Raw genomic sequence first — 55,211 nt, 5'->3', positions numbered from 1 at the left:
AGCACTCTCCTGGCCCACAACCCGGAGCTCCCCCAGCACCGGCTGCCGGTCTCCTGGCGGCTGCCGGCCTCGGCGGCCCCGCTGGTCTCGGACGCCTTCTACCCGTACACCCCGTTCCGCAGCGGCACCGGCCACGGCGACCGCCGGCTCGCGTTCGCGGTCCCCTCCGACGGCTCCGGCCCGGACCGGGTGATCGACGAGGCCGCGGAGTCCGGCTGGGGCCTGCTGGAGCTGCCCGCCCGGCACACCCCGCGCACGGACCCCGAGGCGGTGCGTGCGGTGGCGACGGTGGTGCGCCGCCTGCTGGACCGGGGAGGCGCGGCCACCTCGGAACGCTCGCCGGACCCGGTGCCGCTGACCGCCGACCGCGTCGCCGTCGGCACGGCCCACCGCGACCAGGCGGCCGCGGTCCGCTCGGCCCTGGCCGAGCTCGGCGTGCCGGACGTCACCGTCGACACCGCCAACCGGCTCCAGGGCCGCGAGTACGACGTCACGGTCGTGCTGCACCCGCTCTCCGGCCGGCCCGACGCCACCGCCTTCCACCTGGAGACCGGCCGCCTGTGCGTCCTGGCCTCCCGGCACCGGCACGCGTGCATCGTCGTCTGCCGGGCCGGGGTGACCGGCCTCCTGGACGACTACCCGGCCACGGAACCGGTCCAGCTGGGCACCCTGGTGAAGTTCCCGGACGGCTGGGAGGCCAACCACGCGGTCCTGGCCCACCTGGCCGAACACCGGGTGGCCTGGCGGCCCTGACCGGCCGGCGGCCGGGTGCCCGCGGGCCCGGTCGCGGTCGCGGCGAGGGCCCCTTGCGCGGGCGCGGGACAATGGACGGTGGCCCGCCCGCAGGCGGTGGCCGGTGACGCGTACGAGGAGGAGACGAGACATGGCGGAGCACACGCCGCGTCGGCACGAACCGCGGCTACGCCCCGCGCCCCTGATCTTCGAGCCCGCCGACGCGGCCGCCGATCCGGAGCACTTCTTCGACCTGGAGTCGATCGAGGATCCGCGGGCGCTGCTGACCCGGGCGACAGAGCTGACCCAGGCGTTCCGCGCGGCCGCGGACCGGGCCATGGAGTACCAGGCCATGGCGGCGGCCCAGCTCGCCGACCCGCGCCGGTTCGACCGGCTGACGCCGGCGGACATCGCCGAGCGGGCGGAGTGGACCGAGGACTACGCCAGGAAGATGGTCGAGTTCGGGCGGGACCTGCTGCGTGGGGACCGCGGGGAAGAGGACGCGCGGACGCCTGCCGATCCGCTGTGACTCATGTGACCGTGGCAGGAACGGCTGTCACCGGCGTACCGCCTGCCACCCCGGTGACCGGGTTGGCAGCGCAACCCGCGGGGGCATATGCCAGGCGGGCAAGATACTCCTGCGCCACCGGCCCTGTCCCGGATTTCGGCAACTCAGCAGAACGGCGTGCTCACGGCCTGTACATGTGGGTGTCATGAGCAGCGCACCGCACGTCTCGCGTATCAGCACCGACGGCCTCGCCTGGCTCGCCTCGGCGGGAACGTACCCCCGCAGCACCCTGGCCCTGTGGGAGGAGCGCCTCGACGCCCCGCTGGTGCTGCCCTGCGGCTCGGTCTTCGACGTGGTGAGCGCCCCGGCCGTCTTCGGGCGCCGCATGCTGGACCGGCTGTGGGACGAGGGGCCGGGATCGGGGCCGGTCGCGGTGTTCCGCGGCCGGATGCTGCTGTTCGCCGCCCCGGGCACGGCCCAGCGCCTGCCCTCGCTGCTGGCCTGGGAGGAGTGGGGGTCGCAGCGGACGCGGGAGGTGCCGCCGCTGCTGTGCCACGGCACGGGCGACGCGGTGACCGCCCCCGCCCCGCACCGCGCCGACGCTCCCGCCGCCTCCCGGTGGGTGGTCGCCCCGGACACCCGGCACCCCTGGCTGCCCGGCCCCGAGGTCCTGCTCTGGGCGGCCGTGCGAGCCGCCCGGGCGGCCGTACGGATTTCGATTTTTCCTCCCGCCGACCAGGATGCTAATGTCTACGACGTCAGCAGGCGCCGCTAGCTCAGTTGGTTAGAGCAGCTGACTCTTAATCAGCGGGTCCGGGGTTCGAGTCCCTGGCGGCGCACGCGAAGGAAACGGCGGGTCCGGTTCGAAAGAATCCGGCCCGCCGTTTTCGTATACGAAGACGCCGGCTCCGCCTCCCCCTCACCCCGTGAGCCCTGGCGTGATCTTGACCGTCCAGGCCCCCGACGCCGTCCGGTTCTCCACCTCCACCTTCACGCCCTCGCCGGGCACGGTGAAGCTCTCCCCCAGGGCGACCGGCGCGTCGGCGAGGGGCGGGTAGACCGAGTCCTCCCAGCACCCCTCGGTGCGCGGGTGGGCGTCCACGACCTGGACCGGGCCGCCGCCGGACTCGGCCCCGCCGCGGACCCGGTACACCAGGATCCCCTGCCGGCAGGAGGCGCGGTCGTTGCCGGCCGCGCCGCGCGCCTCGAAGGCGAGGACGCTGTCCGGGCCGGTGCGCACGACGGCCAGCTTGGCGCCGTGGCCGAGGCCGAAGGCGGGGGCCCCGCCCGGACCCCGCGTCGGGACGCCCGGGCCGGCCTCCAGGGGTTCCAGGGTGAGGCGGGTCGGCGTGGCCCCGCGCACGCACACCACCTGCCGCCCGTCCAGCCAGCCCAGCTTCCACTTGTGCCAGGCCAGGAAGTCCGGGGCGAGCCCGAACTGGCTGCCCATCAGGTCCCAGTCGCCGACGTGGGTGTCCCAGTCGCCCTTGCCGTCGACGGGACGGTGGTAGAGGTCGGGCAGGTCGAAGACGTGGCCGGTCTCGTGGGCGAGGACCAGCCGGTCCGGCGGATGCCGCTCGAACACCGTGACGACCCGGCGGACGTCCGTACCGTCCACGCGCAGGGGCACGTCGAGGTTCACGACCTTGGTGGCGTCCGAGTCGACGCCGGGCGCGTCCGGATCGGCCACGAAGTACACCACCGGGTAGCGCGAGAAGTCGACCGCCCGGTCGGCCACCGCGAACGCGTCGCGCAGGTAGGCGGCCCGGTCCTGTGCGTTCCAGTCCCGCCGTATGGCGTAGGCCGTCGACGGCCGGGGCATGCGGAGCCAGTGCCGCAGCGGGTACGGGCGCAGGGTGAACCGGCCGTAGGAGGACTGCTCGTAGAAGCGGGTGGTGGCGGGGAAGTGGTCGGCGGCCAGCTCGGCCGGAGTGGTGCGCGGGGTGGCGTCCGGGAAGGAGAGGAAGACCAGGACGGCGTCGAGCGCGCCGGCCGGGCGGGTGTAGGCGGGGTTCCAGGTGTCCACGCCCTCCGAGTGATGGACCGCGGTGCGCTGGAGGGCGCAGGGGGCCGGCGAGAAGGGCTCGGCGACCGACGGGCCGGTGAGGATCGAGGTCGCGGCGAGCGCCGACATCGTGGTGCACACGGCGGCGGTGCTGCGCAGCTTGGGCACGGACATGACCTCCGGATGCGGTTCGCGGGACCCGCACCCAGATTGCTGGTGTTCGAGGTGTTCTGCCCTGTTTGCCTGCACCAGAAGGGTGAGCGCACCCCTTCCGCACGCCGGCGCGCCCCGGCGCCCGACACCCCCGAAACACTCACGGAACGTCACAACTGGTCGGCGGCCTGAAGAAGCCGTCCAGGTGCGGGCAGAAACGATCTGTCAGAACCTGTGTCCAGTCCGGGAGACTGGGGAGTGGCTGGAAGGGCCCGGGGCCAGCCTCTATGATCGGCACACTTTCCGGCACGGACAGAGATCGAGTGCACTGCGGGAGCGAGCGGTGAGCGGAACGTCCGAAGGGCCGACGCCCGCGGCAGACCTCGACCGGTCAGCCGTCACAGACAGTCACCACACGACCTACCACCGTGTCTTCGCGGCCGCCCCGCTCGCCATGGCGGTCGTGGCGCCCGAGGGGCTCGTCGTCAGCGCCAACGCCGCCCTCGGCGAACTGCTCGGCACCGATCCGGCGGCGCTGGCCGGGCGGGTCGCCGCCGACCTGGTGGACCTCGCCTCGGACCCCCGCAGCCGGCACGCCTACCGCGAGGTGCTGAGCGGCCGGCAGGCCCGCCTGCGCTGCACCCGCCGGCTCAAACACCCCGAGGGGCACTCGGTGTGGGTGCAGGTCACCGTCGCCCCGCTGGCCGCCGGCGAGCCCGGTGTCCTGCTGTCGGTCGCCGACGTCAGCGCCCGCCGCGAACTCCAGGCACGGCTGCGCCACTTGCAGATGCACGACCCGGTGACCCGGCTGCCCAACCGCACGCTGTTCTTCGAACGGCTGACGGCCGCGCTGGAGGCGGAGGCGTACCAGGAGGGCGGCACCGGCCGGATCGGCCTGTGCTACCTCGACCTCGACGGTTTCAAGGCCGTCAACGACACCCTCGGCCACCGCATCGGCGACCGGCTCCTGGCGGCCGTCGCCGAACGCCTGACCCGGGTCGCCGACGAGACCGGGTACGCCCGCGCCGCGACACCCCTGGTGGCCCGGCTGGGCGGCGACGAGTTCGCCCTGCTGGTGGAGGACTCCACCGGGACCGAACAGCTCGCCGACCTCGCCGAGTCCGCGCTGAAGGCGCTGGAGGAGCCCTTCGACCTGGCCGGGCAGCGGCTGTCGCTGACCGCGTCCATCGGTGTCGTCGAACGGCACGCGGCGGGTACGACCGCGACCGGTCTGATGCAGGCCGCGGACACGACCCTGTACTGGGCGAAGGCCGACGGCAAGGGCCGCTGGACCCTGTTCGACCCCGAGCGCAACGCCCACCGCATGACCCGCCAGGCCCTGTCCTCCACCCTCCGCCCGGCCATCGAGCGCGGCGAGTTCGCCCTGGAGTACCAGCCGTTGGTGGGCATGGAGGACGGCCGGCTCAGCGGGGTCGAGGCGTTGGTCCGCTGGAATCATCCTCAGTTCGGCACACTGACGCCGAATCGGTTCATCGGACTGGCGGAAGAGGACGGCTCGATCGTCCAGTTGGGCCGGTGGGCGCTGAACACCGCCTGCCGGCAGGCCCGTCGCTGGCAGCTGGACCACCCCGGCGAACCGCCCATCTTCGTCAGCGTGAACGTGGCCGTACGGCAGGTGTGGGACTCCGATCTGGTGGCCGACGTCGCGGAGACCCTCGCGGACACCGGGCTCGCCCCGCACCTGCTCCAGCTGGAGCTGACCGAGTCGGCGGTGATGGGCTCGGCGGGCCGCCCGCTCCAGGCGCTCCAGGCCCTCAGCGACATGGGCGTGCGCATCGCCATCGACGACTTCGGCACCGGCTACTCGAACCTCGCCTACCTGAGCCGCCTGCCGGTCTCCACGCTGAAGCTGGACGGCTCCTTCGTCCGGGGCTTCCAGTACGAAGAGGCCGCCAAGGGGGCCGTGCCCAATCCGGCCGACGAGGTCATCGTGGAGGCGATGATCCAGCTCGCCCACCGGCTCGGCCTGACGGTCACCGCGGAGTGCGTGGAGACCTCGGCCCAGGCCACCCGGCTGCGCCGGATCGGCTGCGACACCGGACAGGGCTGGCTGTACTCACGCCCGGTGCCGCCGGATCGTATCTCCGAGCTGCTGGAGGAGCACTCCTACGCGGTCGGCAACCCGTAGGCGTCCGCGATCAGCTCGTAGGAGCGCAGGCGCAGTTCGCCGCGGTGCGCGTGCGAGGTGAGCATCAGCTCGTCGGCGCCGGTGCGCTTGCGCAGGTCGTCCAGGCCGGCGCGGACCTCGTCGGCGGTGCCGTGCACGACGTTGGCCGCCCAGGAGGCGATGAACTCCTCCTCCATCGCGCCGAGTTCCTGCCGGGCGGCCTCCTCGGGGTCGGGGAAGAGACCGGGGCGGCCGGAGCGCAGCCGGAGCATGTTCAGCCCCATCGCCCGGGTCTGCCGGCGGGCCTCGCCCGCGTCGTCCGTGGCGAGGGCGGAGACGCCGATGAGGGCGTACGGCTCGGCCAGCACCGCGGACGGCCGGAAGGTCTGCCGGTACAGGTCCAGGGCCGGGATCGTGTTCTGGGCCGAGAAGTGGTGCGCGAAGGCGAACGGCAGGCCGAGCATGCCCGCCAGCCGGGCGCTGAAGCCGGAGGAGCCGAGCAGCCAGACGGGCGGGCGGTGCGCGGACTGCACCCCGCCGGGGGTGGTCCCCTGGACCGGGCCGGGGATCGCGTGGATCCGGCGGTAGGGGTGCCCGTCGGGGAAGTCGTCGTCGAGGAACCGGATCAGCTCCGCCAGCTGCTGCGGGAAGTCGTCGGCGCCCTCGTTCAGGGTGTCGGTGCGGCGCAGGGCCGCGGCCGTGGCGCCGTCGGTGCCCGGTGCCCGGCCGAGGCCCAGGTCGATCCGGCCCGGGGCCATCGCCTCCAGCGTGCCGAACTGCTCGGCGATCACCAGCGGGGCGTGGTTGGGCAGCATGACACCGCCCGAGCCGAGCCGGATGCGGTCGGTGTGGGCGGCGAGGTGGGCGAGGATCACGGCGGGCGAGGAGGAGGCCACGCCGGGCATGGAGTGGTGCTCGGCGACCCAGTACCGGTGGAAGCCGCGGGACTCCGTGAGCCGGGCGAGCGCGACGCTGGTGCGCAGGGCGTCGGTGGCGGTGCTGCCCGCGCCGACGGTCACGAGGTCCAGGACGGAGAGGGGGACGGGGGCGGTGCCGTGCGTCGTGCCCCGGATCCCGTCTGCCTTGGCTGCGGACACGGTGTGGGCCTCCTGTTTCGAACGTGAGCTGTCCTCGGGCAGCTAACAGGAGGCTGTCCCCGTTTATTCCGCGGGCCTCCCGGCCGGCCGCGGAAGGCGGGCGGCGCTACACCTGGACCAGGGGCTCCCTGGTGAACAGGGCCCCCAGCGAGGGAGCGTTCACCCGGCGGTCCGCCAGCCTGAGCCCCTCCCAGACGGACACCTGGTTGGCGGTGAGCACCGGCTTGGACAGCGCCTTCTCCAGCAGCGACAGGTGCGCGGCGGTGTGCAGTGCGGTGTCCGGCAGCAGCACGGCCTGCGCGTCGGCGACGTCCGCCGCCCGCGCCAGCGTGAGCACGTCCTCCTCCCCCCAGGTGCCGGCCTCGGCCGCCGTGACGATCCCCGAGGAGCGCATTCCGGCCACCTCGAGGCCCCCGGCCCGCAGGAACTCCGCGAACAGCACGGCGACGTCCTCGGGGTAGGTCGCGCCGACGGCGACCCGGCGGACGCCGAGCTCCCGGGCCGCGTGCACGAAGGCGAAGGACGTCGAGGAGGCCGGCATCCCGGCCAGCCGGGCAAGCGTCCGCACCTGCTCCTGGGCGCCGTCCCAGCCGTGCACGAAGCCGCCGCTGGTGCTCGCCCAGACCACCGTCTCGGCGCCGGACAGCCGCAGCCCCTCCACGCCCGCGGCGAGCCGCTCGGCGGAGCCCATCTCGCGCAGCGCGTCCGCCCGGTGCGTGTCTTCGCCGATGTCGGTGTGGACCAGGTCCACCCGGATGTCGCTGCCCAGGAGCTGCTCGATGCGTGGATAGTCGTCCTCGGCGGAGTGGCCCGGGTAGATGAATCCGAGTGCGGTCATGTCCGTCCTTCCTGCGTCTCTTCCGGCGTCTCTTCCTGCGTCTCTTCCGGCGGTACGGGCCCGGCACGGGCGGCAGTGTCCGGCAGCGCCCGGCAAGGCCCCGCACGGCCCGGGTACCCAGCCGGAGCGGCACAGCCCACATCGTGACCCGGTCGGCCGAAACGGCCGGCCGCCCGGTGCCGCGGCTCGCGGTCCGGGGCGGAGCCGCAGCGGGCCGCCCCGCCCATGCCCCATGCCCCGCCCGGAGCGGGGCCGCCGGGCACGGGGCGTCCATGACCGGCACCGGCCGCGCGCCCGCGGACCAGCGGGCAACCGGTCGCGGGCACGCCCGTGTTGACGAAGGTGGGTTCGGGTGCGAGCGTGGTCAATCCGTGCATGTCAGACGCCGGGAGCCGCTGCGCATGACGCCGAACGCCCCGATACTTCTGGTCCTCGACGCCGACCCCCCGCCCCGGCTCGGCCGCCTGACCGGCCGCGCCCGGATCGTGCACACGGACGCCGCGCACCTCGCCGAGCGGCTGCCCGGCGCGGACGTGCTGCTGGTGTGGGACTTCACCTCGCGGGCGGTGCGTGAGGCGTGGCCCGGGGACGGTCCCCGGCCGCGCTGGGTGCACACCGCGAGCGCCGGCGTGGACCACCTGATGTGCCCGGAGCTGGCCGCGTCGGACACCGTGGTCACCAATGCGCGCGGGATCTTCGACCAGCCGGTCGCCGAGTACGTGGCGGCCCTCGTGCTGGCGGTCGCCAAGGACCTGCCGCGCACCCTGGACCTCCAGCGGGAGCGGGCCTGGCGGCACCGGGAGACCCGGCGGGTGGCGGGCACGCGCGCGTGCGTGGTCGGCTCCGGTCCGATCGGCCGGGCGATCGCCCGCACCCTGAAGGCCCTGGGTGTGACGCCGGCGCTGGTCGGGCGGGTGCCGCGCACCGGCGTGCACGGCCCGGACGACCTGGACCGGCTGATCTCCCGCGCGGACTGGGTGATCGCGGCGGCTCCGCTGACCGAGCGGACGCACCACATGTTCGACACCCGCCGGTTCGGCGTGATGCAGCCCTCGGCGTTCTTCGTGAACGTCGGCCGCGGGCAGCTCGTCGACGAGGAGGCGCTCGCCCGGGCGCTGAGCCGGCGCTGGATCGCGGGTGCGGCGCTGGACGTGTTCGCCGCCGAGCCGCTGCCCGCGGACAGCCCGCTGTGGGAGCTGCCCGGGCTGATCGTCTCCCCGCACATGAGCGGTGACACGGTCGGCTGGCGGGACGAACTGGGCAGGCAGTTCGTGGAGTTGTACGAGCGGTGGGAGGCGGGCAGACCTCTGCCGAACGTGGTCGACAAGGCGCGCGGCTACGTGCCCGGCCACTGAGCCCCCGGGAGGGTGTATGCAGCTCACCGACCTGACCGCCGTCCAGCTCCTCGACGGGTACCGCACGGGCCGCATCAGCCCGGTGGAGGTGGCCGAGGAGGCGCTGGAGCGGGCGCGGCTGAGCCGGCCGGAGGTGAACGCGTTCGTGCGGCTCACCGAGGAGGACGCGCTCGCCCGGGCCCGGGAGTCGGCGGCGCGCTGGCGGCGCGGTGAGCCGGCCGGGCTGGTGGACGGGGTGCCGGTGACGGTCAAGGACGTCCTGCTGCTGCGCGGCCACCCCACCCTGCGCGGTTCGCGAACCGTCTCCGAGCGGGGGCCCTGGGACGAGGACGCGCCGCCCGTGGCCCGGCTGCGCGAGCACGGCGCGGTGTTCCTCGGCAAGACGACCACGCCCGAGTACGGCTGGAAGGGCGTCACCGACTCCCCGCTGTCCGGGATCACCCGCAACCCGCACGACCGCACGCGCACCGCCGGCGGCTCCAGCGGCGGCAGCGCGGCGGCCGTCGCGCTCGGCGCGGGCCCGCTGTCGCTGGGCACGGACGGTGGCGGCAGTATCCGCATCCCGGCCGCGTTCTGCGGGATCTTCGGGCTGAAGCCGACGTACGGCAGGGTGCCGCTGTATCCGGCGAGCGCGTTCGGCACGCTGTCGCACACCGGGCCGATGACCCGGGACGCGGCCGACGCGGCCCTGCTGCTGGACGTCGTCGGTGCGCCCGACGCGCGCGACTGGTCGGCGCTGCCGCCCGCGCCGGGTTCCTTCACCCAGGCGCTGAAGGACGGGGTGCGGGGGCTGCGGGTGGCGTACTCGCCGTCGCTCGGCGGGCAGGTGGCGGTCCAGCCGGGGGTCGCGGCCGCGGTACGGCGGGCGGTGGCCGCCCTGGCGGACTGCGGCGCGTACGTCGAGGAGACCGACCCCGACCTCAGCGACCCGGTGGCGGCCTTCCACACCCTGTGGTTCAGCGGTGCGGCCCGGCTGACCCAGAGCTTTCCGCCGCACCGCCGGCGGCTGCTGGACCCGGGGCTGCGGGAGATCTGCGCGCTGGGTGCCCGGACGAGCGCGCTGGAGTACCTGGCCGCGGTGGACGTCCGGACGGCCCTCGGGCGGCGGATGGGCCGCTTCCACGAGCGGTTCGACCTGCTGGTGACGCCGACGGTGCCGATCACGGCGTTCGAGGCGGGCCGGGAGGTGCCCGTGGGCTCGGTGTTCCGCCGCTGGACGGGGTGGACGCCGTTCACCTACCCGTTCAACCTGACCCAGCAGCCGGCGGCGAGCGTCCCCGTGGGGCTGGACGGGGCGGGTCTGCCGGTGGGGATGCAGATCGTCGCCGCGCGGCACCGGGACGATCTCGTGCTGCGGGCCGCGCACGCCCTGTTCGAAGCCGGGGCGGCGGCGGCGCCGCCGGCCGCCACCGCCGGGAAGTGACGGAGATCGCCGGGAACCGGGGTGACCGTCGGGTTCTCCGGTGGGGGTTCCGTGGAGGGCGCGGCTCCCGCCACGGGGGTACCCGGCCGGGCGCACGCGCCCCGCGGGGTACCGCGCCCGCACCGCGGCGTCGCAGGTCAGAGGCGTCGGGGCGGGCGGCGGGCGGTGCCCCGCGGTGCGCGTCCCGCCGGTCCGGCGAGGCGCCGCCGAAACGGCCGGCCACCGGAAAACAGGGCGCATAGCCCTGATCCGCTTGGGTAGCCGCGCCGCCATGGCTCCACCACTTGGCAACGACGTACACACGATCCGGCCGGAACACAGACACACCCGGCGCTCGGTGCTGGCGGGCCTCGCGGCGTTCGGCGCGCTCGGCGCGGCGGGCTGCTCGCGGGTGGCGTCGGCGTCCGGCGAGGACGGCGGCGACCTGCTGGAACGGCTGCGCGCACAGGGTGTCGTACGGCTCGGCATCGCCGGTGAGATCCCCTTCGGGTACATCGACAGGGACGGCGAGCTCACCGGGGAGGCGCCCGAGCTGGCGAAGGTCGTCTTCAAGCGGCTCGGAGTGGACCGGGTACAGCCGGTGCCGACCGAGTTCGGCTCGCTGATCCCGGGCCTGAACTCCCAGCAGTTCGACGTCGTGGCCGCCGGGATGTACGTGAACGCCGAACGCTGCCAGCAGGTGATCTTCGCCGACCCGGACTACCAGATGCTGGATTCGTTCATCGTCCGCAAGGGGAACCCGATGGGGTTGCGCTCCTACGAGGACGTCGTCGCGAAGAAGGCCAAGTTCGCCACCGGCACGGGGTACGCCGAGATCCAGTACGCGGTGGAGGCCGGGTACGAGGAGGGCGACATCCTGATCGTCCCGGACCAGGTGGCCGGGCTGAACGCGGTGGAGGCCGGGCGCGTCGACGTGTTCGCCGGGACGGCGCTCACCACCCGGGAAGTGGTCCGGAAGTCCGCCAAGGCGGAGGCCACCGAGCCCTTCAGGCCGCTGGTCGGGGGCAAACCCCACGTGGACGGCGGCGCCTTCGCGTTCCGGCCGGCCGAGACCCGGCTGCGGGACGCCTTCAACGCCGAGCTGCGCAAGCTGAAGAAGAGCGGTGAGCTGCTGCGCATCCTGCGGCCCTTCGGCTTCACGGAGGCCGAGATGACGGACCTGACCGCGAAGGAGCTGTGCGGCGGATGACCTCGGGGCTCTGGGAACTGGTACTGCAAGGCGTCTGGACCACCGTCCAGCTGCTGGTGTTCAGCGCGCTGCTGGCCACGGCGGTGTCCTTCGCGGTCGGCATCGCGCGCACCCACCGGCGGTGGATCGTGCGCTTCCTGGCCGGCTGCTACACCGAGGTGTTCCGCGGCACCTCGGCGCTGGTGATGATCTTCTGGGTGTTCTTCGTGCTGCCGGTGGCCTTCGGCTGGCAGCTGGTGCCGATGTGGGCGGGCACGCTGGCGCTCGGCCTGACGTACGGCGCGTACGGCACGGAGATCGTGCGCGGCGCGCTGAACGCGGTGGACCCGGCGCAGAAGGAGGGCGGTATCGCCCTCAGCCTCACCCCGGCGCAGCGCCTGCGGCTGATCCTGCTGCCGCAGGCGGTGCCGGAGATGATCCCGCCCTTCTGCAACCTGCTGATCGAGCTGCTCAAGGGCACCGCGCTGGTGTCGGTCATGGGCATGGGCGATCTGACGTTCAGCGCGAACCTGGTGCGGCTGGCCCTCCAGCAGAGCGCGGAGATCTACACGTACGTGCTGCTGATCTACTTCGCGATCGCCTTCGTGCTGACGCGGCTGATGCGCGGTCTGGAGAAGCGGCTGAAGACCGGGGTCGGCAAGGATCCCGGGACGGAGCGGGCGGCGCGTGAGCGCAAGCGCGCCCAGACGACCGGTGTGGGCGCCGCGGGCGGCGCGGGCGTGGGCGGAGGTGCCGCATGACGTGGGACTGGAACGCCGTCAGCGCGTTCATGCCGGCCTTCCGGGACGGGCTGCTGGTGACGCTCGAGGCCCTGGCGCTCGGTTCGCTGCTGTCCTTCACCCTCGGCCTGGTGTGGGCGCTGCTGATGCGGACGCCGGCCCGGTGGGTGCGCTGGCCGGTCGGGGTGGTCACGGAGTTCGTGCGCAACACCCCGCTGCTGGTCCAGCTGTTCTTCCTCTTCTACGTGCTGCCCGAGTGGGGCCTGACCTTCTCCGCGCTGGCCACCGGCGTCTTCGCGGTCGGCCTGCACTACTCGACCTACACCATGCAGGTGTACCGGGCGGGCATCGAGGCGGTGCCGGCCGGCCAGTGGGAGGCGGCGACGGCGCTGAACCTGCCCCGGCGGCGGACCTGGACCGCGGTGATCCTGCCGCAGGCGATCCGGCGGGTGGTGCCCGCGCTCGGCAACTACGTGATCGCCATGCTCAAGGACACGCCGATGCTGATGGTGATCACCGTGCCGGAGATGCTCGGGCGGGCCCGGCTCTTCTCCCAGCAGCACTTCCAGTTCACCGAGCCGCTCACCGTGATCGGTGTGGCCTTCATCCTCGTTTCCTACCTGGCCTCCCTTCTTCTGCGAGCACTGGAGCGACGTCTTGTCCGTTGAGACCAGCAAGCGGCCGGCCACGACCGGCACCCTGCCGACCGAACTGATCCGGCTGGAGGGCGTGACCAAGCGGTTCGGGGACAACACCGTCCTCGACGGTCTCGACCTGTCCGTGGAAGCGGGCCGGCACGTCACCCTGATCGGGCCCTCGGGCTCCGGCAAGACCACGATCCTCCGGCTGCTGATGACCCTGGCCAAGCCGGACGAGGGCACGATCACCGTCGACGGGCAACGGCTGTTCCCGGCGCCGGAGAAGCAGGTCCGCGAGGTCCGCAAGAAGATCGGGATGGTGTTCCAGCAGTTCAACCTGTTCCCGAACATGTCCGTCCTGCGGAACCTCACCGAGGCTCCGGTGCGGGTGCTCGGGCTGTCGAAGGACGAGGCGGAGGCGCGGGCCCGGGAGCTGCTGGACCTGGTGGGGCTGGCGGACAAGTGCGACGCGAAGCCGACCCGGCTCTCCGGCGGGCAGCAGCAGCGGGTGGCGATCGCCCGGGCGCTGGCGATGCGGCCCCGGGTGCTGCTGCTGGACGAGGTGACCTCCGCGCTCGACCCGGAGCTGGTCGCGGGCGTGCTGGAGCTGCTCGGGGACATCGCGCGCAGCACCGACATCACCATGCTGTGCGTGACCCACGAGATGGGGTTCGCCCGGGACATCTCCGACAAGGTGCTGATGTTCGACGCGGGCCGGGTCATCGAGGCGGGACCGCCGGAGCAGATCTTCGGCGACCCGGAGCACGAGCGCACCCGGGAGTTCATCAGCGCGGTCCTGTGAACACGGGGTGTGAACCGGGAAGAGCCGAGGTCCGGCCGTTGGATCATTCCTCTGGCATATGCCAGAGGATCTCCGTCCCAGTTCGGGGCACGGGCGGGCCCGGCACAATCTCGCCAACTCCCTCTCCCCGGTGTCCTTTCGGCGGTTATCGTGGAGAGGATCCGCCGACCCGGAGCGCGGCCGAGGGGGAACCGACATGAGGATCGAACCGACCGCCCCGTACCACTCCGCGCAGGACGCGCTGCGCGTGCTGGAGACCGTGGCCCGGCACTCCGCCGGTGTCACCGACGCCGAGCTGGCCCGCCACACCGGTCTGCACCCCGACCGGCTCACCGCCCTGCTGCGCATGCTGCGCCGGGAGGGCTACGTCGAGCAGATCGCCGACGGCGCGTACGTCACCGGCGACACCCTGCGCCGGCTCACCTCGGCGCACGACCGGGAGCGGGCCCTGCGCGACAAGCTCCAGCACACCCTGGACCGGCTGCGCGACTCGGTCGGCGCGGCCGTCTACCTGAGCCGGTACGTCGACGGCGAGGTCCGGGTCACCCAGTACGCCGCCGGGCCGACCACCCCGGCGGTCAACGAGTGGGTGGACTTCCGCTGCTCCGCGCACGCCACCGCCGTCGGCAAGAGCCTGCTGACCCAGCTGGACCACAACGCCCGCCGCGACCACCTCTCCCGGCACAGGATGGCCCGGCTCACCTCGCGCACCATCACCAGCGACAAGCTGCTGCTGTCCCGTCTGGAGTCCCAGCCGCCGACCGTGCCGGTCCTGGACCTCCAGGAATACGCGATCGGCACGGTCTGCGCGGCCGTGCCGGTCACCGCGGGCGCGTCGGCGGGCTGCCTGGCGCTGTCCCTTCCGGTGGAGCACGCGCACCGCCTGAAGCGGGCGGCGGAGACGCTGAACCGCAGCGCCGCCCCGGTGCTGCTGTCCCTCGCGCTCTAGCAGGTGTCCCGGTCGACCAGGCCGGCCCATGATCGGCGAGCCCCTCCGGGACGGCGTCCGGGGTGGTCACGAGCACCCCTCAGGACCGGGTAGTATTTTCCTCGTCGCCAGCCGCGGGAAACGAAAACCGCGGTCGGCGGGAGTCATGCGCCGCTAGCTCAGTTGGTTAGAGCAGCTGACTCTTAATCAGCGGGTCCGGGGTTCGAGTCCCTGGCGGCGCACCGGACCGAGAGGCCCCTCGCGGAAGCGAGGGGCCTCTCGGCGTCTTCCGTGAGTGCTACGGCATCAGGCCGCCCGACTCGCTGAACATCGAGTGGGCCGTCACCACGAAGCCGACGCAGAAGGAGCCGGCCACCCCGAGCAGGACCAGACCGAAGCCGGTGCCGACGGCGAGCCTGCCGGGCGAAGGCGCCTTGGCGGTGGCCCGCTGGGGAAGCTCCGGCAGATAGCGCACGGTGACGAAGTCGCCCTCCAGGACGGTCGCCGGGCCGCCCTCCTCCTCGAAGCGGACCGTGCGGCCGTCGCGGGCCGTGAACTCGTAGACGTGGTGCAGGGTGGTGCGAACGGACGTGTCCCCGCCGCCTCCGCTGGTCGTCGTGTACATCCGCAGGCAGCGCGCCTCGGCGGTCAGGCCGTGCGCCCACGTCCTGCTGAGCCGCCGGGCCCGGCGCACCAGCAGGAACGCGGCGAAGGCGAAGCCGGCGAGCATGACGCCGGGCACGGCGTAGAAGAACAGTTCCATGGGATCCCCCGAGGTCGGGTACGCCGTCTCCGCTCGGCCGGCGTGCGAGGAACGTACCTGGCGCGCGGGCCGCGCCACCTCAGGGGAAGCTCAGTATCAGTACCGTGACAGTGTGATCCACTGCTGCACGGTGAAGATCGCGCAGCCCGCGAGCACCGCCAGCCAGACGACGGTGACCGCCAGGTCCCTGCCGGGGCGCGGCTCGGCGGCGGTGGCCCGGTCGGGCCGCTGCGGGGTGTAGTGGACCAGCACCTCCTCGCCCACCGCCCGGTCGGCCGGTCCGCCGCTCTCCTTGAAGCGGACGGCACGGCCGTCGTGGGTGGTGAAGTCGTACTCGTGCCACTGCACGCGCCGGGCGGCGTTGTTGACGACCTGGCTGGTCGCCCAGGCGCGCACCACCCTGGCCCGGGCGGTGAACCCGCTGTCCCAGGCCGCGAGCCGCTGCCGCGTCCGGCGCACCATCGCCACGGCGCCCCCGGCGAGGATGGCGAGCAACCCCGCCATGCTGATGTCGAACAAGGCGTCCATGCCGCCTGTCACCCCCGTGTCGGTTCTCGGACCCACGTGCGCCGGCGCCGAGGCGGGCAGCCCCGGGCCGGCGCAAGCGGACCTTACCGAACGGCGGTCAGAAGGTGACGTCCGAGCAGGCGTAGAACGCGTTGCCGGTGTCGGCGATCGTCCACACCGCGAGGATGACGTGGTGCCCGCTCAGGCCGGTGGGCAGGGTGCCGCTGTGGCTGAGCGTGGCCGGCGGGCGCTGGCCGTTGTAGGGCACCGTCAGGAACGGGGTGAGGTTGAGGTCCGAGCGGGCGAGGTTGTGGCTCTGGTTCCACCCCGGCTTGGTGATGTAGTACCGGAAGTCGGTCGTGGCGTGCATGGCGGTGAACTGCCATCGGAACGTGTACGACTGACCGCCCGTCACCCGGGTGGTGGGCCAGGCCGCGCCGGACGGCGTCTTGGGTGCGCTGAGCTGGGAGAACTGACCCAGACCCGCGTTGCACAGCTGGCCGTCGGCGGGTCCGCCGGCCGGGAAGCCCTTGGGGCCCTCGACGCTCTGCGGCTCCCACTGGATCTGGCCGCAGTTGGTCACGGTGCCGTTCTGGCAGAGCTTCTGCCTGCTGATGGGGAGGTCGGTGTAGCCGTGCCCGCTGGCGCCGCCGGTGGAGAGCGCGAACGCTCCGGCGGTCACCGCGCCCAGCACGACGGCGGACAACTTGGTCTTGGTGCGCATGCTGCCGCTCCTGGAGAACGTGGGGAGTTCGATGAGCCGTGCAGGTAGGTCTAGACCAAGTCTCAGATTATTGGCGACAGTTGAACATGTCCATACCAATCGAGGACTCGCTCCGCACCCGGCGCTACACCGGCTCGCCGCGCCCCGAGCAGAACGCCACCGTCAGGTCACGGACCAGCACCTTGCGTTCGTAGTCGTCCAGTTCGACCAGACCGCGCACGGTGAGCCGGGTCACCGTGTCCTCGACCGAGTCCACCACCGAGCTGAGCATGGTGGCCCGCTGCCGGGCGTCCAGCGCGGCGATCCGGCGCCGGTGCACCGCGGAGGCCACCTCGGGGGCGTAGTCCACCCGGACCGGCTGCACCGAGAACACCTCCACGCCGACCGGCGCGGTCTCCGTGGCCACCAGCCGGGTCAGCGCGTCCCCGGCCGCCGTCGCCCCGCCGCGCACCCCGCCCGCCGGCTCCACCGGCACCCGGGCCAGCGCCGCCTCCACACACGCGCGCAGGTACGTCTCGTGGTCCTCGATGCCGAGCAGGGCCCGCGCGGTGTCCCGCACCCGCCACACCACCAGCACCACCACCCGCAGCGCCAGCCCGTCGGGGTCCACCGCCGGCATCGCCTCGCTGCGCCAGTGCCGCAGCCGCACGTCCACCCGGCGGCGCAGCACCAGCGGGTTCACCCACAACAGCCCGGTGCGCCGGACCGTCCCCCGGTAGCGGCCGAACAGGCCGAGCACGAAGGCCCGCCCGGTCCGCCCCCGGGCCAGCCCGCCGAAGCCGAACGCACCGAGCATCCCGGCCCCGGCGTACGCGGCCCACTGCGCGGGACCGAGGCCCGCGCCCGCGTACGCCGGCAGCCGCAGCGCCTGCGCGGCGAGCGACGGGAGCAGCCCCGCCCACCAGGTGGTGGCCAGGCAGCCGGTGAGCCCGCAGGCCCCGGCGAGCACCCCGGCCGCGCCCGGCAGCACCCGCGCCGGGCGTTCGGCCAGCCCCGCGTCGACCTCCGGCAGCGGCCGTCTGCGCACCGGCACCGGGCGGTGCTGGCGGGGCTGCTCGCCGGTGCCCTGCCGGCGGGCCACCACGGCCGGTTTGAGCGGCACCCGCACCGGGTCGGGATCGTCCCGGAAGAGCAGGTGGACGGGGATCTCGGTGGTGCCCTCGTTGTGGATCAGACGGGCCGGCCGCATGCCGTGGCCCGTCGCACCGCCGTCCGGCTGCCCCTCGGACCCGGGCGGCGTATGGGATGTGGTCGTACTCATGCGTGCTCCAGCCTCCGCGCCAGACGCGTCATGAACAGGGGTGGGTCGTGCGGGTGGTGCCGGGGCGGGCCCGGCTAGGCGAACAGGCGGCGCCAGGTCTCCGGGCCCGGATAGCCGTCGGCCGCGCCGCCGCGCCAGCCCTGGGCGCGCTGGAAGGCCTCGACGGCCCGCCGGTCCGCGTCGCCCCAGTGCGGACCCGGACCGAGGGTGTAGAAGCGGCCGAACCCCTTCTTCACCAGCTGGGCGCCGAGCCGGGTGACGTGGTCGTTGGTCGCACCCGGCCGGAAGAAGTGCCGGCCCGGGTAGCCGGGCACCCCGTGCGAGGCCGGCGCGGCCGGGCCGGCCGCACCGGACGCGATGTCCTTGCCCTTGCGGGTGACCAGCAGCTCCCAGGTGCGCGGGCCGGGCAGCCCGTCGGCCTCGGCGCCCGTCCAGCCCTGGGCCTGCTGGAAGGCCAGGGTGGCGCGCCGGTCCGACTCGCCCCAGACCGGACCCGGGCCCTTGGCGTAGTACGCGCCCGCGCCCCTGGCGATCAGCATCTCGCCGAGCAGGGTGACGTACGTGTTGTCGGCGCCCGGCCCGAAGCGGGCGGCGCCCGGGTAACCGGCCGCCGCCTTCCCGGCCGCCGCCGACTGGGCACCCGCCGCGCCCTGGGTCACGCCCTTGTAGCGGTAGGGGACGTACTTGTCGGCGTGGCTCCAGTACGGATAGGGGGTGGTCTGGCGGCGGGTGCGCGGGGGCGTCTGCTCGTAGACCGTGTAGTAGGTGTGCGTGTGGTCGGTCCAGCCGCCGAAGATCACCACGTGGGACCCTTTCTCCGGGTCGTCCGGGTTGTGGTAGAGCAGGATGTCACCGGGCTGGAGCTCCTCCTTGGTGATCTTGACCCCGAACTGGCCGAGGCTGCCCGTCCATTCGTTGTTGGGCAGGCCCCAGGCCATCGAGACGTAGCCGGAGCAGTCCTGCCGGTAGCCGTCGGACCAGAAGGCGTACATGCTGTACGGCACCTGGGCGGCCACCCAGATCTTGGCCCGGTTGATGATGTCGGTGCGGGTGGTGGCGGGGATCGGGACGGCGCCGGAACCCGTGGGCTTGCCCGCCGGGCCGTGCAGCGGGGCCTTGGCGCCCTGCGGGGTGTCGGGCTCGCCGTCGCCGGGCAGGGCCTGGCGGTGCGGGGAGTGCCCGGGGGCCTGGGCGGCGGCCGGGGCGACCGCGCCGAGGGCGGCGGAGGCGGCGGCCGCGACCACCACTGTCCGGGCCGCCACGCGGCCGGGCAGCGGGCCGGGGAGCGGCCGTCGCCGGTGGACGCAGCCGGGGCAGTCGCAGTCGCTCGCGGGGTCGACGTCCTCGAACACCGGAGCGGTCATGCGATCTGCCTCACATTCGGGGGTGATTTGTCCGCGAGTGTGCACGTTGATCAGTTTCCCAACTGGGCTCAGAACGCGCATTTTGACGGTCCGAATGATGTACGCGGCCCCGCCCGCCCCCGTCCGCCACCTCCCGGCGGTCGGGAGCACCCCTCCAGGTCAGGTAGAGTTTTCCCTGTCAGCAGGCGCCGCTAGCTCAGTTGGTTAGAGCAGCTGACTCTTAATCAGCGGGTCCGGGGTTCGAGTCCCTGGCGGCGCACCGACCGAAAGCCCCTCGCGGAAGCGGGGGGCTTTTCGTATGCCCTCCCCCCGAATGGCCGGATACCCTCTGGCCATGGCAGCCCGGGACCTTCAGGAGCGGATCAAGAAGCTGATCGTGGACCAGCGGCTGCCCTCGGGCGCCCCGCTGCCCACGGAGCCCGAGCTGATGCGGCTCCTCGGGGCGAGCCGGAACTCGGTGCGCGAGGCGTTGAAGGCGCTCCAGGCGATGGGGATCGTGGAGATCCGGCACGGGTTCGGGACGTACGTCGGCTCGATGTCGTTCGCGCCGATGATCGAGGGGCTGGCCTTCCGGACCGTCGCCGGCCACTACCGCGGCGAGGACTCCCTGCTGCAGCTGCTGGAACTGCGCGAGGCCGTGGAGACCGGGCTGGTGTCGCGGCTGGCCGGGCGGCTGCCGGAGGCGGACCTCGTGGCCCTGGAGGCGCTCGTGGAGCGCATGGAGCGGGAGGCCGCCGAGGGGGCCGGGCTCGCCGAGACCGACCGTGCCTTTCACGCCACCCTCTACCGGGGACTGGACAACGTGCTGCTCGGCGAGGTGCTGGAGGCGTTCTGGGACGCCTTCCACCGGGTGCAGCAGGACCTGGTGGACATCGCGCAGGATCCACGGGTCACCTGCCGCCAGCACCGGGAGATCCTGGACGCGGTGCGCTCGGGCGACTCGCTGCGGGCCGAGCGGGCCATAAGGGAGCACTTCGGCAACATCCGCAGCCGCCTGTCCCCGGTGGCCGTCCCCCACGGGTGAACCGCCTCAGCGGACCGTCCCGGTGAGGTAGGCGGAGACCACCACGTTGGCCGTGTAACTGCGGTCGGCCCGGTCGAAGGAACCGCCGCAGGTGATCAGGCGGAGTTCGGCCCGGCCCGGTTCGCGGACGCCGTAGGCCTGCCGGGCGTCGAAACCGTCGCGGGGCAGGACGCGGACGTCGTCGACGGTGAACTCGGCGACCCGGCCGTCCGCGCGCACCACCCGGACCCGCTCCCCGGGCCCCATGCTGCTGAGCCGGTAGAAGACGGCGGGCCGGGTCTCGGTGTCGACGTGCCCCACCAGCAGGGCCGCCCCGGCGGCGCCGGGGGCGGGGCCGGCGCCGTACCAGCCGACCACGCCCGGCTGGTCGTAGGGCGGCGGATCGACGGCTCCCCGGGCGTCCAGGCCGCGGGCCACCACCGGGGCCTGGACTCCGAGCCGCGGGATGTCGACGCGCTGGGGCGGCGCGTCGCCCAGGGGCTTCGCCGGGCGCGGCAGCAGGGCGGGGTCGGCGGGGTGGCCGCGGGCGAAGACGTCGCCCGTGGCGGGGCCGTCCGTGCTCGGCCGGACGCCGGTCACCCCGCGCCCCCACAGCCAGAGCCCGAACAGCAGCAGCATCCAGGCCAGCACGGTCACGAGCCGTCCGCCGCCCGGACCGCGTGCCTGCTCGTCGGACATGGCGCCGGTCAGCGGGCCCGGCGGCTCCGGCGGGCGCGCAGCCCGACCGCGACCGCGGCGACCCCGGCGAGCGTCAGGCCGGTCACCGCCTGCCCGGTGTCGGGGCCGGAGCCGCTGGTGGCCACCGTGGCGAAGTGCGCGGTCCCGCCGCCGCCCGCGGGGACCGGGGCGACGGGCGAGGCGGGGGCGGTGGAGGGCCGGGTGGGCTCCGCCGGCCGGGCACCTCCCGCCGCGGCGACCGTGATGCCGCCGGTGATCACGTGGTCGGCGCAGGTGACCTTCACGGTGTAGGTGCCCGGCTCCAGGTCGCTGCGGACCCGGGTCTCGCCGGCCAGGGCGCCCTGGGCACCGGTCAGCCGGGCGTCGGAGACGAACGCGGCGGAGGCGGCCGTGCCCTGCTCACCGGCGCAGCCGCCGACCCGCAGGGTGACGTCGTCGCCCGGTGCGGGGGTGGCGGGGGTCAGGGCGACCGAGCCGCCGTCCGCCGCGTCCGCCGCGTGGGCCGCGGGGGCGGCCGCGACGGTGGCGGCGGCGAGCATTCCGGTACAGAGAGTGAGGCGTAGTGAGCCCATCGTGAACCTCCAGTACCAGGAGACTCCCCCGCTCCGGGCGCCCCCGCATCCTCGGGAGGCGCCCCGCTGCTCCGAACGGGTGACGGCCGGTTTCGCCGCGGCCGCCCCGCTCGCACCGGGCGGGTTCCGGCCCGGCTCGCTCCCCGGCTCAGACCAGGTCGACGAGGTCCGCGATGGAGTCGACGACCTGCGACGGGCGGAACGGGTAGTGGTCGATGGAGTCGGGCTGGGTCACGCCGCTGAGCACCAGGAAGGTGCGCATCCCGGCCTCCAGGCCCGCCAGCACGTCGGTGTCCATGCGGTCGCCGATCATCGCGGAGGTCTCGGAGTGGGCGCCGATCGCGTTCAGCCCGGCCCGCATCATCAGCGGGTTCGGCTTGCCGACGAAGTACGGCTTCTTGCCGGTCGCGGCGGTGATCAGGGCGGCGACCGAGCCGGTGGCGGGCAGGTCGCCCTCGATGGAGGGGCCGACGTTGTCGGGATTGGTGGCGATGAACCGGGCGCCGTTGTTGATCAGCCGGACGGCCTTGGTCAGGGCCTCGAAGGAGTAGGTGCGGGTCTCGCCGAGGATCACGAAGTCGGGGTCGTGGTCGGTGAGGATGTAGCCGATGTCGTGCAGCGCGGTGGTCAGACCGGCCTCGCCGATGACGTAGGCGCTGCCGCCGGGCCGCTGGTCGTTCAGGAACTGGGCGGTGGCCAGGGCCGAGGTCCAGATGTTGTCCACCGGCACGTCCAGGCCCATGCGCCGCAGCCGGGCGTGCAGGTCCCGGGCGGTGTAGATGGAGTTGTTGGTGAGCACCAGGAAGGGCCGGCCGGACTCCCGCAGCTTCTTCAGGAAGGCATCGGCGCCGGGGATCGGCACCCCCTCGTGGATCAGGACGCCGTCCATGTCGGTGAGCCACGACTCGATGGGCTTGCGGTCTGCCATGCTGTGCGTCTCCTGGCGTACGTACGGTCGGGGAGCGGGGGCGCCGGAACCACGGCGTACCGACGCCCCCAGCCTAGTCAGGACCGGCCGATCCGGACCCCGTCGATCACCCAGTACCAGTTGTTGCCGCCGGTGTACCGGAAGCGGACCCGGGCGCTGGTCGCCCCCGCGGGCACCTGGAGGGTGACGCTCTCGGTGCGCGAGGGCACGTCGGCGGTGTACGTCCGTACGGCCACCGGGGTGCCGTCGTCGTAGGAGACGAGGACCTCGCCCTTCTGCGGGGCCTCCTGCCGGTAGTAGGTGGTGTACGTCAGCACGGCCGTGCCGCCGCCGGTGACCGGGTAGGCCGGGCTGACCAGGGTGGAGTCGAAGGTGCCGGTGAACGCCTTGTCGCTCCACTCGTCGCCGTCGGCGACCGCGAAGACGTTCCGGGCGCGGACGTTGCACTCGCGGTTCTGGTCGCGCTGGGCCTGGGTCCAGAACTCGTCGGTCGTGAAGGACCAGCCGCGCCACTCGGTGACTCCGCCGCCGCCCATCGCGGAGTTGTCGACGGACCAGCCGGGCGGCGGGGTGTGGGTGAAGCCGACGGTGGCCGCCGGGATGCCCGTCTCGTCGACGCGGGTGCCCAGTGAGCCGCGCAGGGCGTCGAAGTCGTCGGGGGCGGGCTGCTGGACCGGGCGGCCGTCCAGGCCCCAGGCGGGGTCGAGGGCGATGCCGAGGTGGGCCAGGGCGGAGGCGGCGACGTCCGGCATCTTCACGTCGTACCGCACGGACCCGGGCGCGAGCGTCGGGCCGGTGGCGATGAGGAAGGTCTGCCGCTCCTGGAGGGTGGAGCCGCCGTGGCCGCCGGCGTCGGTGTGGCCGTGGTCGGCGGTGACCATGATCAGCCAGTCCTCGGCGGCGTACGCGGGCCGGGCCTTCACGGCGGCCAGGGGGTACGGGTGGCGGCCCGGGCGGCGGATCCGAGCGGGCCGGCGGACGCGGCCACGGCGGCGGAGAGCAGGAAGGCACGGCGGGACATGCGGGGCACGGAGACCTCCGTGGGAGAGGGGCGGACGTACGTGCGGGGCATGGCGACGCCCCCGGTGGTGCCAGGGGCGTTGCGGGGTTTCGCGGCGGTGCGGGCCGGCTGCCGGTGGCGGACTTCCAGTCCTCGCGGCGGTGCGGGTCAGCTGCCGGTGGCGGACTTCCAGTCCTCGACGTACGACGTGAGGTTCTTGTCGATGTCGTTCCAGTCGGGCTCGAAGATCTCGACGCCGTCCATGATCTTGGCCAGCGCGATGGCGTTGGCGTCCGTGGCCTTGACGTCCCGGCGGGCGGAGAAGCCGCCGCCGATCTCGCTGACCTCCTGCTGCTGCTTGCGCGCGAGCATGAAGTCGAGCAGCTTCCTGCCGTTCTCGCTGTGCGGGGCCCCGGTGACCAGGCCGGCCGCGTAGGGCAGGGCGAAGGTGGTGGGCTTCCCGCCGGGGCCGGCCGGGAACCAGATGCCCAGGTTGGGCATGTCCTTGGACTGGGCGTGGTTCATCTGCACGTCACCGTTGGCGACGAGGAGTTCCCCCTTGTCGACCTTGGGGGCGAGCTTGCCGGTGGAGGCGGACGGGCCGACGTTGTTGGCCTGGAGCTTCTTCAGGTAGGCGAGGGCCTGGTCCTTGCCGCCGAAGTCGTGCATGGCCTTGATCAGTACGGCGGTGCCGTCGCCGGCGACGCCCGGGGTGGAGTACTGGAGCTTGTTCTCGTAGGTGCCGTCGAGCAGCTCGTCCCAGGTCCTGGGGGCCTGCTTCAGCTCCTTCTTGTTGTAGACGAAGCCGAAGTAGTTGTTGACGACGGAGGTCCAGGTGCCGTCGGCGGCCTTGTCGGCGCCGTCGACCCGGTCGGCGCCCTGGGGGACGTACTTCTGCAACAGCCCCTTGCCGTCGGCCTGCTGGATGAAGGGCGGGAGCGTGACCAGCACGTCGGCCTGCGGGTTGCTCTTCTCGCGGACGGCACGCTGCACCATCTCGCCGGAGCCGCCCTCCACGTACTCGACCCTGATGCCGGTCTGCTTCTCGAAGTCCTTGAAGACCTGGTCGTACCAGCCGTCGCCGTTCTCGCCCTTGAGGCCGTCGGCGCTGTAGACGGTGACGACCCTGGCGTCGGACGCGGCGGAGGAGCCGCCGCAGGCGGAGAGCGCGGGCGTGGCGAGGACGGCGAGGGCTACGGCGAGCGCGAGGCGGTTTCCGGGCATGGCGAGGTGAACTCCTGGCAGGGGGAACGGTGTTCGGGGGAGGGATCAGCGGTACGACGCCCGGGTGCGGACCCGGGAGACGGCGAACAGGACGAGCAGGGTGGCGGCCATGAGGACGACGGCGACGGCGGAGCCGGTGAACAGGGCGCCGCGGTCGGTGGCCGCGTGGATCAGGACGGGCAGCGGGGTCCAGTCGGGCGGGTAGAGCATCATCGTGGCGCTCAGCTCGCCCATGGAGAGGGCGAAGCAGAGGCCGGCGGCGGCGCTCAGCGAGGGCAGCAGCAGCGGGAGCCGCACGCGCAGCAGGACGTAGGAGGGCCGGGCGCCGAGGGAGGCGGCGGCCCGTTCGTAGGCCGGGTCGAGCCGGGCGAGGGCCGCCGACACCGACTGGTGGGCGAAGGCGGTGACCAGCACGGTGTGGGCGACGATGACGATCCAGCGGGTGCCGTTGAGCAGCAGCGGCGGCTGGGAGAACGCCACCAGCACCGACAGGCCGACCACCACGGACGGCACGGCGACCGGCAGGACGAACAGGGCGTCGAGCAGCCGGCGGTGACGCTTCCCCAGGGCGGCCGCGGCCAGCGCCGCCCAGGTGCCGAGGGCCAGCGCGAGCAGGCTGGCGGCGAGCGCCGTGACCAGGCTGGTGGTGAGGGCCTGGAGGGCCTCGCCCCGGGTGGCGGCACGGTAGTGGGCGGTGGTCGGACCCGAGGGCAGGACCCCGGACCAGTGGGTGGCGAAGGAGGCGCCGAGGATGACGAGGAGGGGCAGCGCGAACAGCGGCAGGAAGAGGACGAGGAACCCCGCCCACACGGCCCACCGGGCCTTCCGGCTATGCACCAGCACGACGGCTCACCACCCGGTACAGGCCGTACAGGCCCACGGAGATCAGGACGCTGACGACGGCGACCGCGCACGCGCCCGGGTAGTCGGACTCCAGGATCGCCTTGCTGTAGACGAGCATCGGCAGGGTCGTGACGCCCTTCGCGCCGGTGAAGAGCACGATCCCGAACTCGTTGAGGCACAGCACCAGAACGAGGCTCCCGCCGGCCGCCAGCGCGGGCAGTGCCTCGGGGAGGATCACCTGCCGGACGATCCGCGGGGCCCTCGCGCCCAGCGAGGAGGCCGCCTCCAGCTGGGCGGTGTCCAGCTGCGCGAAGGCGGCGAGCAGCGGCCGCATCACGAACGGCGTGAAGTAGGTGACCTCCGCCAGCAGCACGCCCCAGGGCGTGGTCAGGAACTGGACGGAACCGACGATGCCGGTGCTGCCGTAGATGAACAGCAGCGCGAGCGTGATGAGGAAGGAGGGGAAGGACAGGTACACGTCGATGAAGCGCGCCACCGCCTTCGCCCCCGGGAACGGCACGAACGCGATGACCAGCGCCAGCAGGAAGCCGAGGACCAGACAGCCGGCCGTGGAGGCCCCGGCCAGCCACACGGTGGTCCACAGCGCGTGCCGGAACGCCTCGGAGGCGAACACGTCGGCGTAGGGCTGGAGGGAGGTGCCTCCGGTGTCGGGCTGGAGGGACTGCCGGACGACGAGGGCGAGCGGGTAGAGGAAGAAGAGGGCGAGGAGCACGACCGGCGGCAGGGCCCACAGCAGCGCCCCGACGGGGCGTGGGTCTGCCGGCGGTGTGCGGCCTGCGCCGCGCGGGCCCGCCGGGCCGCGGACGGCCCGGCCGTCCTGTACGGCCTCAGCCATGGCTCACCCCCGCGGGCAGCAGCACGGCGTCGTCGGAAGCGAAGTGCAGGCTCACGCAGTCCCCGTGCCGCGGCGGGTCCTTCAGCTCCCGCACGTCCGCCATCACCGCGTGCCCGTCGACCTCCACGTACAGCCGGTGTGTCGCGCCGCGCCACTGGATCTCCCGCACGACACCCGCGAGCCGGTTCGGTCCCTCGCCGAGGCCGACGAGATGCGGCCGTACGCACAGCGTGGCCCGCGCCCCCGCGACCGCGTCCGCCGTGTCCACCTTCAGCTCGGTGCCGGCGAAGCCGACGCCCCCGGTGCCCACCGTCACCGGCAGCAGGTTCGCGTTGCCCACGAAGGACGCCGTGAACTCGTTGGCCGGGGACCGGTACAGCTCCCTCGGCGTGCCGCACGCCTGCAGCCGCGCCCTGTCCATGACCGCGATCCGGTCGGCCAGGGTCAGCGCCTCGACCTGGTCGTGGGTGACGTACAGCATCGACACGTCCGGCAGCTCCCGGTGCAGCCGGGCCAGTTCGGCCAGCATGCCGGACCGCAGCCGGGCATCGAGCGCGGACAGCGGCTCGTCCAGCAGCAGCACGTCCGGCCGGATGGCGAGCGCGCGGGCGATGGCGACCCGCTGCTGCTGTCCGCCGGACAGCTCGCGCGGGTACCGGCGGGCGTACGCGGCCATGCCGGTCATCTCCAGCGCCTCGGCGACCCGCTGCCGGATCCCGCTCCTGGCGACCTTGGGGTTCCTGCGGGCCTTCAGGCCGAAGGCGACGTTCTCGTCCACCCGCAGGTGCGGGAAGAGCGCGTACTGCTGGACGACCATGCCGATGCCCCGCCGGTACGGCGGCAGGTCCGTCACGTCCCGGCCGCCGAGGAGCACCCGCCCGGACACGGGCCGGACGAACCCGGCGACCGCCCGCAGCGCGGTGGTCTTCCCGGATCCGGACGGCCCGAGCAGCGCCATGACCTCGCCCGGTTCGACGGTCAGGTCGAGGGAGTCGAGGACGACGTCACCGTCGTAGGCGACCGTGACGGAGTCGAAGCGGATGCCCATCTCACCCGGCTCCGGCGAGCAGGGCGGGCAGGGAGGCCACCGAGTCCAGGACGTGGGTGGCTCCGGCGGCGCGGAACTCGGCGTCCCCGTGGGCGCCGGTGCGCACCCCGGCGACCAGGCCGGCTCCCGCGCGTACGCCGCTGAGCACGTCGTACGACGTGTCGCCGACCACGGCGACCTGCCGTACGCCGTCCGCCGCCTTGGTCCGGACGAACGCCTCCAGCACCATGTCGGGGAACGGCCGGCCGCGCCCGCCGGCGTCGGCCGGGCACAGGGTCAGCGGGACGAGGTCGCGCCAGCCGAGGGCGTCCAGGACGGCGTCCTGGGTGGCGCGGGCGAAGCCGGTGGTCAGGACGACGGTACGGCCGTCCGCGGCGAGTTGCTCGATGGCCTCGCGGGCGCCGGGGACCGGGGCGATCCGGCCGCCGTCGACGAGCGCGCCGTAGGCCTGCTCGAAGGCGGTGTTGGCGCGCCGGGCGCGGTCCTCGTCGCCGTACAGGTGGCGGAAGACGGTGATCTTGGACTCGCCCATGGTGGCGCGGACGTGGGCCAGCTGCTCGGCGTGCTCGGCCGAGCCGGGGGCCACGCCCAGTTCGGCGGCGGCCGCGGTGAAGGCGCGCTCGACCAGACCGCCGTCGGCGACGGTGGTGCCGGCCATGTCGAGGACGACGAGCCGGATGTCGGTGCGGGGGCCGGAATCGGCGGTGTGGTCGCCGGTGTCCGTGCGCGTGCCGGTGTCCGTGCGCGTGCCGGTGTCGTCGTGGCGGTCGGTGGTGACGGGTGTCATGGGGTACTCACCAGCCCAGTTCGTTCGCGGTGGTCTCGGCTATCGCGGGTGCGCAGGTCATGCCGCGCCCGCCGGGCCCGGTGACCAGCCACACCCCCTCGTGCACCTGCTGCCGGTGCACCACCCGGCCGGGCTCGGTGCACTGCGCGTACACCCCCGCCCAGCGGCGCCGGACGCGCGGCAGCGGCCGGCCGAGGAGGGACTCCACGACGCCGGTGAGGTGCTCGTAGGGCTCCTCGGCGGTGTCGAAGGCGAAGGGGTGCTCGTACTCGTGGGTGTCGCCGATGGTCAGGCCGCCGTCGGCGCGCTGCACCATGAGCAGCTGCATCCGGTGGGCCGCGGCGGTCTCGGCCTGCGGCTGCCGGGCGTTGAGGTCGTCCAGCGCCGGGGAGGCGTAGGCGGGGTAGTAGCGGAAGCTGTCGGCGTCGGCGACCGACGTGGTGAGCGGCTCGCCGAGCGGATCGGTCTGCATCATCTGGAGCCGGACCCGGCGTACGGGCAGGTGGGGCCCGGCCAGTTCGCGGACCAGGCCGCCGAGCCAGGCGCCGGTGCACAGCACGACGGCGTCGGCGTGGTGCACGTCCCCGTGGTCGTCGCGGACGGTGCCGGGGCCGGTCACCTCGCGCACCTCGCGGCCCGGCAGGAAGGTGTAGCCCGGGGAGGCCAGCAGCCTCTCGCGCAGGGCGAGTTGCGCGGTGCGCGGCTCCACGGCCGCGTCCCGCTCGCAGTACAGGGCGGCGGTGAAGTCGCCCCGCAGGGCGGGGTTGACGGCGCGGGCCTCTTCCGCGGTGAGCAGCTTGTAGCCGCGGGCGGCGGCGTCCGCGCGGGCCACGGCGGCCTCCGCGACGGCGAGTTCGAGCGGCCCGCGCACGGGGGTCAGCGACCCGTTGGCCCGGAACCCGAGGGCCGGGACCCGGCCGCCGATCCCCTCCCACAGCTCGCGCGCCCGCAGGGCGGTCTCCAGTTCCTCACCACCGGCGCGCCCGCTCACCCAGATCTGCCCGAAGTTGCGCAGCGAGGCGCCGCGCGCCTCGGCCTCGCGCTCGATCTGGACGACCTGGTGGCCGCGCTCCACTGCCTGCCAGGCGTGCATGGTGCCCACCACGCCGGCTCCGACGACTGTCACTTTCACGACGGCAACGCTCCTCGCGATCGGAGAACCGGAACGGTCCGGCTGCCAACGAGAGCGTGAACGACCCATCACGTTTGGGCTAGACCCGTTATCCGTTCGTGACAATCAGAGGGGTGCTCTTGGGAGTGTTCGTCAGCCTTTGAGATGGGCGGTGAAGGAGAACCTGTCCCCCCGGTACAGCGACCGCACCCGTTCCAGCGGGCGTCCCTGCGCATCCCGGGACACCCGGTGGATCAGCAGCATGGGCAGGGCGGGCGGAGTGCCGATGAGCAGGGCCTCGCGGGGTGTGGCCAGCACGGTCTCGATCCGCTCGTCGGCGTCGCCGAAGACGATGTCCTGGGTGGTGAGGTAGGCGTAGAAGGAGGAGTCCGGGTCGAAGTCGCTCCCCAGCCGCGGGACCCGCGCGACCGCGACGTACGTGCTCTCCAGGCCGACCCGCTCGTCGTCGGCGAGCAGCACGCGCTCCAGGTGCCAGACCGGCTCGCCCCGGGTCAGTCCGGTCTCGGCGGCCAGCGCCTCCGGGCACGGGAAGCGGTCGAGGGTGACGAGGGTGCGCCCCGGCGTACGCCCCTGACGGCGCACACCCTCGGTGTAGCTGGCGAGGGCGAGCGGCTGCGCCAGCTTGGGCCCGGCGACGACCGTCCCGCGGCCCCGCCGCCGCAGCCGTCCCTCCAGCACCAGCTCCCGCACGGCCTGCCGCACGGTCTCGCGGGCCACGTCGTACCGCTCGGCGAGATCCCGCTCGGTGGGGATGACGCTGTCCTCCCCGAGCTCCTCGAGCAGCGCGGCGATCCGCGCCTTCACCGCGTAGTACTTGGGGATCCGCCCGTGCTCGGGGATGCCGGCACGGACGGGCGCGCCGGGGGCCTGGTCATTGGGGTAGTCCACGCAGGGATCGTCGCAGACGCGGGGCGCGGGCGGGGCGGGTGGGTACGGGCCGGGACCGGGGCGGCCGGGGCGACTTGGGGGTAGTGGGGCGGGGTGGGGGTGGGGGTGGGGGTGAGGGCCGGGGCCGGGGTCGGGGTAGTGGGGCGGGGGTGCGGTGGGGGTGAGGGCCGGGGTCGGGGTCGGCTCGGCGGCGGCCGGGACGGGGGTGTGCGGCACCGCCTCGGCTCGACGGCGGCCGGGACGGCGGATGTACGGCATCGGCCCACGCTCAGCGGCGGCCGCGGGCCAGCAGGAACGCGCCGGCGCCGACGGCGAGCAGGGCGGCACCGGCCGCGAGCAGCCCGGGGGCGAGCCCATGCCCGGTACGGGCCAGCTCGCGCGCCCGTTCACGGGCCTCCCGCGCCTCCTCGGCGAAGGGCAGCGCGGAGTCCGGGTCGTCGGTGGCATCGGGGGCGTCGGCGCCGTCGGGGTCGTCGGCGCCGTCGGGGTCGTCGGGGTCGTCGGGGTCGTCGGGGTCGTCGGCCTGGACACTGCCGGACGGCGTCTCCGTCACCCCGCCGGCGCCCTGCCCGCCTTCCGCGTCCTCCGCGTCCTCCGCGTCCTGCCCGTCCGGCGTCTCCCGCACCTGCTGCGCTTCCTCCTCTTCGTCTCCCTCTTCGCTTTCCCCGCTGTCCTCGCCCACCGCGAAGCGGTACGCGTCCGACTCCCCGACCCAGTCCCCGTCCTGCCCCCGCCGCTGCACGACGGCGGCGTTGGCGGTGACCTGGCCGGCCGCGGTGTCGGGGCCGAACGCGAGCCGGACCCGGACACTGACGGTCTCGCCGGCCGGCACGGTGAACCCGCCGAACCCGGCGCCGTCCAGCACCCCGACGAGTTCCTGCTCGTCGGTGCTCTCGAAGGTCACCGGCCGCATGCGGGAGCCGTCGTGGAAGTCCAGCCGGGGCTGCGAGGAACGCAGCGCGCGCTCGTCGTCGACGAGGACCACGACCGGGTGGATGCCGGCGCAGTCCCGGTCGGTGGCGTTGGTGAGGTCGATGTACCAGGTGCCGTACCGGCCGCCCGCCTCGTAGGAGTCGGGTCCGCCGCGGATCCGGGCGGCCAGCGGGAAGACCCGCGCGTCGGCGGCGACACAGGACGGGGCCGAGGCGGCGTGGGCGGCTTCCGGCGACACGAGGACGCCGACGGGGACGACGACGGCGGTGGCGGCGGCTGCGGCAAGGCAGAGGGACGAGGGCGTGCACAGTCGCATGAACACATGACCATGCCGGGTGGACCCGCGGTTCGGGCGGCGCCATTCCGGGAGCGGGCCGAAGTCCGCTCGATCGGCGGCCTCCGAAGGGGCGGACGGGCATCGGAGGAGGCGGGCAGTCACCGAAGAGGCGGGCGGTCACCGAAGGGGCGGGCAGTCACCGAAGAGGCGGGCGGTCACCGAAGGGGCGGGCGGTCACCGAAGAGGCGGCGGCCGTCGAAGAGGCCGGGTGGGCACCCTGCCGACCCGGGGCCCCCGCCGGCCCGGGGACACACCGCCGCCCGGGGACAGGCCGCCGGCCCGGGGACGCACCGCCGCCCGGGGACAGGCCGCCGGCCCGGGGACACACCGCCGACCCGGGGCGCACCGCCGGGCCCGAGCGCACCGGCGACAGCCCGCGACCCGGGCCCGAGCCCCGAGCCCCGGCCGCCGCCCTCACCTCACGCGTCCCCGCGCCCGAACAGCGGCGCCAGCAGCAGCTGCGCGGCTCCCTCGGCCACCACCCGCTCCCCTCGCGGAGCGACCCGTACCGGCACCGGTCCGCCGCGCACGCCCTCCCGGCGGGCCCGCGCGTCCAGCACCTCCGCCACCCCCCGCACGTACGCCTCGGGGGCCTTGGCGACCGTCCGGCCCCCGAGCAGCACCACGTCGATGTCCAGCAGCCCCACCAGGTTCCCGGCCGCCACGCCCAGCACCCGCGCCGCCTCGGCCGCCTCACCCCGGGCCGCGGCCCCGAGGCAGAGCACCTCCACGCACCCCCGGTTCCCGCACTCGCACCGGGGCCCGTCCAGCTGGATCACCTGGTGTCCGAACTCCCCGGCCCCGGTGCGCGCCCCGCGGTGCACGCCGCCGCCGATCACCAGCCCGGCCCCCAGCCCCGTACCCAGGTGCAGATAGGCGAAGGACCGCCCGGCCGCGTCCGGTGCGCCCCCGACCGCGAGACCCAGGGCGGCCGCGTTGGTGTCCTTGTCCACCACCACCGGCACCCCCAGCCGTTCCGCGAGCGCGTCCCGCAGCGGAAAGCCGTCCCACTCGGGGAAGCCGGTCACCCGGTGCAACACCCCCCGCACATGATCCAGCGGCCCGGGAAGCGCCACCCCGACCCCGACCAGCGACCCCACCTCGACGAGCCCGCCACCGGAGGCCACATCACCGGCCGGTCCCTCCGCAGCGCCGGCCACCGCGCCCCCGCCCGCCCCCGCCACCGCCTCCCGGGCGACGGACGCCGTACTCCCGCCGTCCGTACCCGGCCGCTCCCCCACCGGCCGCTCCCGCGTCAGCCGCTCCCGCACCAGCCCTTCCACCGCTTCGCACACCGCCCCCAGCACGGCCTCCGCCCCCGCCCCCAGGTCCAGCTCCGCGCGCCGCTCGCCCACCACGGCCCCGTCCAGGTCCAGCAGCACCGCCCGCAGCTCGTCGCGGTCCAGGTGGACCCCCACCGCGTGCCCGGCCTCCGGCACCAGCCGCAGGACGGTGCGCGGCTTGCCGCCGGTGGACGCCCGGCGGCCGGCCTCCGCCGCGAGTCCGGCCGCCCGCAGCCGTGCGGTGATCTTGCTGACGGCCTGCGGGGTCAGGCCGGTGCGCTCGGCCAGCTCGAGCCGGCTGACGCCCTCCGCCCCGGCGTCCCGCAGCAGTCCCAGCACCAGCGCGGTGTTGTGGCTGCGCACCGCCCCCAGATTCGCGCCCGCGGGTTCGCCGTCGCGCGTGGTCCTCGTCCTGTTCACGCCACCCATTCTGCCCACCGCTTGCACTTTCGCAACAGCGTTGCCAAAGTGGGGGGCATGACTGCAACGCCCCTCCGTGTCGGCCTGATCGGCTACGGCCTCGCCGGCTCGGTCTTCCACGCCCCGCTGATCGCCGCGACCGAGGGCCTCGCCCTGGACAGCGTGGTCACCTCCAGCCCGGAACGGCAGGAGCAGGCCCGCGCCGAGTTCCCGGACGTGACGCTCGCCGCCGGCCCCGAGGAGCTCTTCGAGCGTGCGGCCGAACTGGACCTGATCGTCATCGCCTCGCCGAACAGGACGCACGTCCCGCTGGCCACCGCCGCCCTGAAGGCGGGCCTGCCGGTGGTCGTGGACAAGCCGGTCGCCGGCACCGCCGCCGAGGCTCGCGCGCTCGCCGCCCTCGCCGACGAGCAGGGGCTGCTCCTGTCCGTCTTCCAGAACCGCCGCTGGGACAACGACTTCCTGACCCTGCGCCGGCTCCTCGCGGACGGCGAACTCGGCGACGCCTGGCGCTTCGAGTCCCGCTTCGAGCGCTGGCGCCCGCAACTGAAGGGCGGCTGGCGGGAGTCCGGCGACCCGGCGGAGATCGGCGGTCTCCTCTACGACCTCGGCAGCCATGTCGTCGACCAGGCCCTGGTCCTCTTCGGCCCGGTCACCGAGGTGTACGCCGAGACGGACGTCCGCCGCCCCGGCGCCGAGACCGACGACGACACCTTCATCGCGCTCACCCATGCGAGCGGGGTCCGCTCCCACCTCCACGTCTCCGCCACGGCCGCCCAGCTCGGCCCCCGCTTCCGCGTGCTCGGCTCCCGGGCGGGCTACGTCAAGTACGGCCTGGACCCGCAGGAAGCGGCCCTGCGCGAGGGCAGCCGCCCCGGCACCACCGCCGACTGGGGCGCGGAGGACGAGTCGCTGTGGGGCCGCATCGGCTCCGGCGAGTCGCCGCTGTCCGGCGGCGGCAGGCCCGTGCCGACCCTGCCCGGCGACTACCCCGCCTACTACGCCGCCGTCGCCGACGCCCTGCGCGGCGCCGGCCCCAACCCGGTGACCGCCCTGGAGGCGGCCGCCGCCCTCGACGTACTGGAGGCGGCCCGCAGGTCCGCCCGCGAGAAGGTGACGGTGACCCTCTGATGCCCCGGACCATGCCCGGCAGCACCCCCGAGCCCGCCCCGTCGGTCGAGGAGCTGGAGGCGCAGCAACGCCGGCTGGTCTTCGGGCGGTTCACCCACGACGACGCCTGGCGGCTCGGTTCGCTGCTGGTCCGGCTGGCCCGGGAGCGGGAGCTGCCGGTCGCCATCGACATCCACCGCGCCGGCCAGCAGCTCTTCCACGCGGCCCTGCCGGGCTCCACCCCGGACAACGACGCCTGGATCATCCGCAAGCGCCGGGTGGTGGAGCGTTACGGCGCCCCCTCCTACCTGGTCGGCGCCCGCTTCCGGGCCAAGGGCACCACCTTCGAGGAGTCCTCCCGTCTGGACGCGGACGCGTACGCGGCGCACGGCGGCTCCTTCCCGGTCACGGTCGAGGGCGCCGGTGTGATCGGCTCGGTCACCGTCTCCGGTCTGCCCCAGCTCCAGGACCACCGGTTGGTGGTGGAGGCGCTGGAGCTGTTCCTCGGCGGCGCGGAGTCGCCCGGCGGCGCGGAAGGCTGAGACGGCGGCGGGAATCATCCGGGGCCACCCTCCGGTTGGCAGTGGCGGAAGACGTGCGGATCACGGCACCGCCCACCACCGGAGGGACCACACCCGATGACCACTTCGCTGAAGGACTCCGTCGGCCGCCACGGCGTCTGGAGCGTCGAGCTCCGCTCGGAGGACCCGGCCCGGCGGGGCGAACTCGACGAGGCGGCGGCCGAGTTGGAGGAACTCGGGTACGGCGCCCTGTGGCTGGGCGGCAACAGCACGGCGGACCACGCGGCCCCGCTCCTCGCGGCGACCCGGCACCTCACCGTCGGCACCAGCATCCAGAGCGTCTGGCAGCAGGACGCGGCCACGACGGCGGCCGGCTTCGCCGTGGTGGAGGCGGCCCATCCCGGCCGGTTCGCGCTGGGCCTCGGGGTCAGCCACGGCCCGCTGGTGAAGGACTACAGCCGCCCGTACGCGGCGATGGTCGGCTACCTCGACCAGCTGGACGAGGCGGGCGTCCCCGCCGGGCGCCGCGTGCTCGCCGCGCTGGGCCCGAAGATGCTGGACCTGTCCCAGGACCGCGCGGCCGGCGCCATCCCCTACCTGGTCACACCGGAGCACACCGCCCGGGCCCGCGAGATCCTGGGTGAAGGGGCGCTGCTCGCCCCCGAGTTCAAGGTGGTCCTGGAGAGCGACCCGGCTCGCGCCCGGGAGACGGCCCGCGCCTACCTGGCCCGCTACCTGGAGCTGCCCAACTACACCAACAACTTCCTGCGCCTGGGCTTCACGGACGCCGACGTCGCCGGCGGCGGCAGCGACCGCCTCATCGACGCGGTCTTCGCCTGGGGCGACGAGGCCCGCATCCGCGAGCGCGTCACCGCCTTCCACGAGGCGGGCGCGGACCACGTGGCCCTCCAGGTGGTGACGGCGGAGCCGGCCGGCGCCCTGCCGAGGAAGGAATGGCGGACCCTCGCCTCCCTGCTGGCCTGAACCGGCCGGCTCCGCGGCGCGGGGCGTGCGCGGCCCACGGCGGCCCCGCGACTCCCCCGCGCTCACAGCGGAGCGGCCGGGGCCTGTCCGGCCATGCGCGTCGGACAGGCATCGTCAGGCACCCCTAGGCGTCCTTGAGCTCCTGCCGCTGCCGGCCGAGCCCGGTGACCTCCAGTTCGACCACGTCCCCGGCCCGCAGATACGGCTTCGGCTCGGGCCGGCCCATCGCCACCCCCGCGGGCGTCCCCGTGTTGACGACGTCCCCGGGGTACAGGGTCATGAACCGGCTCAGGTACCGCACGACCTCGCCGACGGGGAAGATCTGGTCGGCCGTCGTGCCGTCCTGCTTCAACTCCCCGTTCACCCACAGCCGCAGCGAGAGCTGCTGCGGGTCGGCGATCTCGTCGGCCGTCACCAGCCAGGGGCCCAGCGGGTTGAACGTCTCGCAGTTCTTGCCCTTGTCCCAGGTGCCGCCCCGCTCGATCTGGAACTCCCGCTCGGAGACGTCGTGCGACACCGCGTATCCGGCGACGTGCGCGAGCCCCTCCTCGGCGGAGTCCAGGTAGCGGGCCGTACGGCCGATGACGACCGCGAGCTCCACCTCCCAGTCGGTCTTGGCGGAGCCGCGCGGCACGAGCACCGTGTCGTGCGGCCCGACGACCGTGTCGGGCGCCTTGAGGAAGACGACGGGCTCGGGGGGCGGCTCGACCCCCGTCTCGCGGGCGTGGTCGTGGTAGTTGAGGCCGATGCACACGACTTTCCCGATGCGGCCGAGCGGGGGCCCGATCCGCAGTCCGGCCGGGTTCAGGGCGGGCAGCCCGCCGGCCTCGGCCGCCGCCCGCACCCGCTCCAGCGCGGTGTCGTCGGCGAGGAGCGCACCGTCGATGTCGTCCACGAGGCCCGACAGGTCCCGCAGGGTCCCCCCGGCGTCGAGCAGCGCGGGGCGCTCCGCGCCGGCCGTACCGACTCGCAGCAGCTTCATGGTCACAATCTCCCTCGATCGCGGAAGCGCCCGGCCGATGTGTGCAGCCATCGGAGGACTGGGCGATCCTCCAATTCCCCTGTCCACTCCGCAAGACCCTGTTCACGTACTGGACCGTAACCAGGACAGCGGACACCGCTCAGCGGGACAGCAGGGCCTGCTCCGCCGCGCTCCAGGCCGAACTGGTGACGATGTACAGCGCGGCGGCCAGCGGGACGACCGCCACGGTGACGAGCGTGAAGAAGGACAGGAAGGGTGCGATCCGGGTGAGGGCGCCGAGCCCCGGCACCTCCTCACCGGCGCCGGCCAGGGCCGGCTGCTCGGCCATGGTGCGCCGGGCACGCAGGTAGTTGACGGCGGCCACGGCGGCGACGAGGGCGAAGAGACCGAGGTAGACCAGACCGGCCGGGCCGAACACCCCGCCGTCGGCGAGCGCGTCGGACCAGCGTCCGCCGAGCGGGGCGGCGAGCAGCCGGTGGTCGAGCAGACCGTTGCTCCCGCCGCCGATCGCCGAGCCGGAGAAGAGCTGGTAGAGGAGGAAGAAGGCGGGCAGCTGGAGCAGGCTGGGCAGGCAGCCGGAGAGCGGCGGAACCTTCGCCTCCGCGTGCAGGTCCAGCACCGCCCGCTGGAGCGCCTGCGGGTCCCCGGCGTGCTTGGCGCGCAGTTCGGCGACGGCCGGCTGGAGTGCGGCGCGGGCCTTCCTGCCGCGGGCGGCGGCCCGGGACAGCGGGTGGACGAGGAGCCGTACCAGCGCGGTGAACAGGACGATCGCGGCGGCCGCCGCCGAGGCGTGGAAGAGCGGGGTGAGCAGGTCGGCGAGCTGCTCGACCAGACGGGCGAAAACGGACATGGGTGAGCCCTCCGGGGGTCTCGTCGTGCCGGAAGCGAACGGAACACGGCATGACGACCCGCGCGGGGTCACGTGCTGGGACGAGCGAGGACGTGCCCTACGCGGCGGTCGCCGGACCGGCCTGTCCGGGTGCTCTGGGCCGCCGCCGGCCGGGCGCGTCGGGATCGCGCTGCGGCAGGAACGCCGTACGGCGGGCCCGGTCGCGTATCGCCGTGCGGACGCGGGTGGGGGGCACGAGAGGGACGCTGCGCGCGGCCAGCAGGGCGCAGGCGGCGAGCATGGCGGCGGCGGTGGCGGTCGCGGCGAGGGCGACGGCGGTGCCGAGGCCGCCGCTGCCGAGGAGCGCGGCCTGGACCAGCAGCAGCGGGACCAGGACCGACAGGAGGGCGAGGGGGCGCGCGACGGCGGCACGGCCGGTCATCCGCACTCCCCCCTTCGTATGACTGTCTGTCAGTGTGCCAGGTGCACCGGGTCGGTCTCCAGGGGCTCCAGCAGCCGCTTGGGCCGCAGCAGCGCCCTGCTGACGGGATCCGCCGGCGCGGGGTCGAGCTCCGGCCCCGGCACCATGACAACGTCCGCGACCGGCACCAGAGTTCCGCACGCCGCGCACTTCCCGTACGGCTCGACGTCCCCGCCGCAGTCCGCGTGCCGGAACAGGCGCAGCCGGTGGCCGTCGACGTGCTCGCGGCCCCACTGCCCGAGGGCGCGCAGCGCGGGCCACAGGGCGGCACCGCGCTCGGTGACGACGTACTCGTCCCGGGGCGGGCTCCCCTGGTACCGGCGCTTCTCCAGGACGCCCTCCTCGGTGAGCGTGCGCAGCCGGGCCGAGAGGACGGCGCGCGGGATGCCGAGGTGGACGAGGAAGTCGTTGTAGCGGCGGACGCCGTAGATCGCGTCGCGCACGACGAGCAGGGTCCACCGCTCGCCGACGACCTCCAGCGCGCGGGCGATCGAGCACTCCTGCGTCGCGTAGTCCTTGCCCAGTGCCATGCCGTCCACTGTAACCACTGGCCACACATCGGTTCAGTGAACGAACCGCCGGTGCTACGGTGACGACGACACGTCGGTTCATTCACCGAACCGAAAGGGTGGACCCCGGCGGACGGGACCGGGGCCCGAAAGGACAGGACTGGCCCATGACCCGGCTCGACTCCGCCACCCCCGCGGCCGCACGCGGTGCCCTCTCCCGGGACGCCCCCGTGCGCCCCCGCGCCACCCTCGCCCTGACCAGCGCCGCCACCACCCTGGCCCTGATGATCTACACGGCCCCGATGGTCACCCTGCCGGACACCGCGACCGCCCTGCACACCCCGCCCTCCGCCCAGGCGTGGCTGCTCAACGGCACCCCGCTCGGCCTCGCCGCCCTCCTCCTGGTGGCCGGCAGCCTCGCCGACGACCACGGCCGGCGCCGGGTCTTCCTCGCCGGCACCCTCGGCCTCGGCCTCACCACCGCGCTCGGCGCGCTCACCACGTCGACCTGGCAGTTCACCCTGGCCCGCATCGCCCAGGGCGCGGCCAGTGCGGCCCTGCTGGCCAGCAGCCTGGGTCTGATCGTGCACGCCTTCCCCGACCCGCGCGGCCGGCTGCACGCCACCGGCGTGTGGGGCGCCTTCGTCAGCGGCGGCATCGCAGCGGGCCCGCTGCTCGCGGGCGCGCTGCCGAGCTGGCGGCTGGGCTACGGCGTGCTGGGCGCCGCCGCCCTCACCGTGGCCGCGCTCGGCACCCGGGGGCTCGCCGAGTCACGCGCCCCGCGCGGCGGCCGGCCCGACGTGCTCGGCGCGCTCACCTTCGGCCTGGCCCTGGTGGCCCTGGTCGCGGCCCTGACCCTGGGACGCGACGGCTGGCTGCGCGCCCCGGTCGGACTGCTGCTCGCCTCGGCGGTCGTCCTGGTCGCCGTGTTCGCCGTGGTGGAGCGTCGCAGCGGTACCCCCATGATCGACCTCGGACTGCTGCGCCGGCCCCGCTTCCTGGCCTCCTCCGCCGGCGGCCTGTTCACCGGCCTCGCCGTGATCGGCATCTTCAGCTTCCTGCCGGCCCTGCTCCAGCAGACGCTCCGGCTCTCCCCGCTGTCCACCGCCTGGCTGTTCCTGCTCTGGTCCGGACTGAGCTTCACTGTCGCCCTCCAGGTCAAGCACCTGGCCCGCCGCGTCGCCCCGCGCGTCCAGCTCGCCCTCGGCTTCGTCCTGCACGCGATCGCCGTCGTGACGATGCTCGGCGCCCTCGACTCCGGCCCCTGGACCCGGCTGCTGCCCGGCCTGATCGTCGGCGGCGTCGGGAGCGGCCTGCTCAACGGCGCGCTGCCGCTGCTCGCCGTCGAGTCGGTGCCGCCCGAGCGGGCCGCGATGGGCTCCGGCGCCCAGCAGACCTTCCGCTACATCGGCTCCTCGGCCGGCGTGGCCCTGACCATAGCCCTCGCCACCTCGGCACCCGGCACGGCCCGCGGCGCGGACACCGCCCTGCTGGTGTCGGCGGGGCTGGCGGCGGCGGGCGCGGCGAGCGTCCTGGCCCTGCGGGAGCGCGCGGCGAGCGGGTGACCGGGGCCCGCCCCGGCCGCGCGCCGGGCCTCGCCGGTCTTCTTCCATGGGTTTGAGAAAGGGCCGTCACAACCCTCGACAACGCCGTACGGCACCCCCGATGCTTCCTGTTGGCATGCCGGGGGGACGAGTCGGCGCCGCTCGGGAAGCGGTGCCGGAGCCGCACGGAGAGGCAGCGAAGCCATGATCCGACGCAGAACACTGCTGGCCGCCGCGGGCGGTGGCCTCCTCGGCAGCGCACTGGCCACGGGTACCGCCCGGGCGGACGCGACGGTCACCGTCAACCCCGGCGCCACCTACGGCACATGGGAGGGCTGGGGCACGTCCCTCGCCTGGTGGGCGAAGGTCTTCGGCACCCGGGACGACTTCGCCGACATCTTCTTCACCACCGGGAACACGACGTACGGCGGCACGTCCCTGCCCGGTCTCGGCCTCACCATCGCCCGCTACAACCTGGGCGCGTGCAGCTGGAACAGCGTGGACGGCGCGTCGATGGCCGTCTCGCCGAACATCCCCGCCTTCAAGCAGATCGAGGGCTACTGGCAGGACTGGAGGAACGAGGACCCGGCCTCCGCGGCCTGGAAGTGGACTGCGGACGCCGCCCAGCGGGCGATGCTGGTGAAGGCCACCCGGCGCGGGGCGGTCTCCGAGCTGTTCGCCAACTCTCCGATGTGGTGGATGTGCCTCAACCACAACCCGTCCGGCGCGGCCGACGGCGGCGACAACCTCCAGTCCTGGAACCACCGGCAGCACGCCTCCCACCTCGCCGCGGTCGCCCTGTACGCCGAGCGGCACTGGGGCGTGAGCTTCGCGACCGTGGAGCCCTTCAACGAGCCCTCCTCGTCCTGGTGGACGGCGACCGGCACCCAGGAGGGCTGCCACATCGGCGCGGGCGTACAGGCGTCCGTCCTGCCCCACCTGAGGGACGAGTTGGACAGGCGCGGTCTGACGGCGACGAGGATCGCGGCGTCCGACGAGACGAGTTACGACCTCGCGCGCACCACCTGGAACTCCTTCTCCGCCACGACGAAGGGGTATGTCGACCGGGTCAACGTCCACGGCTACCAGGGCTCCGGCGGCCGCCGCGACCTGCTCTACACGGACGTGGTGACGACGGCGGGCAAAGCCCTGTGGAACTCGGAGACCGGCGACGGCGACGCCACCGGCCTCACCATGGCGAGCAACCTCCTCTACGACTTCCGCTGGCTGCACCCCACGGCCTGGGTGTACTGGCAGGTGATGGACCCGAGCGCGGGCTGGGCGACCATCGCCTACGACCCGAGCACGCTCCAGCCGGGCGCCGTCCAGACCAAGTACTACGTCCTGGCCCAGTTCACCCGCCACATCCGCCCCGGCATGACGATCCTGGACACCGGCGTGAGCCACGCGGCGGCGGCCCTGGACCGGACCGCGAGGCGTCTGGTGATCGTGGCGGCCAACACCTCCTCCTCCGCCCAGACCCTGACCTTCGACCTCTCCCGCTTCTCCACCGTGACCGGCGGCCCGGGCGGCCTGGTCCCCCGCTGGAACACGGTCACGACGGGCGGCGGCGACCTCTACACCGCCCACTCGGACATCCGCCTGAACGGCACGTCGGTGTCCGTGCCGTTCGCGGCCAAGTCGGTGCAGACGCTCCAGGTGGACGGCGTCGGCGTGTGAGCGGCCGGGTTCAGCCCAGCGGCAGGGAGTCCTGGTAGCCGTTCACCGGCCGGGGGACCTCGGTGACGGTACGGGCGTCCAGCGCGACCGTCGCGGAGCCGGTGCCCAGGCGCCCGCCGGGGTGCCAGGTACCGGTGACCGTCACCCAGGTGTCGGCCGGCAGCGCGGGACCGCCGTGGATCCGCACCTTCACCGACTGGGCGTCCGCCGCACAGCAGTTGAGGATGATCCGGGTCAGGTCCCAGCTCCCCCCGCTGCCCTTGAGGGGCGTCACGAACCCGGTCAGCCGGATGACGCGCCCCCTGATCGCCTGCCCCCGGTCCTGCCGCACCCGGCCGGTGAAGTCGGACAGGGTCATCGGCAGCGGCGAGGTGCGCGGCAGCGGGCCGAAGCCGCCGTCGTGGTCGACGACCTTCGCCGGCTGCCGGGAGGCGGTGTAGGCGCCGAGCGCCGGCGGGGCGTAGAACAGCAGGCTGAGCGCCGGGAGGAGGAGCAGCCAGGAGACGCGGGGGACGGCGGAGTGGTCGTGCGAACCGTGGGCGTGCACGGCGCCTTCGCCGTGAGGGGGCTCGCCGTTGGGGCGCTCGCCGTGCGGGGGCTCGCCGTAAGGGCGGTCGTCGTGAGGGGGCTCGCCGTGTGGGCGGTCGTCGTGAGGGGGCTCGCCGTGTGGGCGGTCGTCGTGAGGGCGGTCGTCGTGAGGGGGCTCGCCGTGTGGGCGGTCGCCGTGAGGGCGGTCGTCGTGAGAGGGCTCGCCGTGAGAGCGGTCGCCGTGAGAGCGGTCGCGCTCTGCGGGGTCTTCCCGGTCGAGGAAGGCCGCGGCGAGCCCGAGCAGGAGCAGGACGGCGCCGGAGGCGATGAGCGGGAGCCGCATGCCCTCCTTGACGTAGCGCAGGCAGAGGTCGGTGACGAGGGAGACGTGCAGCAGCCCGAGCCCGCACAGGACGAGCAGCCCCGCCTGGAGCGACCGTTTCACAGCAGCACCCCTCCGATCAGCGCGCTGCACGCGACGGCGACGACGACGGTGGCGGCGGAGAACCGCACCGCGAACGCCCGCCCGAAGGTGCCCGCCTGCAGGGCGATGAGTTTCAGATCGACCATGGGCCCCACCACCATGAACGCCAGTCGCGCCACCGGCGGGAACCCGGTCAGCGAGGCGGCGAGGAACGCGTCGGCCTCGGAGCAGACCGCGAGCAGCACGGCGAGCCCGGCGAGGAAGAGCACCGACAGCCAGGGCGTCGCGGCGAAGGTGTCCAGCACGGAGCGCGGTACGACGACGTTGAAGGTCGCCGCGGCCATGGCACCGAGGACCAGGAACCCGCCGGCGTGCAGGAAGTCGTGCTGGAAACCGCGCCGGAACTCGTCGAGGCGACGGTGCCCCTCCCGGTGCCCGGTGTGCCGTACGGCGGGCCGCAGCCACTCGGCCCGCCCGAACCGGAGCCACAGCCACCCCATGAGGAAGGCGGTGGCGAGGGAGGCGAGCAGCCGGGCGAGCACCATGGCGGGGTCGCCCGGGAACGCGATCGCGGTGGCGGTGAGCACGACGGGATTGACGGCGGGCGCGGACAGCAGGAACGCGAAGGCGGCGGCCGGCGGCACCCCGCGCCCGATCAGACTGCTCGCGACCGGCACGGAGGCGCACTCGCACCCCGGCAGGACGACCCCCGCGACTCCCGCCACCGGCACCGCGAGCACGGGCCGCCGCGGCAGCAGCCGCTGGAACACCCGCTCCGGCACGAACGCGTTGATCGCGCCGGACAGGGCCGTACCGAGCAGCAGGAAGGGCAGGGCCTGCACGGTGACGGCCAGGCACACCGTGCGCCAGGTCTGCATGGCCGGGGCGTCACCCCAGCGCCCGAGGAGGAAGAGGAGGGCACCGGGCAGGACAGCGGCACCGGCCAGCAGCAAGGGCCAGAACCGAGGAGCCGCGCCGGCACCCTCCTGCCCCCCGGCCGCGGCGGCGGCCTGATGCTCCCCGACCCCGGAGGCAGCTTCATGACCTGCGGCCGCGGCGGCAGCCTCATGGTCCTCGGCCCCGGCCTGCGCATGGGCCTGGGCATGAGCCTGGACCTGGACCTGGACCTGGGCCTGGGCATGGGCCTGGGCATGGGGCTGGACCGACTCACCCGTCTTCTGCATGCCGACTCCGCGTGTAGATGTCGGCACCGAAGATATCCAGATGTACCTACCGGGGGGCGGCCGGCCCAGCCACGGTGCCCCCGGCGCGCCTCACGTTTGTCGCCGCCCGGCAGTACGGTGTCCCCCATGCGCCCCGACACGCCTGCCGAGAACGTCGACCACACCGCCGAAGCGGCACGCCTGGAGCGGACCGCCGGCCTGTACCCCGAGGACGCCGAGGTCCTCCTCCTCCGCGCGGCGGCCCACCTGGAGCTTTCCGGCGACCGCCCCGCGGCGACGACCGTCTACGACCGCCTGCTCTCGTCCGCCCGGGGCCTGGACAACCCGGCCCTGGTCCGCGCCCTGAAGGCGTCGAACCTGTGGGAGTACGGCCATGAGGCGGAGGCGAGGGCGATCATCGAGGGCGTCCGCACCGCGGCCCCCCGGGACCCGGCGCCCTGGGTGATCGTGGCGGAGGCCCTGGAGTCCCACGACGAGCTGGAGGCGGCGGCGGAGACCTTCACGGAGGCGGCGGCCCTCCTGCTGGGAGCCTCGCAGGAGCCCCCCGTCTCCACCCACCCCCTCCTCTACGGCCGCCACCGCGTCCGCCGCATGCTGGGCCTGCCGCACGACGACTGGGACACCCTCGCGGACACCCTCCACACCTCCCCCGTCACCCTGGACGAACTTCACGATCCGAAGCGGGTGTGGTCCCTGGGCTCGGAGAACCCGGCGGAACTGGCGGCGGAGATCTCCCGCCTCCGCGTGGAGCTGGGCGCCTACCGGGAGGCCCTGTCCCGCCCCTTCCCGGTGGCGGTCCTGCACTGGCCGGCCCCGGAACTCACGGAACTCCTCTCGGCGTACCCCACGCTGTCCACGGAGTACCCCTCCCACGCCGAGCACCTGGCGACCATAGAGTCCTCCCTGCGCGAACTGGCCGCCTCCGGCACCGCCAACCTGGGCGTCGTCACCGGCACGGTCCCGTCGTACGAGGCCTTCGCAGCCTCGGAGGGCACGCCCCCGACGGACGCCACACTGCTGCCGCAGTACGCAACGACCCTGGCAGCCCGCGGACGCGCGGCCGGCTGGCCACCGGAGCGGGGGGCGGCGTGCTGGTGCGGGGTGGGGCTGCTTTACGGGGAGTGCCACGGGGCATAGGCCGACAGGAAGGCGTGGCCGCCGGTTCGGCAGCGCCGCTCCCGGCAGGAACGAAAGACCGACCAATCGTGGACACCACTCCCGAAACCCGCGCTCGGATGAGCCGGCAGAAGAGCCGGAACACCGAAGTCGAGATGGCCCTGCGGCGTGCTCTGCATGCGGCGGGGCTGCGATACCGAGTCCACCGCAGGCCTTTGAAGGGCGTGCGCCGCGAAGCCGATGTCCTCTTCGGCCCGGCGAAGGTCGCCGTGTTCGTCGACGGCTGTTTCTGGCACGGCTGTCCGCAACACGCGACCTGGCCCAAGAACAACGCGGACTTCTGGCGCACCAAGATCGAGGGCAATCGCCGACGGGACATGGACACCGACGAGCGGCTGGCGTCAGCCGGTTGGCTGGCCGTCCGGGTCTGGGAGCACGAGGACCCGGTCGAGGCCGCAGCGCGCGTGATCGCCTTCGTCAGGGCCCGTCGAGCGGGAACCGCATGCGGCTGAACGGCGGTTCCGCCGTCGGACATCGTCGATGTCGAATCGGGACGACATCGCCGTCAGATTTTTTTTGACATGCTCACCATTGTCAAAAAGCTGCTACTGTGTGCGGCCCGAGCTGACGCGCCGTCTGGTCGGCCGGTGAAGGAGGCATGACGCACGATGCCGCATTCGGCACCATCCGCCGCAGAGGGCGAGGCTTTCGGCTCCTGGCTGCGGCGCCAGTTGTCCCGGGCCGAGATGTCACAGGCGGACCTCGCGGCCAAGCTCGGCAAGACGCGAGCGGCCGTCTCGGCGTGGATCAACGGCCGCGCCGAACCCCGCGACGAGACCAAGGCGCGTATCGCCGAGATTCTGGGTACCGACCTGGTCTCCCTGGTGACGAGAACGGCGGACGTACCGATCGACCGGCCGATTCGCTGGCACCATCGGCGCGCACACGCAGACGGTGGCCGAGAATACGGAAACGCGGCCGCCTTCGCGTTCGACGCGGACCTGTCCGTGCTCGCGCGCGAGGCGACGCAGAACTCGCTCGACGAGCGCTGGGACAGCAGCTCACCGGTACGCGTCCACTACACGCTGCACGAGTTGGACGGGGCGTACCTCGATGCCTTTCTGGCCGCACTGCGGTGGGACGAGTTGCTCCCGCACTACGAAGAGGCTGCGCGCGGCAACCAGAAGGTGTCGCGGAGTCTTCGCTCCGCCCTGACCGATCTCTCCCAGGAGCGGCGGTTGCGGCTTCTCCGCATCGACGACTACAACGCCTCGGGGCTGACCGGGCCCGAGTACAGCGACGGTCGCTTCGCCGCGGTCGTGCGCCGCCAACTCGACAGTCACAAGATCACTGCCGGACGGGCCGGTGGTTCCTACGGGCTGGGCAAGGCGACCCTCTGGGCAACCAGCCGCCTGGGTCTCGTGGTGATCAACTCGACGTTGTCGGAGCCGCATGAGGGGCGCACCGAGGGCCGAGTGATCGGGCGCCTGGATCTCCCCTGGCACGAGGTGAGCGGCGAGGCATTCGCCGGTCCCGCCTGGCTCGGCGAGGCGGACACGGAACCCGAGCACCACGGAGTGTCGCGTTCGTGGTGGGCGGACGACGAAACCCTGGGCCGCCTGCACCTGCGCCGGTCCGGTGACGAGCCCGGCACGTCCTTCCTCATCGTGGGGGCGTACGACGCATCGGGGGCCGCCGAGACCCTCCAGGAGATGCACGACAAGCTGGTCCGATCGCTCGCCGACGACTTCTGGGCCGCCATGATCGGCGGTCGCTCCGCCGAGCCGCTGCTCGAAGCCCGGGTCACCACCCTGCGCAACGGCGAGGTCTATCTGCGCGAGCAGCAGGTCGATCCCCACGCCTATCACCCGGCGTTGAGTCGTGCTCTGCGGGCGTACCTCGACGGAGACACCGTCGACAAACTGACGGCGGCGGATCAAGTGGTGCGCGCCGATGTCCCGTTGGTCGTCACACCGCTGAAAGACCGAGGCAGATCACGTGACAAGGGCTGCGAGCACCTCGCCGTGCTGCTACTCACGCCGGCCGACGATCACGACACACGCATCAACCAGGTGATCTGCATGCGCGGCAATCGCATGACCATCACCGAGCAACGTCCTCGGGACCTTCCCCTGGGTTCGCCCCCGTTCCAAGCCGTTCTGCTCGCCGGCTACGCGACCGGGCGGAACGGGGAGGACGTCGCACTCGCCGAAGCCTTCCTGAGAGCCTCCGAACCGCCCGAGCACGACCGGTGGGATCGGACCGAGGAGCTGACGACGACCTACCAGAGAGGCGCCCTCGCCAGGCTCAAGGAGTTCCGATCGGCGATCGACCACACGGTCCGCTCGCTCCTGGGCAAACGCGAGATCACGCGCAGCGGTGGTCCCGCGGTGCTGCGTGAGCTTCTGAGATTGGACACCGGGCCGGGTACGGGCGGCCGACGGGCCCAGTCGTTCCCGACGGTGCGCAACATCGAGGCAAGGCTGGACGACCGGGGCGCCTGGCACGTCACGGTCCATCTGAAGTTGCCCGACGGGGACGACCCTTGGGTCCTGGCTCCGGTCGCCAAGTTCGACGTGCGTTCGGGGGGCCGACCTTCCGTGGAGTGGGAACTGCTCGTCGGCTCCGAAACCTGCCGTGCGGAGAACGGGACGATCGTCATCGAGCCCGGGGTTCGCACGGCCGTGTTCAGCGGCGTGACGGATCCGGCCAGCCATCCTGTCAGGGGCGGTTACGCCCGCCTGGTGGTCGACGTCCCCAAGGCCCGCGGAGGTGAGGCGTGAAGCCGGTCTTTCCCTACCGGACGCTCCTCGGCGACGTGACATGCCAGGTCGTGTCGGTCTCCGTGGACGGCAAGCCGCTCCCGTACACCAACGTCTCCTCCGCGGAACGTGTGGTCGCCCTGCATCAGTCCGGACGCGAGAGGTGGGAGGAGGCGAGGCTCGAACTGCGCGTGGCTCTTCCCGAGACCGAGCTGCAGGAGGGCCCCTGGCGCGACGTGACCTGCCTGGCGGTGCTGACCGAGAAGGCCACCAACGCACGCACCACGGCCCGACTCGACCGTGAGCCGAACGGTGCCATGACCGGCTCGATGACGCTGTCGCGCACGGATCATCTGCGGCGCGCGACCCTGTCCGTGCTGGTCGTTGCCACCGTGGACGGGGTCATCGGCCGCCTCGTGGGTTCCACGGAGGAGGACTGGTACATCGATCTCCAAGAGTCCACACCGGTCCGCCAGCGGGAGATCGAAACCGTGCGGGTGGACTTCCGCAACGGTGACCACCCGTGGTTGCGGCCCTTCAAGGAAGCCCCGTGGATCGTGGAGACGTCAGGCGACATGCCCACGGTCTACCTCAACACCGGGGCGGTCGAGGGTCTCGTCGAGGTACTCGACGGTCGTGGCGGCAGCGGGACGGAGCGTGTCGTACGCGAGATGGCGGCGTCCCAGATCGCGCAGGATGCCTGGACGGCGATGTTCCACACGGCCGCCGGCGACCTGGACGAGGACGAGGACGGAACTCCCGTGATGCCCACCGGGTGGCGTGAGGCCGTCCTGCGCACGATGCTCCCGGACGTCCTGCCCGGACGGCAGCTCACCGATGCCCTGTACGAGATCAACGAACGCCGTACGAAGGGCTTCGGGTGGTCCGAGTTGCAGACGGGCGTCCAATACGCGGCCGGCCGGCGGGCACAGATCGCGAAGAAACTGACACACGCGGTGCGCACCGTCGACCGCGCCGAGAGGAGCGCCGACTGATGTCGCGCCGCGGACCGTTCGACATTCCGCAAGTGCTCGGCTTGCTGCCCGACGCGGCCGTGGCCAAGTACCTGAGCCGAGGCATCCAGTCGGGCCGGGAAAACCCGCCGCAAGTGGCCCTGCGCAAGGCCGGCACGTCCCTGTCGGACACCGAGGCCCGTTGGCGCACCGTCCCGATCCGGGAGCTGGTCGAGCAGGCGATGACGCGATTCGCGGACAACCGCAGCGCGGCCGACGGCTGGCTCGCGCCCCGTCTTCACGCCACCCTCCGCATGACACGCGCCGAGGCCGGCGATCGCAGGCTGTGGAACCACCTCGCGTTGCTCGTCGCGCCCGACTACGTGGTCTGGCGCCACAAGCAGGCCGAGATCGCGCAGAGTTCCCGCTTCTGCGGGCCTCATTACACCCAGTGCTTCTCTCGTCTGTGGTGGGCTGCCGAGCTGTTCCGGGACGGCCCCGACTACCGCCCCGTGGAAACCGCCTGCGCCGTCCAGGACGTCCTGAACACGACCCTCCGACTGGACGTCATCGACCATCGGCCGACCGCACACGCGCTGCTGCGCGTCTTCGAGAGGCTGTTGTCCAGCGGTACACCACGTCCCGGCGATCATGTGAACGCGCTGTCCTCCGCGGTCAACACCGCCGGCAGCACGCTCGTATACGACGTGCTCGCGCCGGACGCCCCACAGCTGGTGGACGAACTCCTGGACTGGATCGCCGAGTCCGAGGAAGCACCGCCGGTGCAGTGGGACCGGCTGCCGGAAGGCCCGCACGACGGTCGAGTGCCTCCGGGCTCCGTCGACGCGCTCGTTCCGCTTTTCGACAAGCTCTTGTCGGAGGCACCCCTGCGCCGCCGTGGCCGCATCCGGGATGAGGCAGCCGAGGACGCCGCCGTGCCGGCGCAGCGCCAGGGGGTCAGCCTCGACAAGGAACTGCCGCCGTGGATGGCCTGAGGCGGGTGGCGGGCTACGCCTGCGCTGCGGCTTCCGCGGGCGTGGCCTGTCCAGGCGTCCTCACGGTCCAGAGCAGCAGCCTGTCCCATACGTCATCGCCGGGGATGCCGAGATCCAGTGCGGCGCTCAGCACGTGCACCCCGAAGCGCGGCGGCACCGCATTGCCGATCTGCTGGGCCTGATCGTTGCCTCGCCACGGATACCGATAGGGGAAGCTCTGGAACACGCCGGCTTCCTCGTTGCTCAGGCGGTCCATCTCCCTTTCCGGCTCGCCGCGGCTCACGATCCGGTTCCGCTTCCACTTCCCGGTGATCGTTGCCGACGGTTTGTCGGATTCACGCCGGCCCCGAGCTTTCGGATCGCCGCCACTGCCGTAGTTGGAGACGACACAAAACGGCTCGGCGCGTTGCGCCGCTTCCTCCACGAGGCCCCGCGCGTAGACATGCCTGAGGGCCGTCTCCATCGAAACCCACGACTCACGCCCACCGAAAAGCGTGTCGGCCGGCGCGACGCCCTTGCGGTATTGCTGGTGCGTGGGTGGCAGGAAGTGCTCGGGGATCTCGGTACGTCGAGCGACGAGCACGGCGCGACGACGCGTCTGCGGCACACCGTACTGCTCCGTGTGGAAGACTCTCGCCACGGCGTGGTATCCCACGGCCTTCAGTACCTTCTCGTACTGATGCCACACCTCGATCGCCGAGGGGACCTGTTCCAACACGATCACGTCGAAGGGCCGCGGCTCGTCGCCACCGTGGCGCGGACGGAGCATCGCCTCGAAAACCCACCGTAGCGGCTGAAGAACCAACCCGGTGCGCTCGTCGTCCAGCTTCTCCAGCTCTCGCTGGATGTCCTCCCACGTCTCGCCCTTCCGACCCGCCTTCTCGCGCTCGTACCAGGCGTGCATGCGCTGGATGAACTTCGTGACGTCTTCCAGCGCCTTGCGCCCCGACCCGCTGCCGGCGATGGAGAACGTCTGACACGGAGGCCCCCCCGCCAACACGTTGCATTCCTCGAAGTCGGGGTGATCGGGGCCGAAAAGCCGGACATCGCCGTGGACCGTCGGCAGTCCGGCGGCGATTCGCGTGGCAACAGCGTCGTCGTCCCATTCGATCCCGATCGACGGAATGCCCAGGACATCGGCCGCCAGGTCGAGTCCGCCAGGCCCCGCGAAGAGGTCGACGATCCGAAACTGCCCTCGTCGGGTCTCCACGGGCGGTGCGCTGGTCATGGTGGCAGAGTCTATCGGTCAGGCGACCCGCCCGACTCTCCCTTCACTGATCACCCCGAAGCCTCAGGACGCGGCTTCGGACAGCAGGGCAGAGGCGATCGCCTCGCCCACCGCCCGCGCGAGCGGAGGGGGTGTGGCGTTGCCCACTTGCCTGTAACGCGCGGTCTTGCGGCCGGCGATACGCCACTCCCGCGGAAAGCCCTGCAGCAGGGCCACTTGCTCGACGGTGAGCGGGACGAGCCCACTGCGGCCGGCGGCCGGATTCCAGACGAAATCCGCGTCCGGCACCTCGTCGGCGACGGTGGCTCCGTCAACCCCCATCCGGGCCCACTTGCGCTTGGCGCCGGTCGGCCCGAGATCCGCTCCGCCACGATCCCAGGAACCCCCGACGATGGTGGGCGCCGGCGCACCGGCCTGGTCGGCCCATTTGTCGACATCGGGCCACCCCCGGGCTCCCATGGAGTCCCGCAGCGTCTCCCCCACCGTCGGGGTCGACCCCGGATGCGGAGCGGGCGGCTCGAATCCGTCGATCAGATCGCCCTTGAAGGCGATCAGGAAGCCGACTTCTCTGTGCTGCGGCACTCCGTAATCCTTGGCATCGAGCACAAGCCATCGGAAGCGGTAACCGAGGTGACCGAGTTCCTCGCCAACGAGGCATCGAATCGTTTGATATTCGGACTTTTGAGCCAGATCGGGAACATTTTCCAGGAGAACCGCCCGCGGCTGCACGCCGTAGATCAGGTCGACGGCAGCCGTGAACACTGCAAGTTCCGCGTCGTCTCCTCTGGTCCGATTCGCCGCCGCGGGCGATTTCACGCGGGGCAGGCCCCCGGAGAGCAACTCAACGTCGTACACCTGCTGCTCGTCCGTGGGATCGAAGTCGACGAGATCGATCTCTCGTACGTCCCAGCCAGGCCGGTTGATACGCAGCGTCTCGCAGGCGACCGGCCGGTTGTCGAGCAGCAGAACCGGGTCGAAACCCGCGTCTTCCAGGCCGCGCGCGAGCCCTCCGGCTCCGGCACAGATCTCCACTGAGGTGAGACGTGGCGACGAAGCCCCGTCACCATGTACCGCAGCGGGCGGCACCTTTCCCCCGATCACGCTGCCCTCGCCCTCTCGCCGTCCTCGAACGGAGGCCGTTCGAGCCCAGTCCGGCCCGGCCGGCCGGCAAGAACCCCTTGATCAAGCGTACTGGCCGGCCGGGTGGATCAGGGCGCCTTTCGATCAGGGCGCGTCGATGATCGCCTGTCCTTCCTTGCCCGAGTCGATCGTCGTGAACCGCAGTACGCGACCGTCGGCGCGTCGAGCCGACGCGGGCGCCACGAAGGAGAAGGCCATGGTGATCTTCTCGGGCGCGAGTCGACCGTCCTCGCCGATATCGGCCCGGTGCTTCGGCTCCACCACCGGATACACGACGACGACGCCCCTACGAGGAGCGACCAGTGCCTCGGTGTTCCCATCCCCCGAGTCGGCGAGGCCCCCTGCGATGCGTTGCGGGGCCGCGCGGTGCTTGGGCTCGCTCAGCGCACCGAAGAGCGGACCCCTTCGCCGTTCGCGCCCGAACCAGGCGTACGAGCGGTTCCCGGTCCCGATGATCAGACGCTGTCCGCGCTTCGCGTGCTGCGGCGCCAGCACGAGCCAGTCGACGACGTCCGACGAGGCGGCCTCGTTGATCTCGGACAGATAGGCGAGATGGGGCGCGAACTGCGAGGGAGCCCCCCAGCGCACCTGCGCGACCAGGGCGAGGAACTCGGCGGGCGTGAGCGTCCCGACGAACGCCTCGAACCGGTGAGTGACGGCGTCCCGGTCGTGCTCGGGCGGGAAGTGATAGGCGAACGACGTGGCCGTGGGGGACAGCGACTCCAGAACCGGCGTCCAAAGGTGGGTGTTGTGTCGCAGGTCGGCCGATCGGGTCGGGTAGGCCGTGGGTTCCTGCCACTGCCCGGGGGACCGCAGCTCGGCGAGGCGCGCGTTGTACATCTTGTTCGGGCTGGTCGGCTTGAGCCAGGGCAGATGCTGCGATACGAGCGGAGGCACCTGGTCGGGGGTGACCTGGGGCTTGCCGTCGATCATCTTCGCGTACTGCTGCAACTCCTTGCGGAAATTCTCCTCGTCCAGACAGATCGCCTCGAACCCCGCGTAGAGGTCGATCTCCTTGGTCCCGACGGTCTCGGCTCGCCCGAGGAAGAGGCGCACCAGGTCCCGGTAGCCCTTGCGGAAACCGAACCAACGGCCCATCTGCATGAGGGTGGACGCATTGCCCGCGCGACGACGGAAGTAGGAGACGGTGAGTCCTTCGACCGTGAATCCACGGGCGAGTTTCTGACCGCCGATGAGGATTTTCCAGATGGAGCGCTCGTCGAAGTTCGCCTCGCCGGTCTCGATGTCCCTGTCGCCGTTGACGACGATGATGGGATGGTCGTCGCCACCGATCCGGGTGACGGCCGGTCCCACGTACGGGGCCAGCGCCTCGTAGGACGGGGGGACGGCATGTCCGTCCGCGCGTACGGCCGACACGGGTGCGACGTCCTCCTCGAAAAGCTTCTGCAGTCGCCGGCGACCGGCCTCTCCCATGTACCCCGCGTTCCACCACATCTCGGTCGCCTTGCCCAGAAGCTCGCGGTGCACGTCGGTGCGCACGGACTCGTGGATGAGCATCGTGTGGTGCTGGAAGTAACGGGCCCCCAGCCCTCCCTTGTCCTCTCGGTACAGCTTCATGGCCGCCGTGAGGACGAACATGTCCATGGCCTGTTGCAGGCAAAAATCGTCGTCGCCGCTCTCGTCGTGCACGGTGATGTTGCGCACGTGAGCCAGTTCGTTGGAGTTGGCGAAGTCGCGTTCGCCCTCCGGTATCGCGGAATCGAGGTCGTGGAAGTCGCGGGCGCCCATGTACCCCTCGGGCCGCGGTAGGGAGACGATGAAGTCTTTGGGGAAGATGTCCTCGGCGTCGCTGGGGTCGACGAACACGTTGGCGTACGGGGTGGCCGTGTACCCGACGTACTGGGCGCGGGGCAGCAGTTGCAGAAGCTCCGAAATCTTCAGGTTGATGGCGCTGCGTTCCGCGTCGGGCTTCGTGAGGTTGGAGGTGTTGACCGAGGCCTCGTCGGACTCGTCGTCGATGATCAGGACGGGGATCTCGGAGAGCGGGGTCTTGATCTTCTTGAGATCCTTCACGAGCTTGCCCAGGACCGTCTTGTGCTTCTTGACGACCATGAGACGCGCCGAGGACCGATGCAGATTGCGTGGATCGTGGAGTGGCAGCGCCGGCTCCTGCTTCTCGAATTCGAGCGCCGTGATGCCCTGCAACAAACTCTTGTAGTCGTCGTCCCGCGTGGTGAGTCGCACGATGTCGAATCCGCCGCGGGTCGACGGCAGATCCCCGAAGCTGGTGAACCCGCCCTGGATCCAAGCCGGGTCGTTGGCGTAGTCGGACTCGTACTCGCTCGCTCCGCGCAGGATGTTCTCACGCCCGACCAGCTCCATGTCGAGGCGCCGCTGGGTCTGCGCCCGGAGCATGTTGAGGGTTCCGCCGAGGACGATGACCAGTCGGTATCCGGCGTCGACCGCTTTGGCGATCACACCGGCGAAGTTCGCGGTCTTGCCGGACTGGACGTAGCCGACGACCAGTCCCTTCGACTGGTAGACGGCGGGGTGCGTCGGATCGGCGAGCCGCTCGACCACCGCATCGGTGGCGACGTCGAGTCCGGCGACGGCCTCGGGCCCCCACCCCTTCCTCTCCAGGTAGGAACGGTAGGCCGGCCAGTACCAGGGCCGCCCCTGCATCGACTGCGGCGTGTACCACGGGACGAACTCGTCGCTGATGACGACGGGAGCGTCGACCCGGGACACCGGAACCAGGCTGTCCAGCAGCTTGCGTGTCTCCTCGGACAAGGCAAGCAGACCGTAGACATCGTCCCGACGCTGCTGGGTTCGCTCCGGGCTCTCGGACCATGCGACGTCCGGCAGGAAGTCCCAGTCGGTCAGTTTCCTGCGCCATGCTTCGACCAACGGGTCCGTCGGATGGCATCTCTCCAGCGCCGCGCGCACGACGTCCTGGCGTGCCAGGTCCTCGGCCTCCGGAGAGATGCTTTCCGCCTGGTAGCCGAGGGCACGCTCGAGATTCTTGGGACGGCTGGTGCGCATGTCCGCCAGGGCCGCATCGAGCACTTGCAGGAGAAGGGCGTCGGTGGAACTGCTGGTCATGTGTGTCCTCTGGGTGCCGGCGAGCGCCGGACGTCGTGGGTCAGGGAAGCGGTAGATCGGAAAGATCGACGGGCGGCTGCTGCCCGGCGGA

The 55,211-nt window shown here is 72.9% G+C and carries 52 protein-coding genes, 3 tRNA genes and 1 pseudogene (2 of these 56 only partly in view); 25 read left to right on the top strand and 31 right to left on the bottom strand.

All coding sequences use genetic code 11. The features are described 5' to 3' along the window. From ABZ576_RS16000 to ABZ576_RS15985, 4 genes are all read left to right on the top strand, one after another. Window positions 1-753 carry the 3' portion of an AAA domain-containing protein gene (locus tag ABZ576_RS16000; RefSeq protein WP_360740496.1) on the top strand. 585 nt of this gene lie to the left of the window's left edge, so the window shows 753 of its 1,338 coding nt (coding positions 586-1,338); the start codon falls outside the window, past its left edge; the stop codon is at window positions 751-753. 130 nt (window positions 754-883) lie between these two features. Then, window positions 884-1,261, top strand: coding sequence for a hypothetical protein (locus tag ABZ576_RS15995; RefSeq protein WP_360740493.1), 378 nt, complete (start codon window positions 884-886; stop codon window positions 1,259-1,261). A gap of 184 nt (window positions 1,262-1,445) precedes the next feature. Next, window positions 1,446-2,015 (top strand): bifunctional DNA primase/polymerase, encoded by a 570-nt coding sequence (locus ABZ576_RS15990; RefSeq protein WP_360740491.1) that lies wholly within the window; start codon window positions 1,446-1,448, stop codon window positions 2,013-2,015. Continuing rightward, a tRNA-Lys gene (locus ABZ576_RS15985) sits at window positions 2,006-2,079 on the top strand. The genes ABZ576_RS15990 and ABZ576_RS15985 overlap by 10 nt, the downstream gene beginning before the upstream one ends. Window positions 2,080-2,159: 80 nt before the next feature. Here ABZ576_RS15985 and ABZ576_RS15980 read toward each other — a convergent pair. Beyond that, complete coding sequence (locus ABZ576_RS15980; protein ID WP_360740489.1) at window positions 2,160-3,419, bottom strand: M6 family metalloprotease domain-containing protein; 1,260 nt, start codon at window positions 3,417-3,419, stop codon at window positions 2,160-2,162. Between the two features lie 322 nt (window positions 3,420-3,741). On the opposite strand from ABZ576_RS15980, the gene ABZ576_RS15975 reads away from it, so the two are divergent. After that, the gene (locus tag ABZ576_RS15975) at window positions 3,742-5,547 is read left to right on the top strand and encodes an EAL domain-containing protein (RefSeq protein WP_360740487.1); all 1,806 of its coding nucleotides are present in this window, start codon (window positions 3,742-3,744) and stop codon (window positions 5,545-5,547) included. Here ABZ576_RS15975 and ABZ576_RS15970 read toward each other — a convergent pair. Together ABZ576_RS15970 and ABZ576_RS15965 are read right to left on the bottom strand one after the other, a co-directional pair. Further along, window positions 5,526-6,623, bottom strand: a complete 1,098-nt coding sequence (locus ABZ576_RS15970) for an LLM class flavin-dependent oxidoreductase (protein WP_360740485.1) — start codon at window positions 6,621-6,623, stop codon at window positions 5,526-5,528. The genes ABZ576_RS15975 and ABZ576_RS15970 overlap by 22 nt on opposite strands. A 106-nt stretch (window positions 6,624-6,729) precedes the next feature. After that, entirely contained in the window at window positions 6,730-7,461 is a 732-nt protein-coding gene (locus ABZ576_RS15965) for a decarboxylase (RefSeq protein ID WP_360740483.1), read from the bottom strand. A 401-nt stretch (window positions 7,462-7,862) separates the two neighbouring features. Between ABZ576_RS15965 and ABZ576_RS15960 the strand changes: the two genes are divergently transcribed. From ABZ576_RS15960 to ABZ576_RS15925, 8 genes are all read left to right on the top strand, one after another. Continuing rightward, window positions 7,863-8,816, top strand: a complete 954-nt coding sequence (locus ABZ576_RS15960) for a D-2-hydroxyacid dehydrogenase (protein WP_360740481.1) — start codon at window positions 7,863-7,865, stop codon at window positions 8,814-8,816. A gap of 16 nt (window positions 8,817-8,832) precedes the next feature. Next, window positions 8,833-10,239, top strand: coding sequence for an amidase (locus tag ABZ576_RS15955; RefSeq protein WP_360740479.1), 1,407 nt, complete (start codon window positions 8,833-8,835; stop codon window positions 10,237-10,239). A gap of 271 nt (window positions 10,240-10,510) precedes the next feature. Then, window positions 10,511-11,428 (top strand): ectoine/hydroxyectoine ABC transporter substrate-binding protein EhuB, encoded by a 918-nt coding sequence (gene ehuB, locus ABZ576_RS15950; protein ID WP_360740477.1) that lies wholly within the window; start codon window positions 10,511-10,513, stop codon window positions 11,426-11,428. Further along, a complete protein-coding gene (gene ehuC, locus ABZ576_RS15945) occupies window positions 11,425-12,168 on the top strand; it encodes an ectoine/hydroxyectoine ABC transporter permease subunit EhuC (protein WP_360740475.1) in 744 nt (247 codons plus the stop codon). Before ehuB ends, ehuC begins: the two co-directional genes overlap by 4 nt. Next, window positions 12,165-12,815 (top strand): ectoine/hydroxyectoine ABC transporter permease subunit EhuD, encoded by a 651-nt coding sequence (ehuD, locus tag ABZ576_RS15940; protein WP_360740473.1) that lies wholly within the window; start codon window positions 12,165-12,167, stop codon window positions 12,813-12,815. The genes ehuC and ehuD overlap by 4 nt, the downstream gene beginning before the upstream one ends. Continuing rightward, window positions 12,805-13,587, top strand: a complete 783-nt coding sequence (gene ehuA / locus ABZ576_RS15935) for an ectoine/hydroxyectoine ABC transporter ATP-binding protein EhuA (RefSeq protein ID WP_360740471.1) — start codon at window positions 12,805-12,807, stop codon at window positions 13,585-13,587. The genes ehuD and ehuA overlap by 11 nt, the downstream gene beginning before the upstream one ends. Window positions 13,588-13,783: 196 nt before the next feature. After that, on the top strand, window positions 13,784-14,536 hold the full coding sequence (locus ABZ576_RS15930) for an IclR family transcriptional regulator C-terminal domain-containing protein (protein WP_360740469.1): 753 nt from the start codon (window positions 13,784-13,786) through the stop codon (window positions 14,534-14,536). A gap of 147 nt (window positions 14,537-14,683) precedes the next feature. After that, window positions 14,684-14,757 (top strand) — tRNA-Lys (locus tag ABZ576_RS15925). A gap of 56 nt (window positions 14,758-14,813) precedes the next feature. Here ABZ576_RS15925 and ABZ576_RS15920 read toward each other — a convergent pair. From ABZ576_RS15920 to ABZ576_RS15900, 5 genes are all read right to left on the bottom strand, one after another. Beyond that, window positions 14,814-15,278, bottom strand: coding sequence for a DUF3592 domain-containing protein (locus ABZ576_RS15920; RefSeq protein ID WP_360740467.1), 465 nt, complete (start codon window positions 15,276-15,278; stop codon window positions 14,814-14,816). Between the two features lie 96 nt (window positions 15,279-15,374). Continuing rightward, the gene (locus ABZ576_RS15915; protein ID WP_360740465.1) at window positions 15,375-15,806 is read right to left on the bottom strand and encodes a DUF3592 domain-containing protein; all 432 of its coding nucleotides are present in this window, start codon (window positions 15,804-15,806) and stop codon (window positions 15,375-15,377) included. Window positions 15,807-15,903: 97 nt separating this feature from the next. Beyond that, entirely contained in the window at window positions 15,904-16,509 is a 606-nt protein-coding gene (locus ABZ576_RS15910; protein WP_360740463.1) for a lytic polysaccharide monooxygenase, read from the bottom strand. A gap of 124 nt (window positions 16,510-16,633) precedes the next feature. Then, complete coding sequence (locus tag ABZ576_RS15905; protein WP_360740461.1) at window positions 16,634-17,770, bottom strand: SPFH domain-containing protein; 1,137 nt, start codon at window positions 17,768-17,770, stop codon at window positions 16,634-16,636. 74 nt (window positions 17,771-17,844) lie between these two features. Beyond that, window positions 17,845-19,134 carry a peptidoglycan-binding protein gene (locus ABZ576_RS15900; protein ID WP_360740459.1) on the bottom strand — a complete coding sequence of 430 codons (1,290 nt, stop codon included), beginning with the start codon at window positions 19,132-19,134 and terminating at the stop codon, window positions 17,845-17,847. Window positions 19,135-19,319: 185 nt separating this feature from the next. On the opposite strand from ABZ576_RS15900, the gene ABZ576_RS15895 reads away from it, so the two are divergent. Together ABZ576_RS15895 and ABZ576_RS15890 are read left to right on the top strand one after the other, a co-directional pair. Beyond that, window positions 19,320-19,393: transfer RNA gene (locus ABZ576_RS15895), tRNA-Lys, on the top strand. A 75-nt stretch (window positions 19,394-19,468) separates the two neighbouring features. Continuing rightward, complete coding sequence (locus tag ABZ576_RS15890; RefSeq protein ID WP_360740458.1) at window positions 19,469-20,158, top strand: FadR/GntR family transcriptional regulator; 690 nt, start codon at window positions 19,469-19,471, stop codon at window positions 20,156-20,158. Between the two features lie 6 nt (window positions 20,159-20,164). On the opposite strand, the gene ABZ576_RS15885 is transcribed toward ABZ576_RS15890, so the two are convergent. The 13 genes and pseudogenes from ABZ576_RS15885 to ABZ576_RS15825 all read right to left on the bottom strand — a co-directional run bounded on the left by ABZ576_RS15885 (window position 20,165) and on the right by ABZ576_RS15825 (window position 33,096). Next, window positions 20,165-20,836 carry a class F sortase gene (locus ABZ576_RS15885; RefSeq protein WP_360740457.1) on the bottom strand — a complete coding sequence of 224 codons (672 nt, stop codon included), beginning with the start codon at window positions 20,834-20,836 and terminating at the stop codon, window positions 20,165-20,167. A gap of 8 nt (window positions 20,837-20,844) precedes the next feature. Further along, window positions 20,845-21,408 (bottom strand): hypothetical protein, encoded by a 564-nt coding sequence (locus ABZ576_RS15880; RefSeq protein ID WP_360740455.1) that lies wholly within the window; start codon window positions 21,406-21,408, stop codon window positions 20,845-20,847. Window positions 21,409-21,556: 148 nt separating this feature from the next. Beyond that, window positions 21,557-22,336, bottom strand: coding sequence for an HAD-IIA family hydrolase (locus ABZ576_RS15875; protein WP_360740453.1), 780 nt, complete (start codon window positions 22,334-22,336; stop codon window positions 21,557-21,559). A 77-nt stretch (window positions 22,337-22,413) separates the two neighbouring features. Next, a pseudogene (locus ABZ576_RS15870) lies at window positions 22,414-23,268 on the bottom strand (hypothetical protein); the annotation flags it as partial. Window positions 23,269-23,504: 236 nt separating this feature from the next. Beyond that, on the bottom strand, window positions 23,505-24,560 hold the full coding sequence (locus ABZ576_RS15865) for a 2-aminoethylphosphonate ABC transporter substrate-binding protein (RefSeq protein WP_360740451.1): 1,056 nt from the start codon (window positions 24,558-24,560) through the stop codon (window positions 23,505-23,507). 45 nt (window positions 24,561-24,605) lie between these two features. Next, a complete protein-coding gene (locus tag ABZ576_RS15860) occupies window positions 24,606-25,403 on the bottom strand; it encodes an ABC transporter permease subunit (RefSeq protein ID WP_360740449.1) in 798 nt (265 codons plus the stop codon). Next, the gene (locus ABZ576_RS15855) at window positions 25,390-26,259 is read right to left on the bottom strand and encodes a 2-aminoethylphosphonate ABC transporter permease subunit (RefSeq protein WP_360740447.1); all 870 of its coding nucleotides are present in this window, start codon (window positions 26,257-26,259) and stop codon (window positions 25,390-25,392) included. The genes ABZ576_RS15860 and ABZ576_RS15855 overlap by 14 nt, the downstream gene beginning before the upstream one ends. Further along, on the bottom strand, window positions 26,252-27,307 hold the full coding sequence (locus ABZ576_RS15850; protein ID WP_360740445.1) for an ABC transporter ATP-binding protein: 1,056 nt from the start codon (window positions 27,305-27,307) through the stop codon (window positions 26,252-26,254). The genes ABZ576_RS15855 and ABZ576_RS15850 overlap by 8 nt, the downstream gene beginning before the upstream one ends. A gap of 1 nt (window position 27,308) precedes the next feature. Continuing rightward, window positions 27,309-27,965: an HAD family hydrolase gene (locus ABZ576_RS15845; protein ID WP_360740658.1), complete on the bottom strand. Its 657-nt coding sequence runs from the start codon at window positions 27,963-27,965 to the stop codon at window positions 27,309-27,311. Window positions 27,966-28,101: 136 nt separating this feature from the next. Beyond that, complete coding sequence (locus tag ABZ576_RS15840; RefSeq protein WP_360740443.1) at window positions 28,102-29,226, bottom strand: TIGR03364 family FAD-dependent oxidoreductase; 1,125 nt, start codon at window positions 29,224-29,226, stop codon at window positions 28,102-28,104. Between the two features lie 132 nt (window positions 29,227-29,358). Then, window positions 29,359-30,114: a GntR family transcriptional regulator gene (locus tag ABZ576_RS15835; protein WP_360740441.1), complete on the bottom strand. Its 756-nt coding sequence runs from the start codon at window positions 30,112-30,114 to the stop codon at window positions 29,359-29,361. Window positions 30,115-30,382: 268 nt separating this feature from the next. Beyond that, window positions 30,383-31,363, bottom strand: coding sequence for a hypothetical protein (locus ABZ576_RS15830; RefSeq protein WP_360740439.1), 981 nt, complete (start codon window positions 31,361-31,363; stop codon window positions 30,383-30,385). A gap of 440 nt (window positions 31,364-31,803) precedes the next feature. Beyond that, entirely contained in the window at window positions 31,804-33,096 is a 1,293-nt protein-coding gene (locus tag ABZ576_RS15825) for an ROK family protein (protein ID WP_360740656.1), read from the bottom strand. Between the two features lie 48 nt (window positions 33,097-33,144). On the opposite strand from ABZ576_RS15825, the gene ABZ576_RS15820 reads away from it, so the two are divergent. From ABZ576_RS15820 to ABZ576_RS15810, 3 genes are all read left to right on the top strand, one after another. Next, window positions 33,145-34,218 (top strand): oxidoreductase, encoded by a 1,074-nt coding sequence (locus ABZ576_RS15820; protein WP_360740437.1) that lies wholly within the window; start codon window positions 33,145-33,147, stop codon window positions 34,216-34,218. Further along, window positions 34,218-34,739, top strand: coding sequence for a heme-degrading domain-containing protein (locus ABZ576_RS15815; RefSeq protein ID WP_360740435.1), 522 nt, complete (start codon window positions 34,218-34,220; stop codon window positions 34,737-34,739). The genes ABZ576_RS15820 and ABZ576_RS15815 overlap by 1 nt, the downstream gene beginning before the upstream one ends. 96 nt (window positions 34,740-34,835) lie before the next feature. After that, window positions 34,836-35,702, top strand: coding sequence for an LLM class F420-dependent oxidoreductase (locus ABZ576_RS15810; protein ID WP_360740433.1), 867 nt, complete (start codon window positions 34,836-34,838; stop codon window positions 35,700-35,702). Window positions 35,703-35,826: 124 nt separating this feature from the next. On the opposite strand, the gene ABZ576_RS15805 is transcribed toward ABZ576_RS15810, so the two are convergent. From ABZ576_RS15805 to ABZ576_RS15790, 4 genes are all read right to left on the bottom strand, one after another. After that, entirely contained in the window at window positions 35,827-36,684 is an 858-nt protein-coding gene (locus tag ABZ576_RS15805; RefSeq protein ID WP_360740431.1) for a fumarylacetoacetate hydrolase family protein, read from the bottom strand. A gap of 139 nt (window positions 36,685-36,823) precedes the next feature. After that, window positions 36,824-37,534: a membrane protein insertase YidC gene (gene yidC, locus ABZ576_RS15800; protein WP_360740429.1), complete on the bottom strand. Its 711-nt coding sequence runs from the start codon at window positions 37,532-37,534 to the stop codon at window positions 36,824-36,826. 97 nt (window positions 37,535-37,631) lie between these two features. Continuing rightward, window positions 37,632-37,955 carry a DUF6412 domain-containing protein gene (locus ABZ576_RS15795; RefSeq protein WP_360740427.1) on the bottom strand — a complete coding sequence of 108 codons (324 nt, stop codon included), beginning with the start codon at window positions 37,953-37,955 and terminating at the stop codon, window positions 37,632-37,634. A 29-nt stretch (window positions 37,956-37,984) separates the two neighbouring features. Next, window positions 37,985-38,533 (bottom strand): helix-turn-helix domain-containing protein, encoded by a 549-nt coding sequence (locus ABZ576_RS15790; RefSeq protein ID WP_360740654.1) that lies wholly within the window; start codon window positions 38,531-38,533, stop codon window positions 37,985-37,987. Between the two features lie 137 nt (window positions 38,534-38,670). Between ABZ576_RS15790 and ABZ576_RS15785 the strand changes: the two genes are divergently transcribed. Further along, window positions 38,671-40,068, top strand: coding sequence for an MFS transporter (locus tag ABZ576_RS15785; protein ID WP_360740425.1), 1,398 nt, complete (start codon window positions 38,671-38,673; stop codon window positions 40,066-40,068). 183 nt (window positions 40,069-40,251) lie between these two features. Then, the gene (locus ABZ576_RS15780) at window positions 40,252-41,727 is read left to right on the top strand and encodes a glycoside hydrolase (protein ID WP_360740423.1); all 1,476 of its coding nucleotides are present in this window, start codon (window positions 40,252-40,254) and stop codon (window positions 41,725-41,727) included. Between the two features lie 10 nt (window positions 41,728-41,737). On the opposite strand, the gene ABZ576_RS15775 is transcribed toward ABZ576_RS15780, so the two are convergent. Then, a complete protein-coding gene (locus tag ABZ576_RS15775; protein WP_360740421.1) occupies window positions 41,738-42,700 on the bottom strand; it encodes a TIGR03943 family protein in 963 nt (320 codons plus the stop codon). After that, entirely contained in the window at window positions 42,697-43,863 is a 1,167-nt protein-coding gene (locus tag ABZ576_RS15770) for a permease (protein ID WP_360740419.1), read from the bottom strand. Before ABZ576_RS15770 ends, ABZ576_RS15775 begins: the two co-directional genes overlap by 4 nt. Window positions 43,864-43,989: 126 nt before the next feature. Between ABZ576_RS15770 and ABZ576_RS15765 the strand changes: the two genes are divergently transcribed. The 5 genes from ABZ576_RS15765 (at window position 43,990) to ABZ576_RS15745 (ending at window position 49,689) form a co-directional block, all read left to right on the top strand. After that, window positions 43,990-45,000, top strand: coding sequence for a hypothetical protein (locus ABZ576_RS15765; RefSeq protein WP_360740417.1), 1,011 nt, complete (start codon window positions 43,990-43,992; stop codon window positions 44,998-45,000). Window positions 45,001-45,068: 68 nt separating this feature from the next. Then, the gene (locus ABZ576_RS15760) at window positions 45,069-45,491 is read left to right on the top strand and encodes a very short patch repair endonuclease (protein ID WP_360740415.1); all 423 of its coding nucleotides are present in this window, start codon (window positions 45,069-45,071) and stop codon (window positions 45,489-45,491) included. Between the two features lie 156 nt (window positions 45,492-45,647). Continuing rightward, window positions 45,648-47,762: a helix-turn-helix transcriptional regulator gene (locus ABZ576_RS15755; RefSeq protein ID WP_360740413.1), complete on the top strand. Its 2,115-nt coding sequence runs from the start codon at window positions 45,648-45,650 to the stop codon at window positions 47,760-47,762. Further along, window positions 47,759-48,736 carry a hypothetical protein gene (locus ABZ576_RS15750; protein WP_360740412.1) on the top strand — a complete coding sequence of 326 codons (978 nt, stop codon included), beginning with the start codon at window positions 47,759-47,761 and terminating at the stop codon, window positions 48,734-48,736. The genes ABZ576_RS15755 and ABZ576_RS15750 overlap by 4 nt, the downstream gene beginning before the upstream one ends. Beyond that, entirely contained in the window at window positions 48,736-49,689 is a 954-nt protein-coding gene (locus tag ABZ576_RS15745) for a DUF6339 family protein (protein WP_360740410.1), read from the top strand. The genes ABZ576_RS15750 and ABZ576_RS15745 overlap by 1 nt, the downstream gene beginning before the upstream one ends. A gap of 13 nt (window positions 49,690-49,702) precedes the next feature. Here the strand turns inward: ABZ576_RS15745 and ABZ576_RS15740 are convergent, their stop codons facing one another. The 4 genes from ABZ576_RS15740 to ABZ576_RS15725 all read right to left on the bottom strand — a co-directional run. Next, window positions 49,703-50,917 carry a DNA cytosine methyltransferase gene (locus ABZ576_RS15740; RefSeq protein WP_360740408.1) on the bottom strand — a complete coding sequence of 405 codons (1,215 nt, stop codon included), beginning with the start codon at window positions 50,915-50,917 and terminating at the stop codon, window positions 49,703-49,705. A gap of 63 nt (window positions 50,918-50,980) precedes the next feature. Then, window positions 50,981-51,949 (bottom strand): DNA cytosine methyltransferase, encoded by a 969-nt coding sequence (locus tag ABZ576_RS15735; protein WP_360740406.1) that lies wholly within the window; start codon window positions 51,947-51,949, stop codon window positions 50,981-50,983. Window positions 51,950-52,141: 192 nt separating this feature from the next. Then, window positions 52,142-55,120, bottom strand: coding sequence for a Z1 domain-containing protein (locus tag ABZ576_RS15730; RefSeq protein WP_360740404.1), 2,979 nt, complete (start codon window positions 55,118-55,120; stop codon window positions 52,142-52,144). 40 nt (window positions 55,121-55,160) lie between these two features. Next, window positions 55,161-55,211 carry the 3' portion of a PD-(D/E)XK motif protein gene (locus ABZ576_RS15725; protein ID WP_360740402.1) on the bottom strand. It continues 888 nt past the right edge of the window, so only the last 51 of its 939 coding nucleotides appear in the window; its start codon lies off the right edge, out of view — the gene reads right to left on this strand; it ends in the stop codon at window positions 55,161-55,163.

Source organism: Streptomyces sp. NPDC013455 (genome assembly GCF_040632975.1).
Taxonomy (GTDB): domain Bacteria; phylum Actinomycetota; class Actinomycetes; order Streptomycetales; family Streptomycetaceae; genus Streptomyces.
This window is presented reverse-complemented; position numbering and strand designations above follow the sequence as displayed.

Excerpts from the sequence above, each read along its gene's own strand:
- ABZ576_RS15820 (WP_360740437.1), top strand. The coding sequence starts at position 33,145 with ATGACTGCAACGCCCCTCCGTGTCGGCCTGATCGGCTACGGCCTCGCC.
- ABZ576_RS15890 (WP_360740458.1), top strand. The coding sequence starts at position 19,469 with ATGGCAGCCCGGGACCTTCAGGAGCGGATCAAGAAGCTGATCGTGGAC.
- ABZ576_RS15910 (WP_360740463.1), bottom strand. The coding sequence starts at position 16,509 with ATGCGCACCAAGACCAAGTTGTCCGCCGTCGTGCTGGGCGCGGTGACC.
- ABZ576_RS15865 (WP_360740451.1), bottom strand. The coding sequence starts at position 24,560 with ATGCCCGGAAACCGCCTCGCGCTCGCCGTAGCCCTCGCCGTCCTCGCC.
- ABZ576_RS15845 (WP_360740658.1), bottom strand. The coding sequence starts at position 27,965 with ATGGCCGGCACCACCGTCGCCGACGGCGGTCTGGTCGAGCGCGCCTTC.
- ABZ576_RS15900 (WP_360740459.1), bottom strand. The coding sequence starts at position 19,134 with ATGACCGCTCCGGTGTTCGAGGACGTCGACCCCGCGAGCGACTGCGAC.
- ABZ576_RS15920 (WP_360740467.1), bottom strand. The coding sequence starts at position 15,278 with ATGGAACTGTTCTTCTACGCCGTGCCCGGCGTCATGCTCGCCGGCTTC.
- ehuB (WP_360740477.1), top strand. The coding sequence starts at position 10,511 with ATGGCTCCACCACTTGGCAACGACGTACACACGATCCGGCCGGAACAC.
- ABZ576_RS15965 (WP_360740483.1), bottom strand. The coding sequence starts at position 7,461 with ATGACCGCACTCGGATTCATCTACCCGGGCCACTCCGCCGAGGACGAC.
- ABZ576_RS15785 (WP_360740425.1), top strand. The coding sequence starts at position 38,671 with ATGACCCGGCTCGACTCCGCCACCCCCGCGGCCGCACGCGGTGCCCTC.
- ABZ576_RS15780 (WP_360740423.1), top strand. The coding sequence starts at position 40,252 with ATGATCCGACGCAGAACACTGCTGGCCGCCGCGGGCGGTGGCCTCCTC.
- ABZ576_RS15905 (WP_360740461.1), bottom strand. The coding sequence starts at position 17,770 with ATGAGTACGACCACATCCCATACGCCGCCCGGGTCCGAGGGGCAGCCG.
- ABZ576_RS15765 (WP_360740417.1), top strand. The coding sequence starts at position 43,990 with ATGCGCCCCGACACGCCTGCCGAGAACGTCGACCACACCGCCGAAGCG.
- ABZ576_RS15915 (WP_360740465.1), bottom strand. The coding sequence starts at position 15,806 with ATGGACGCCTTGTTCGACATCAGCATGGCGGGGTTGCTCGCCATCCTC.
- ehuC (WP_360740475.1), top strand. The coding sequence starts at position 11,425 with ATGACCTCGGGGCTCTGGGAACTGGTACTGCAAGGCGTCTGGACCACC.
- ABZ576_RS15740 (WP_360740408.1), bottom strand. The coding sequence starts at position 50,917 with ATGACCAGCGCACCGCCCGTGGAGACCCGACGAGGGCAGTTTCGGATC.
- ABZ576_RS15730 (WP_360740404.1), bottom strand. The coding sequence starts at position 55,120 with ATGACCAGCAGTTCCACCGACGCCCTTCTCCTGCAAGTGCTCGATGCG.
- ABZ576_RS15795 (WP_360740427.1), bottom strand. The coding sequence starts at position 37,955 with ATGACCGGCCGTGCCGCCGTCGCGCGCCCCCTCGCCCTCCTGTCGGTC.
- ABZ576_RS15960 (WP_360740481.1), top strand. The coding sequence starts at position 7,863 with ATGACGCCGAACGCCCCGATACTTCTGGTCCTCGACGCCGACCCCCCG.
- ABZ576_RS15755 (WP_360740413.1), top strand. The coding sequence starts at position 45,648 with ATGCCGCATTCGGCACCATCCGCCGCAGAGGGCGAGGCTTTCGGCTCC.
- ABZ576_RS15995 (WP_360740493.1), top strand. The coding sequence starts at position 884 with ATGGCGGAGCACACGCCGCGTCGGCACGAACCGCGGCTACGCCCCGCG.
- yidC (WP_360740429.1), bottom strand. The coding sequence starts at position 37,534 with ATGTCCGTTTTCGCCCGTCTGGTCGAGCAGCTCGCCGACCTGCTCACC.
- ABZ576_RS15955 (WP_360740479.1), top strand. The coding sequence starts at position 8,833 with ATGCAGCTCACCGACCTGACCGCCGTCCAGCTCCTCGACGGGTACCGC.
- ABZ576_RS15810 (WP_360740433.1), top strand. The coding sequence starts at position 34,836 with ATGACCACTTCGCTGAAGGACTCCGTCGGCCGCCACGGCGTCTGGAGC.
- ABZ576_RS15875 (WP_360740453.1), bottom strand. The coding sequence starts at position 22,336 with ATGGCAGACCGCAAGCCCATCGAGTCGTGGCTCACCGACATGGACGGC.
- ABZ576_RS15980 (WP_360740489.1), bottom strand. The coding sequence starts at position 3,419 with ATGTCCGTGCCCAAGCTGCGCAGCACCGCCGCCGTGTGCACCACGATG.
- ABZ576_RS15880 (WP_360740455.1), bottom strand. The coding sequence starts at position 21,408 with ATGGGCTCACTACGCCTCACTCTCTGTACCGGAATGCTCGCCGCCGCC.
- ABZ576_RS15855 (WP_360740447.1), bottom strand. The coding sequence starts at position 26,259 with ATGGCTGAGGCCGTACAGGACGGCCGGGCCGTCCGCGGCCCGGCGGGC.
- ABZ576_RS15745 (WP_360740410.1), top strand. The coding sequence starts at position 48,736 with ATGTCGCGCCGCGGACCGTTCGACATTCCGCAAGTGCTCGGCTTGCTG.
- ABZ576_RS15805 (WP_360740431.1), bottom strand. The coding sequence starts at position 36,684 with ATGAAGCTGCTGCGAGTCGGTACGGCCGGCGCGGAGCGCCCCGCGCTG.
- ABZ576_RS15830 (WP_360740439.1), bottom strand. The coding sequence starts at position 31,363 with ATGCGACTGTGCACGCCCTCGTCCCTCTGCCTTGCCGCAGCCGCCGCC.
- ABZ576_RS15825 (WP_360740656.1), bottom strand. The coding sequence starts at position 33,096 with ATGGGTGGCGTGAACAGGACGAGGACCACGCGCGACGGCGAACCCGCG.
- ABZ576_RS15930 (WP_360740469.1), top strand. The coding sequence starts at position 13,784 with ATGAGGATCGAACCGACCGCCCCGTACCACTCCGCGCAGGACGCGCTG.
- ABZ576_RS15850 (WP_360740445.1), bottom strand. The coding sequence starts at position 27,307 with ATGGGCATCCGCTTCGACTCCGTCACGGTCGCCTACGACGGTGACGTC.
- ABZ576_RS15885 (WP_360740457.1), bottom strand. The coding sequence starts at position 20,836 with ATGTCCGACGAGCAGGCACGCGGTCCGGGCGGCGGACGGCTCGTGACC.
- ehuD (WP_360740473.1), top strand. The coding sequence starts at position 12,165 with ATGACGTGGGACTGGAACGCCGTCAGCGCGTTCATGCCGGCCTTCCGG.
- ABZ576_RS15990 (WP_360740491.1), top strand. The coding sequence starts at position 1,446 with ATGAGCAGCGCACCGCACGTCTCGCGTATCAGCACCGACGGCCTCGCC.
- ABZ576_RS15815 (WP_360740435.1), top strand. The coding sequence starts at position 34,218 with ATGCCCCGGACCATGCCCGGCAGCACCCCCGAGCCCGCCCCGTCGGTC.
- ABZ576_RS15770 (WP_360740419.1), bottom strand. The coding sequence starts at position 43,863 with ATGCAGAAGACGGGTGAGTCGGTCCAGCCCCATGCCCAGGCCCATGCC.